The organism is Shimia sp. SK013, from assembly GCF_001292625.1.
Taxonomy (GTDB): domain Bacteria; phylum Pseudomonadota; class Alphaproteobacteria; order Rhodobacterales; family Rhodobacteraceae; genus Shimia.
Map to the genome: position 1 here is coordinate 227,787 of NZ_LAJH01000028.1, position 55,599 is coordinate 283,385.

The 55,599-nt window shown below is 57.3% G+C and carries 56 protein-coding genes (2 of these 56 running past the window's edge); 25 read left to right on the forward strand and 31 right to left on the reverse strand.

The features are described 5' to 3' along the window. The 8 genes from gyrB to SHIM_RS19510 all read right to left on the reverse strand — a co-directional run. Positions 1–1,357, reverse strand: the 5' portion of a protein-coding gene (gene gyrB, locus SHIM_RS19475) for a DNA topoisomerase (ATP-hydrolyzing) subunit B (RefSeq protein ID WP_054004360.1). The gene continues 1,064 nt to the left of window position 1, outside the view; only the first 1,357 of its 2,421 coding nucleotides appear in the window; it begins with the start codon at positions 1,355–1,357; the stop codon falls past the left edge of the window. 95 nt (positions 1,358–1,452) lie between these two features. Then, on the reverse strand, positions 1,453–2,559 hold the full coding sequence (gene recF / locus SHIM_RS19480) for a DNA replication/repair protein RecF (RefSeq protein ID WP_054004361.1): 1,107 nt from the start codon (positions 2,557–2,559) through the stop codon (positions 1,453–1,455). 74 nt (positions 2,560–2,633) lie between these two features. After that, on the reverse strand, positions 2,634–3,752 hold the full coding sequence (gene dnaN / locus SHIM_RS19485; RefSeq protein ID WP_054004362.1) for a DNA polymerase III subunit beta: 1,119 nt from the start codon (positions 3,750–3,752) through the stop codon (positions 2,634–2,636). Positions 3,753–3,926: 174 nt separating this feature from the next. Further along, entirely contained in the window at positions 3,927–5,294 is a 1,368-nt protein-coding gene (gene dnaA, locus SHIM_RS19490) for a chromosomal replication initiator protein DnaA (protein ID WP_054004442.1), read from the reverse strand. Positions 5,295–5,918: 624 nt separating this feature from the next. Next, entirely contained in the window at positions 5,919–6,182 is a 264-nt protein-coding gene (rpsT, locus tag SHIM_RS19495; protein WP_054004363.1) for a 30S ribosomal protein S20, read from the reverse strand. Between the two features lie 383 nt (positions 6,183–6,565). Continuing rightward, positions 6,566–7,342: an enoyl-CoA hydratase gene (locus tag SHIM_RS19500; RefSeq protein WP_054004364.1), complete on the reverse strand. Its 777-nt coding sequence runs from the start codon at positions 7,340–7,342 to the stop codon at positions 6,566–6,568. A gap of 63 nt (positions 7,343–7,405) precedes the next feature. Then, positions 7,406–8,257, reverse strand: coding sequence for a bifunctional DNA-formamidopyrimidine glycosylase/DNA-(apurinic or apyrimidinic site) lyase (gene mutM, locus SHIM_RS19505; protein WP_054004365.1), 852 nt, complete (start codon positions 8,255–8,257; stop codon positions 7,406–7,408). 2 nt (positions 8,258–8,259) lie between these two features. Then, positions 8,260–8,985 carry a hypothetical protein gene (locus SHIM_RS19510; protein WP_152926617.1) on the reverse strand — a complete coding sequence of 242 codons (726 nt, stop codon included), beginning with the start codon at positions 8,983–8,985 and terminating at the stop codon, positions 8,260–8,262. Positions 8,986–9,085: 100 nt separating this feature from the next. On the opposite strand from SHIM_RS19510, the gene ubiE reads away from it, so the two are divergent. From ubiE to SHIM_RS20755, 3 genes are all read left to right on the forward strand, one after another. Further along, on the forward strand, positions 9,086–9,835 hold the full coding sequence (gene ubiE / locus SHIM_RS19515; RefSeq protein ID WP_054004367.1) for a bifunctional demethylmenaquinone methyltransferase/2-methoxy-6-polyprenyl-1,4-benzoquinol methylase UbiE: 750 nt from the start codon (positions 9,086–9,088) through the stop codon (positions 9,833–9,835). Beyond that, positions 9,832–11,364, forward strand: a complete 1,533-nt coding sequence (ubiB, locus tag SHIM_RS19520) for a 2-polyprenylphenol 6-hydroxylase (protein ID WP_054004443.1) — start codon at positions 9,832–9,834, stop codon at positions 11,362–11,364. Before ubiE ends, ubiB begins: the two co-directional genes overlap by 4 nt. 296 nt (positions 11,365–11,660) lie before the next feature. Next, complete coding sequence (locus tag SHIM_RS20755) at positions 11,661–11,996, forward strand: CBU_0592 family membrane protein (RefSeq protein ID WP_446740614.1); 336 nt, start codon at positions 11,661–11,663, stop codon at positions 11,994–11,996. A gap of 190 nt (positions 11,997–12,186) precedes the next feature. On the opposite strand, the gene dapA is transcribed toward SHIM_RS20755, so the two are convergent. Beyond that, on the reverse strand, positions 12,187–13,062 hold the full coding sequence (gene dapA / locus SHIM_RS19530) for a 4-hydroxy-tetrahydrodipicolinate synthase (protein WP_054004369.1): 876 nt from the start codon (positions 13,060–13,062) through the stop codon (positions 12,187–12,189). A gap of 159 nt (positions 13,063–13,221) precedes the next feature. On the opposite strand from dapA, the gene SHIM_RS19535 reads away from it, so the two are divergent. Beyond that, positions 13,222–15,174 (forward strand): lytic transglycosylase domain-containing protein, encoded by a 1,953-nt coding sequence (locus tag SHIM_RS19535; protein ID WP_054004370.1) that lies wholly within the window; start codon positions 13,222–13,224, stop codon positions 15,172–15,174. Here the strand turns inward: SHIM_RS19535 and SHIM_RS19540 are convergent. Both SHIM_RS19540 and mnmD read right to left on the reverse strand, forming a co-directional pair. After that, positions 15,171–16,043, reverse strand: a complete 873-nt coding sequence (locus SHIM_RS19540; RefSeq protein WP_446740615.1) for a DMT family transporter — start codon at positions 16,041–16,043, stop codon at positions 15,171–15,173. The genes SHIM_RS19535 and SHIM_RS19540 overlap by 4 nt on opposite strands. Beyond that, positions 16,040–16,717 (reverse strand): tRNA (5-methylaminomethyl-2-thiouridine)(34)-methyltransferase MnmD, encoded by a 678-nt coding sequence (gene mnmD / locus SHIM_RS19545; protein ID WP_054004371.1) that lies wholly within the window; start codon positions 16,715–16,717, stop codon positions 16,040–16,042. Before mnmD ends, SHIM_RS19540 begins: the two co-directional genes overlap by 4 nt. A 58-nt stretch (positions 16,718–16,775) precedes the next feature. On the opposite strand from mnmD, the gene SHIM_RS19550 reads away from it, so the two are divergent. Next, positions 16,776–17,825, forward strand: coding sequence for an NAD(P)/FAD-dependent oxidoreductase (locus SHIM_RS19550; protein ID WP_054004445.1), 1,050 nt, complete (start codon positions 16,776–16,778; stop codon positions 17,823–17,825). Positions 17,826–17,828: 3 nt separating this feature from the next. Here the strand turns inward: SHIM_RS19550 and SHIM_RS19555 are convergent, their stop codons facing one another. Then, complete coding sequence (locus tag SHIM_RS19555; RefSeq protein WP_054004372.1) at positions 17,829–18,632, reverse strand: FAS1-like dehydratase domain-containing protein; 804 nt, start codon at positions 18,630–18,632, stop codon at positions 17,829–17,831. A 44-nt stretch (positions 18,633–18,676) separates the two neighbouring features. On the opposite strand from SHIM_RS19555, the gene SHIM_RS19560 reads away from it, so the two are divergent. Beyond that, positions 18,677–19,075, forward strand: a complete 399-nt coding sequence (locus SHIM_RS19560; RefSeq protein ID WP_054004373.1) for a VOC family protein — start codon at positions 18,677–18,679, stop codon at positions 19,073–19,075. A gap of 96 nt (positions 19,076–19,171) precedes the next feature. Here the strand turns inward: SHIM_RS19560 and SHIM_RS19565 are convergent, their stop codons facing one another. The 3 genes from SHIM_RS19565 to SHIM_RS19575 form a co-directional block, all read right to left on the reverse strand. Beyond that, positions 19,172–19,711, reverse strand: a complete 540-nt coding sequence (locus tag SHIM_RS19565; RefSeq protein WP_054004374.1) for an NADPH-dependent FMN reductase — start codon at positions 19,709–19,711, stop codon at positions 19,172–19,174. A 90-nt stretch (positions 19,712–19,801) separates the two neighbouring features. Further along, positions 19,802–20,455 (reverse strand): OmpA family protein, encoded by a 654-nt coding sequence (locus SHIM_RS19570; protein WP_054004375.1) that lies wholly within the window; start codon positions 20,453–20,455, stop codon positions 19,802–19,804. A 126-nt stretch (positions 20,456–20,581) separates the two neighbouring features. After that, positions 20,582–21,439 (reverse strand): bifunctional helix-turn-helix domain-containing protein/methylated-DNA--[protein]-cysteine S-methyltransferase, encoded by an 858-nt coding sequence (locus SHIM_RS19575; RefSeq protein ID WP_054004376.1) that lies wholly within the window; start codon positions 21,437–21,439, stop codon positions 20,582–20,584. 141 nt (positions 21,440–21,580) lie between these two features. Between SHIM_RS19575 and SHIM_RS19580 the strand changes: the two genes are divergently transcribed. The 5 genes from SHIM_RS19580 to SHIM_RS19600 all read left to right on the forward strand — a co-directional run bounded on the left by SHIM_RS19580 (position 21,581) and on the right by SHIM_RS19600 (position 25,510). After that, on the forward strand, positions 21,581–22,126 hold the full coding sequence (locus SHIM_RS19580; RefSeq protein WP_152926618.1) for a TetR/AcrR family transcriptional regulator: 546 nt from the start codon (positions 21,581–21,583) through the stop codon (positions 22,124–22,126). Next, a complete protein-coding gene (locus SHIM_RS19585) occupies positions 22,123–22,971 on the forward strand; it encodes a sterol desaturase family protein (RefSeq protein WP_082358480.1) in 849 nt (282 codons plus the stop codon). The genes SHIM_RS19580 and SHIM_RS19585 overlap by 4 nt, the downstream gene beginning before the upstream one ends. Before the next feature lie 88 nt (positions 22,972–23,059). Continuing rightward, the gene (locus SHIM_RS19590) at positions 23,060–23,833 is read left to right on the forward strand and encodes an ion transporter (RefSeq protein ID WP_054004379.1); all 774 of its coding nucleotides are present in this window, start codon (positions 23,060–23,062) and stop codon (positions 23,831–23,833) included. A 49-nt stretch (positions 23,834–23,882) separates the two neighbouring features. Further along, positions 23,883–24,527, forward strand: a complete 645-nt coding sequence (nth, locus tag SHIM_RS19595; protein WP_054004380.1) for an endonuclease III — start codon at positions 23,883–23,885, stop codon at positions 24,525–24,527. After that, a complete protein-coding gene (locus tag SHIM_RS19600) occupies positions 24,524–25,510 on the forward strand; it encodes an adenosine kinase (RefSeq protein WP_054004381.1) in 987 nt (328 codons plus the stop codon). Before nth ends, SHIM_RS19600 begins: the two co-directional genes overlap by 4 nt. Before the next feature lie 179 nt (positions 25,511–25,689). On the opposite strand, the gene SHIM_RS19605 is transcribed toward SHIM_RS19600, so the two are convergent. Further along, a complete protein-coding gene (locus tag SHIM_RS19605) occupies positions 25,690–27,267 on the reverse strand; it encodes a DUF5928 domain-containing protein (RefSeq protein WP_054004382.1) in 1,578 nt (525 codons plus the stop codon). A gap of 146 nt (positions 27,268–27,413) precedes the next feature. Between SHIM_RS19605 and SHIM_RS19610 the strand changes: the two genes are divergently transcribed. Beyond that, a complete protein-coding gene (locus SHIM_RS19610) occupies positions 27,414–28,232 on the forward strand; it encodes a sulfotransferase family protein (protein ID WP_054004383.1) in 819 nt (272 codons plus the stop codon). Positions 28,233–28,321: 89 nt separating this feature from the next. Here SHIM_RS19610 and SHIM_RS19615 read toward each other — a convergent pair whose 3' ends face one another. The 8 genes from SHIM_RS19615 to SHIM_RS19650 all read right to left on the reverse strand — a co-directional run bounded on the left by SHIM_RS19615 (position 28,322) and on the right by SHIM_RS19650 (position 37,393). Next, positions 28,322–29,476, reverse strand: coding sequence for an ABC transporter substrate-binding protein (locus SHIM_RS19615; RefSeq protein WP_054004384.1), 1,155 nt, complete (start codon positions 29,474–29,476; stop codon positions 28,322–28,324). Between the two features lie 47 nt (positions 29,477–29,523). Then, positions 29,524–31,407 (reverse strand): AMP-dependent synthetase/ligase, encoded by a 1,884-nt coding sequence (locus tag SHIM_RS19620; RefSeq protein WP_054004385.1) that lies wholly within the window; start codon positions 31,405–31,407, stop codon positions 29,524–29,526. A gap of 22 nt (positions 31,408–31,429) precedes the next feature. Further along, positions 31,430–32,203 (reverse strand): ABC transporter ATP-binding protein, encoded by a 774-nt coding sequence (locus SHIM_RS19625; protein WP_054004386.1) that lies wholly within the window; start codon positions 32,201–32,203, stop codon positions 31,430–31,432. Further along, the gene (locus SHIM_RS19630; protein WP_054004387.1) at positions 32,203–32,973 is read right to left on the reverse strand and encodes an ABC transporter ATP-binding protein; all 771 of its coding nucleotides are present in this window, start codon (positions 32,971–32,973) and stop codon (positions 32,203–32,205) included. Before SHIM_RS19630 ends, SHIM_RS19625 begins: the two co-directional genes overlap by 1 nt. Then, the gene (locus SHIM_RS19635; protein WP_054004388.1) at positions 32,970–34,055 is read right to left on the reverse strand and encodes a branched-chain amino acid ABC transporter permease; all 1,086 of its coding nucleotides are present in this window, start codon (positions 34,053–34,055) and stop codon (positions 32,970–32,972) included. The genes SHIM_RS19630 and SHIM_RS19635 overlap by 4 nt, the downstream gene beginning before the upstream one ends. 5 nt (positions 34,056–34,060) lie before the next feature. Further along, positions 34,061–34,936, reverse strand: a complete 876-nt coding sequence (locus SHIM_RS19640; protein ID WP_054004446.1) for a branched-chain amino acid ABC transporter permease — start codon at positions 34,934–34,936, stop codon at positions 34,061–34,063. A gap of 149 nt (positions 34,937–35,085) precedes the next feature. Next, complete coding sequence (locus SHIM_RS19645; protein ID WP_054004389.1) at positions 35,086–36,201, reverse strand: acyl-CoA dehydrogenase family protein; 1,116 nt, start codon at positions 36,199–36,201, stop codon at positions 35,086–35,088. Between the two features lie 10 nt (positions 36,202–36,211). Further along, positions 36,212–37,393 carry an acyl-CoA dehydrogenase family protein gene (locus SHIM_RS19650; RefSeq protein WP_054004390.1) on the reverse strand — a complete coding sequence of 394 codons (1,182 nt, stop codon included), beginning with the start codon at positions 37,391–37,393 and terminating at the stop codon, positions 36,212–36,214. Positions 37,394–37,555: 162 nt separating this feature from the next. On the opposite strand from SHIM_RS19650, the gene SHIM_RS19655 reads away from it, so the two are divergent. After that, complete coding sequence (locus tag SHIM_RS19655; RefSeq protein WP_054004391.1) at positions 37,556–38,188, forward strand: TetR/AcrR family transcriptional regulator; 633 nt, start codon at positions 37,556–37,558, stop codon at positions 38,186–38,188. Positions 38,189–38,263: 75 nt separating this feature from the next. After that, positions 38,264–38,743 carry a DUF1203 domain-containing protein gene (locus tag SHIM_RS19660; RefSeq protein ID WP_054004392.1) on the forward strand — a complete coding sequence of 160 codons (480 nt, stop codon included), beginning with the start codon at positions 38,264–38,266 and terminating at the stop codon, positions 38,741–38,743. Positions 38,744–39,008: 265 nt separating this feature from the next. Here the strand turns inward: SHIM_RS19660 and SHIM_RS19665 are convergent, their stop codons facing one another. Further along, the gene (locus SHIM_RS19665) at positions 39,009–39,941 is read right to left on the reverse strand and encodes an ABC transporter ATP-binding protein (RefSeq protein ID WP_054004393.1); all 933 of its coding nucleotides are present in this window, start codon (positions 39,939–39,941) and stop codon (positions 39,009–39,011) included. 108 nt (positions 39,942–40,049) lie between these two features. Here SHIM_RS19665 and SHIM_RS19670 point away from each other — a divergent pair, with 108 nt between their 5' ends. After that, positions 40,050–40,229: a zinc-finger domain-containing protein gene (locus tag SHIM_RS19670; protein WP_054004394.1), complete on the forward strand. Its 180-nt coding sequence runs from the start codon at positions 40,050–40,052 to the stop codon at positions 40,227–40,229. 116 nt (positions 40,230–40,345) lie between these two features. On the opposite strand, the gene SHIM_RS19675 is transcribed toward SHIM_RS19670, so the two are convergent. After that, positions 40,346–41,005: a histidine phosphatase family protein gene (locus tag SHIM_RS19675; protein ID WP_054004395.1), complete on the reverse strand. Its 660-nt coding sequence runs from the start codon at positions 41,003–41,005 to the stop codon at positions 40,346–40,348. Positions 41,006–41,178: 173 nt separating this feature from the next. Between SHIM_RS19675 and SHIM_RS19680 the strand changes: the two genes are divergently transcribed. Then, the gene (locus SHIM_RS19680) at positions 41,179–42,378 is read left to right on the forward strand and encodes a hydantoinase/carbamoylase family amidase (RefSeq protein WP_054004396.1); all 1,200 of its coding nucleotides are present in this window, start codon (positions 41,179–41,181) and stop codon (positions 42,376–42,378) included. Here the strand turns inward: SHIM_RS19680 and SHIM_RS19685 are convergent. Both SHIM_RS19685 and SHIM_RS19690 read right to left on the reverse strand, forming a co-directional pair. After that, entirely contained in the window at positions 42,375–42,602 is a 228-nt protein-coding gene (locus SHIM_RS19685; RefSeq protein WP_054004397.1) for a WGR domain-containing protein, read from the reverse strand. The genes SHIM_RS19680 and SHIM_RS19685 overlap by 4 nt on opposite strands. Before the next feature lie 70 nt (positions 42,603–42,672). Then, complete coding sequence (locus tag SHIM_RS19690) at positions 42,673–42,954, reverse strand: DUF1330 domain-containing protein (RefSeq protein ID WP_054004398.1); 282 nt, start codon at positions 42,952–42,954, stop codon at positions 42,673–42,675. A gap of 100 nt (positions 42,955–43,054) precedes the next feature. Between SHIM_RS19690 and SHIM_RS19695 the strand changes: the two genes are divergently transcribed. Next, positions 43,055–43,927: a LysR family transcriptional regulator gene (locus SHIM_RS19695; RefSeq protein ID WP_054004399.1), complete on the forward strand. Its 873-nt coding sequence runs from the start codon at positions 43,055–43,057 to the stop codon at positions 43,925–43,927. A gap of 115 nt (positions 43,928–44,042) precedes the next feature. Here SHIM_RS19695 and SHIM_RS19700 read toward each other — a convergent pair whose 3' ends face one another. The 3 genes from SHIM_RS19700 to SHIM_RS19710 form a co-directional block, all read right to left on the reverse strand. Continuing rightward, the gene (locus tag SHIM_RS19700) at positions 44,043–44,435 is read right to left on the reverse strand and encodes an MAPEG family protein (RefSeq protein ID WP_241488939.1); all 393 of its coding nucleotides are present in this window, start codon (positions 44,433–44,435) and stop codon (positions 44,043–44,045) included. A gap of 153 nt (positions 44,436–44,588) precedes the next feature. Then, a complete protein-coding gene (locus SHIM_RS19705; RefSeq protein ID WP_054004401.1) occupies positions 44,589–45,299 on the reverse strand; it encodes a response regulator transcription factor in 711 nt (236 codons plus the stop codon). 7 nt (positions 45,300–45,306) lie between these two features. Beyond that, positions 45,307–47,220 carry a PAS-domain containing protein gene (locus SHIM_RS19710; protein WP_054004402.1) on the reverse strand — a complete coding sequence of 638 codons (1,914 nt, stop codon included), beginning with the start codon at positions 47,218–47,220 and terminating at the stop codon, positions 45,307–45,309. 197 nt (positions 47,221–47,417) lie between these two features. Between SHIM_RS19710 and SHIM_RS19715 the strand changes: the two genes are divergently transcribed. The 8 genes from SHIM_RS19715 to SHIM_RS19750 form a co-directional block, all read left to right on the forward strand. After that, entirely contained in the window at positions 47,418–49,388 is a 1,971-nt protein-coding gene (locus SHIM_RS19715; RefSeq protein ID WP_054004447.1) for an AMP-binding protein, read from the forward strand. Next, positions 49,385–50,200, forward strand: a complete 816-nt coding sequence (locus SHIM_RS19720) for an ABC transporter ATP-binding protein (protein WP_054004403.1) — start codon at positions 49,385–49,387, stop codon at positions 50,198–50,200. Before SHIM_RS19715 ends, SHIM_RS19720 begins: the two co-directional genes overlap by 4 nt. Positions 50,201–50,241: 41 nt before the next feature. After that, the gene (locus SHIM_RS19725; RefSeq protein ID WP_054004404.1) at positions 50,242–51,270 is read left to right on the forward strand and encodes a branched-chain amino acid ABC transporter permease; all 1,029 of its coding nucleotides are present in this window, start codon (positions 50,242–50,244) and stop codon (positions 51,268–51,270) included. 5 nt (positions 51,271–51,275) lie between these two features. Beyond that, a complete protein-coding gene (locus tag SHIM_RS19730) occupies positions 51,276–51,533 on the forward strand; it encodes a hypothetical protein (RefSeq protein WP_054004405.1) in 258 nt (85 codons plus the stop codon). Further along, complete coding sequence (locus SHIM_RS19735; protein WP_054004406.1) at positions 51,533–52,609, forward strand: branched-chain amino acid ABC transporter permease; 1,077 nt, start codon at positions 51,533–51,535, stop codon at positions 52,607–52,609. The genes SHIM_RS19730 and SHIM_RS19735 overlap by 1 nt, the downstream gene beginning before the upstream one ends. 76 nt (positions 52,610–52,685) lie before the next feature. Next, positions 52,686–53,969, forward strand: a complete 1,284-nt coding sequence (locus SHIM_RS19740) for an ABC transporter substrate-binding protein (RefSeq protein ID WP_054004407.1) — start codon at positions 52,686–52,688, stop codon at positions 53,967–53,969. A gap of 73 nt (positions 53,970–54,042) precedes the next feature. After that, positions 54,043–54,861 (forward strand): ABC transporter ATP-binding protein, encoded by an 819-nt coding sequence (locus SHIM_RS19745; protein WP_054004408.1) that lies wholly within the window; start codon positions 54,043–54,045, stop codon positions 54,859–54,861. Between the two features lie 139 nt (positions 54,862–55,000). Continuing rightward, on the forward strand, positions 55,001–55,599 hold the start of the coding sequence (locus tag SHIM_RS19750; RefSeq protein ID WP_054004409.1) for a phenylacetate--CoA ligase family protein. It continues 622 nt past the right edge of the window; the window shows 599 of its 1,221 coding nt (coding positions 1–599); it begins with the start codon at positions 55,001–55,003; the stop codon falls past the right edge of the window.

Below are 55,599 nucleotides of genomic sequence, written 5' to 3' on the forward strand. Positions count from 1 at the left end.
GGATGGCTTGCGTCATCCGGTCGCGACCGGTTTGGGCTGAGCCGCCAGCGGAGTCGCCCTCCACGAGGAAGACTTCGGTCTTTGACGGGTCTTTTTCAGAGCAATCCTTGAGTTTACCGGCGAGGAAATTCACGTCCATCGCGGATTTGCGACGGGTCAGTTCGCGGGCCTTTCGAGCGGCTTCGCGTGCGTGCGCCGCTTCAAGAATTTTGCTGACAATCATCCTGGCGATCTGAGGGTTTTCCTCAAACCATTCGCCAAGTTTTTCACCCAGCAGACCTTCGACGGCGGGGCGCACTTCAGAGCTTACCAACTTGTCTTTGGTCTGAGACGAGAACTTGGGATCGGGCACTTTGACCGACAAAACGCAGGTCAGACCTTCGCGGGCGTCATCGCCGGTGAAGGTGATCTTTTCCTTTTTGGCGATGCCGCTTTCTTGTGCGTATTTTTGCAAAGTACGGGTCAGCGCACCACGGAAGCCGGCAATGTGGGCACCGCCGTCGCGTTGCGGAATATTGTTGGTAAAGGGCAACACGTTTTCATGATAGCTGTCGTTCCACCACATACCGACCTCGACACCGATGTCGTCTCTTTCGCCTTTGACATAGATTGGCGCGTCCATCAGGGGGGTCTTGTGACGGTCGATGTATTTTACAAACTCGTTCACACCGCCGTCGTAAAACAGCTCGGTTCGCAGCGGTTCGGCGGGGCGTTCGTCTTCGAGAATAATGCGCACGCCGGAGTTCAGGAACGCCAGTTCACGCAGACGCTTTTCGAGCGTGTCGAAAGAATATTCGAGATCTGAGAATGTGTCGGTGGAGGCCATGAAGCGGACCTCGGTGCCGGTCTCGTCCGCCGGGCATTCTTTGACCGTGCGCAGATGCTCGGTGCAATCGCCGTGTTCAAACTTGGCGTAGTGTTCGTGGCCATTGCGCCAGATGCGCAGTTCCAGCCAGACCGAAAGCGCGTTCACAACAGACACACCCACACCGTGCAGGCCGCCGGAGACTTTGTAGGAGTTGCTGTCAAACTTACCACCGGCGTGCAGTTGGGTCATGATGACTTCGGCTGCAGAAACGCCTTCTTCGGGGTGGATGTCGACCGGAATGCCGCGTCCGTTGTCATACACGGACACAGAGCTGTCGGCGTGAATCTTGACCTTTACGTGGTCAGCATGGTTTGCGAGCGCCTCATCGATGCCGTTGTCCACGACCTCATAGACCATGTGATGCAGGCCAGAGCCGTCGTCGGTGTCACCAATGTACATGCCGGGGCGTTTGCGAACAGCCTCCAAGCCTTTGAGAACCTTGATGGAATCCGCGCCATATTGCTCGGGTTCTTGCGCGTTGTCAGACATTCAATCCGCCTTTATTGATTTCCCGAATTTATAGCGGTTTCGGCAGGGGATGTCACGCAATTGGGCGTGAATTTCCCAGCCCCGAAAGGCGGGAGTCAGCCAACGGGTTTTACCACCGAAATTCCATCCTCGTCAGTGACCTCGAAATACTGTGCGCGGCTTCCGAGCGCGTCAAACAGGTCAGTCTCGGTACCGGTCATCCAAGCCTGCGCGCCAAGAGCGCAGATCTCGTCATAGAGCGCGGCGCGGCGGGTGGGGTCAAGATGCGCGGCGACCTCGTCCAGAAGTACGATGGGTGGGGTGCCTACGTCTTCGGACAGGGCGCGGGCGTTGGCGAGGATCAGGCTCACCAAGAGGGCCTTTTGCTCCCCTGTGGAACAGTCTTTGGCGGGCACGCCTTTTGCGGCGTAGGTTCCGATCAAATCGGAGCGATGTGGCCCTACCAGCGTGCGCCCCGCGGTGATGTCGCGAAAACGGCTTTCAGCGAGGGCGTCGCGCAGGTCGTCGGCTGTGTCGGGCAGGCTGCCTTCCGATTGGATCAGGTCGAGCTCTGCGACGGGAAAGGCGGTCTGGGCTTGCTGTTGTGCTTCGGACAGGCGGGCAAGGGCTTTGCTGCGGGCTGTGTGGATCTGGGTGCCGGTGGCGGCCATCTGACGCTCCAGAGCGGCGTACCAATGGGCGTCGGTGACCTGATCCTTGAGCAGGCGGTTGCGTTGGCGCATGGCTTTTTCATAGGCCAGCGACGCTTCGGCGTGTTCGGGGAAAAAACTGAGTGTGGCGCGGTCCAGAAACCGGCGGCGGCCTTCGGCGCCTTCGATCCAGAGGCGGTCCATCGAGGGGATCAGCCAGAGCACGCGGGCCAAACGCGCGAGCTGCGTTTGCGGGGCGGCCTTGCTGTCGATCTGAATTTGGCGCGCGGCGCCTTCCTCGGAACGGATATCAACTTCGTAGTTTTGGGTGCCTGATTGCAGAAGCCCCGACAATTTCCAACCGATGGCCTCGGGCCGACGGGTCATGTCCTCGGCACTGGCGCGGCGCAGTCCGCGGCCGGGTGAGAACAGCGAAACGGCCTCAAGGATGTTGGTTTTGCCTGCGCCGTTGGGCCCATAGATCGCGACGGGCCGACCATCGGTTTCCAGCGTGCCCATTTTGTGGGACCGAAAATGGCTGAGTGTCAGGCAGGTGAGGGCGAGGCGGGTCATTTAGCGGCCCCTGAAGAGGGTCGGGCGCTGCCCGGTCCGGGACCGGGCTATTTGGGTCGAAAAATCGGTGTTGATCACACGCGCATCGGCATGACGACATAGACGGCTGAGAGGTCGTTGCCTTCACGCATCAGGGTCGGATCACCCGCCGAGTTGAACATAAACACGGCGTTCTCGCGATCCACCTGAGAGGCGATTTCAAGCAGGTATTTGGCGTTGAAGCCGATCTCCAGCCGTTCGTCGTTGTAGGCGACGGCGAGCTCTTCCTCGGCGGCGCCGCTGTCGGGCGAGTTCACCGAAAGGATCAGGCGATCCTCATCAAGCTGCAGTTTGACAGCGCGTGACCGTTCCGAGGACACAGTAGCAACGCGGTCTACGGCCTGCGCAAATTCGGTGGCGTCCACCTCAAGCTTGCGGGTGTTGCCTTGCGGAATCACGCGGGTGTAGTCGGGGAACGTGCCGTCGATCACCTTGGATGTCAGGGTGATGGTCGGGGTGGCAAAGCGCACTTTGGTTTCCGAAACGGACACCGCGATTTGCATATCGTCGTCGTCCAGAAGTTTGCGCAGCTCACCCACGGTTTTACGCGGCACGATCACGCCAGGCATTTCGAGAGCGCCCTCGGGCAGATCTGCGTCGATGCGGGCCAAACGGTGACCATCTGTGGCCACGGCGCGCAGAACTTTGCCCTCTTCGGACTCCGAGATGTGCAAGTAGACGCCGTTTAGATAGTAGCGGGTCTCTTCTGTGGAGATCGCAAACTTGGATTTATCAAACAGGCGGCGCAGCACAGGGGCGGGTGCCGAGAAATTTGACGAATACTCAGACGTCGCCATCACGGGGAAATCTTCGCGGGGCAGCGTGGCGAGAGAGAAATTAGAGCGGCCAGCCTCAACCGTCAGGCGGCCAGCGGCGCCATCGTCGGTGAGGGTCACAAGCGCGCCATCCGGCAATTTGCGGACAATTTCGTGCAATGTGGTCGCAGCCACAGTGGTCGCCCCCGCGCGTTCCACCATCGCGTTGGCCTTGTCCACAACCTCGATATCAAGGTCGGTGGCGCGGAATTGAGCGGTGTCGCCCTCGGCTTCGATCAGGACATTGGCCAGGATCGGAATGGTGTTGCGGCGTTCTACAACCGACTGCGCCTGGCTGACGGCCTTGAGCAGCACGCTGCGTTCGATACTGATTTTCATCCCATCGTCCTCTCGATTGCCGGGAGGGGCACACTAGCGTGTTACCCTTTTGGCGCAAGCATTTTTGCCTTTGTCTGTCACTTCGACAAAGGCGTCAAGGTTGTGGGTACAATTGAAAACGCCGCGTCCCGAAAGGCGCGGCGTTTTGATCACGGTTGCGGTGAATTCAGGCAGTTACGCCTCAAGCGCGCGGCGTAGCAATTCCAGATCATCGCTGATCTGTGCGTCCTGTGTGCGCAGCTCTTCGACCCGTTTGACCCCGTGCATCACGGTGGTGTGGTCACGCCCGCCAAAGCGACGACCGATCTCTGGCAAAGACCGCGAGGTCAGCTGTTTGCAAAGATACATGGCGATCTGGCGCGGGCGGGCAAAGTTGCGCACACGTTTAGGGCCGATCATGTCTGACAGGCGAATGTTGTAGTGCTCGGCGACTTTGCGCTGGATTTCCTCGACGGAGATCTTGCGATCGGACGCCCGAAGGACGTCAGACAGGCAGTCCTGCGTCAGCTCCATCGTGATTTCACGGCCCACAAGGGAGGCGAAGGCAAAAAGACGGGTCAGCGCACCTTCAAGCACACGCACGTTGGTCGAGATGCGGTGTGCGAGGAATTCCAGAACACCGTCCGCCAGTTGAAGCCCGGGATATTGCGCGCGGTAGTTGTCGACCTTGGACTGCAAAATGCCAAGGCGCAGTTCGTAGTCGGTCGGGTGCAGGTCCACGACAAGGCCACATTGCAAGCGGCTCTTGATGCGGTCCTCAAGGTCTTTGATTTCGCCTGGCGCGCGGTCTGCGGAAATGATGATCTGTTTGTTCTGATCCACAAGCGCGTTAAAGGTGTGGAAGAACTCTTCTTGTGTGCTGTCTTTGCCGGCGATGAATTGCACATCGTCCACCATCAGAACGTCCACGGAGCGGAACAGTTCTTTGAAATCCATCATCTTGCGATCGCGCAGAGCCTGCACAAAGCGATACATGAATTGTTCGGCTGAGAGATAAAGCACGTTGAGATCAGGGCGCTGGGTCTGCAGTTCCCAGGCAATCGCGTGCATCAGGTGGGTTTTGCCAAGGCCGACGCCACCATAAAGAAACAGAGGATTGAAAGTGACGGGACCACCTTCGGCCACACGGCGCGCGGCGGCGTTGGCCAGTTCGTTGGGCTTGCCGACGATGAAACTGTCAAAGGTGAAGCGAGCGTCCAGCGGCGCGCCGGTCATGGCCAATCCGCGATTTTCGGAGGCAGCAGGGGCGGCTGCGGGGACGGATGTTTTGGCCTGAGCCGTTGACGGGCGTGCGGATGTGTTGGCTGCAACAGCGAACTGGATGCGTTGAACCGAATGCCCGGCATTGGTCATCTGATTGAGAATAAGATCCCCAAAATTCTGCGAAACGTAATTGCCGATGAAGTTCGTAGGAACGTTGAATGTGGCGACACCATCGGTGAGTTCGAAAAACTCAATCGGTTCGATCCAAGTCTTAAAATTGTTTTGGCCAACCGACTTGAGTAGGTCTTGCTGCAGCGCGCCCCATTGTTCCTGTGTCATGTGTCCCCGTGTTCCTTCACCGTCGGGCCGGTTCCCCAGCCACATTTTCGCCTTTTAGCACGATGTCACAACGCCTTTGGTCGGCCCAAAGGCCGTAAGGAAACCAAAATCCGATGGCATCGGGGTGTCCCTACCCCGATCCGAATCCGGTCATCAAAGCGCAGTAGCGCTGGTTCACTAGGAACGGTAGAAACGCTCAAAAAACCGCTCTGCCGACCCAAATTCTAGGTCGGAGATGCGACACGATGGTTTCGTGCGTGGCGGTGTGGCGTCCGTTCCCCCCAAGGCGATGTGACTCGCTGATCGAACCTAGCAAGTGCGCTGCGGCCCGAGCAACTGATCTTCGAACTTGACTCGGGCTTTCACAAAAAAGAATCTGCGGTGCCTAGGTCAAGTTATTGGTATGTATGGGTTTTCCACAAAAAATCCTAATAGAAGATTAGGTGCCGTGACGCCTGTTTTTCTGGCAGAAGAAACAATTTCTGGCTGTGGATAAGATTCGTTTCCGGAACCATGCGCGTGCAGCATATTTATGCTGCAAATGCGTCTCTTTTTTAGTGCCGGAGTGGCAAGGCACCGCACCGGATGCGGAACCTTACAAAGTTTTCTATGCGCGTAAACGCCTTAGGCGATCGCTTTGACGCGCGCAGCAAGGCGCGACATTTTGCGGGACGCTGTGTTCTTGTGGTAAACGCCTTTGGTCACGCCGCGCATCAGCTCTGGCTGAGCCGCGCGCAAAGCTGCGGTCGCGTCTTCTTTGTTGCCGGATTCGATCGCTTCCTCAACTTTACGCAGGTGCGTACGGATGCGCGAACGACGGGCTTTGTTAACTTCAAGACGGCGCTCGTTTTGACGTGCGCGTTTCTTTGCCTGGGGAGAATTTGCCATGATCTGTGACCTTTACTTGGTTCGGTGCGTTAGTGAATGCGTGCGACGTCCCGAACAGGGCCTCTCGTTCCTCGGAGAGAATCAGATCAAGCCAGAGCGGGCTGCACGCGCATGTATTGCGGCGTGTCATACAGGTTCTGGCAGGGAATGCAAATCTGATTTGGCTTTTACCGCTCGTGCATCCGCGAAACTTTGGCGACGGGGGTGAACTTCTGCCGAACATGCACGGGTCTCTTGATCGGCTTGGACGCAATCCAACACGTGGCTGGGCCGTTGAGACAAAGCGCCCCACTTTGCCCAGGCAATACACCGATGGCGTGCCCCACAAACAAAATGACCGCCCAACTGGACGGTCATTTAAGTTTCAGATCAGGTGGAATCGCTTACTTGTCGCGAAACTGCGGCTGACGTTTTTCGATGAAGGCGGTCATGCCCTCTTTCTGGTCTTCGGTCGCAAACAGTGCGTGGAACGACCGCCGTTCAAACAGCAGACCTTCTGACAAGGTGCTTTCGAAGCTGCGGTTCACGGTCTCTTTGGCGGTGCGCGCGGCGATCATCGATTTCTCGGCGATCTTTTGGGCCGCGGCCAGTGATTCTTCCATCAGCTTTTTGGCAGGCACCACGCGGCTGACGAGGCCGGAGCGCTCTGCCTCTTCGGCGTCCATGAAGCGGCCCGTCAGGTTCATGTCCATCGACTTGGCCTTGCCCACTGCACGGGTCAGTCGTTGGCTGCCGCCGATGCCGGCGATGACGCCGAGGTTGATTTCAGGTTGGCCAAATTTGGCGTTGTCCGCCGCGATGATGAAATCGCAGGCCATCGCCACTTCGCACCCGCCACCAAGCGCATAGCCGGATACGGCTGCGATGATCGGCTTGCGGATGGCTTGGATTTCGTTGCCAAAGGCGCCAAACAGGTCCGACAGATTCACGTCGGCAAAGCTCATTTCTGACATCTCTTTGATGTCGGCGCCGGCAGCGAAAGCTTTTTCGGAGCCGGTGAGCACGATGCAGCGCACCTTGTCGTTGGCATCAGCGTCTCTAAGGGCGGTCATGACCTCACCGATGAGCTGTTGGTTCAGCGCGTTCAGGGCATCGGGGCGGTTGAGTTTGATGAGGGCCACGTGGTCCTCTACTTCGACGATGATCGTCTCAAAAGCCATGAGTGGTGCTTTCGTTGTTCCAGTCAGGAGTGATTCCTTACCATTTGCGGCAGACGGATCAAGTTATCTTTGGCATTGCGGGCAAAAGAAGGATGAGCGTCCTGACTGGGTGATTCGGCTGATTTCGCCGCCACAATCGGGTGTCTTGCAGGGCTCGGCTTCGCGCCCGTAAACGTCGAAGCTGTGCTGAAAATATCCAAGTTCTCCATCGGCTTGGCGGAAATCACGCAGTGATGAGCCGCCGGCGTCGATCGCGTCTGACAGAACCTCGCGGATGATCGGCACAAGGCTGCGCGTGCGCTTAGTAGAAAGTTCGCCTGCCTTACAAATGGGCGAAATGCGCGCGCGATAAAGCGCCTCACAAACATAGATATTGCCCAAACCGGCAACAATGCGTTGGTCCAGCAGCGCGGATTTGATCGGGGTGTTGCGGCCGGCGAGTCGGTCAGCGAGGTAGGATTCGTTGAAATCGTTGCCCAAAGGCTCCGGCCCGATCTTTGCCAGCAATGCGTGCGCGTCCGCGGTGGCGGTGTCCAGAAGATCCATCGCGCCGAACCGGCGAGGATCGTTGAAGGTGACGCGTGCGCCGTTGTCCATGTCAAAGACCACATGGTCATGTTTCTGCGCAGGCGGGTGATCATGCACAAATTGCCCCAAAGGGTCGCCCGAGACCGTCATGCGGCCCGACATGCCAAGGTGAACAAGCAGAGTCTCGCCTGTATCGAGGTCCGCGAGGATGTATTTTGATCGGCGGCGCAATTGGTTGACCGTAGCCCCGGTCAGGCGATCTGCCATGCGATCCGGAAACGGCCAGCGCAGGTCTGGGCGGTTTACGTGGGCTTGGGCAATCACGGCGCCTTCCATGGCAGGGGCAAGGCCGCGGCGGACGGTTTCGACTTCGGGCAGTTCAGGCATGGTCAGTTTTCCTTGGGGTGAGTGTCCCACATGAAATCATGTTCATAATAGGCGTTTGCCGCCTTGAGAATTTTCTTGGTGCCTGTCATTGCAGCGGGTAGGTCGATATGACGTTTGCGAACAAAGGTAAGTCTATAAGTTGTTGGACTAATTCCGGTTAGAATTCCCACGCCTTTGCGCATACTGATTTCGGAGAGTGGAATGGGAAGCGTTCGTCGCTTGGGAAAGATACCGCCTTTCACTGAAAGTGCGCCTTGCTGAAGTTGGATGCGATATGTCGCGCAATGAAAAGCGCTGACCAGTCCGATCACCACAGAACCAATCGCGAAGGCTGCATTGCCCAAAATTGCCCAAACGGGATCGGATGGGCCGGCTTGGATCGTGAGGCTCGCGATATACACGCCGACTCCCACAAGGCCAACCGCTGCAAAGACGTGTCCAACCGGATAACTTGAAATCACAGAGCCGTCTTGTTTCGAGTTCTCAGCGTCCGCACCAATCCAGACTAAGCCGGAGAAGAAGGCAATAAAACCGCCCGTAAGGATGACTATAAATATTCCTGCAGTCAGTCCTTCGAAAGAGCGGGCGCCCCAAAATCCCAGCGCCATACATACCGCGCCTACGATGGCGCGAGACAGAAAGCGGTCCGGAAAAATGGATAGGGTCATGAGTTCACGAGACTGGTTATTGGTTACGCCGACTGTGGCGGGGAATTGGGTGGCGTACAACCGCCCGACCGAAAGATCGACGCGGCCTCTCCTCAAACGCCGCATTGTGCCTTTTTCGCCAGAGGGATATGTAGAGTCGCGAACCACAAGGGACCGTGTGATGACCCAGACTGACGACACCACGCATTTTGGCTTTGAAACCGTGCCGGAGTCGGAAAAAGCCGGCAAAGTTCAGGGCGTCTTTGGCTCTGTGGCGTCCAAATATGATGTGATGAACGATGTCATGTCGATGGGCATCCACCGCATCTGGAAAGATGCGATGATGGATTGGTTGGCGCCCCGCCCCGGTCAGAAGTTGCTTGATGTGGCTGGTGGCACTGGCGATGTGTCGTTTAAGTTTCTCGATCGCGCGGGCCACGGTCATGCCACGGTGTGCGATCTGACCGAGCCGATGCTGGTGGAGGGCCGCAAGCGGGCCGAGGCGGCGCAGATGGCGGACAGTCTGGATTGGGTCACGGGCGACGCGATGGCGCTGCCGTTTGGGAACAACACCTTTGACGTCTACACCATCAGCTTTGGCATCCGGAACGTAACGCGCCCGCAAGAGGCGCTTAATGAAGCCTACCGCGTGCTGAAACCTGGCGGACGGTTGATGGTGTTGGAATTTTCACAGATTCCCAATGACATGATGCAGAAAGTCTATGACCTTTATTCGTTTAATGTCATTCCCCGCATGGGGCAGATGATCGCGAATGACCGCGACAGCTATCAGTATCTGGTGGAAAGCATCCGTAAGTTCCCCGATCAGGAGACGTTTCTGGACATGGTGCGGCAGGCGGGTTTTGAGAACGCCAAATACCGCAACCTGACAATGGGCATCGCGGCGCTGCATTCTGGGTGGAAACTGTGAGGGGTCCTCACAACATTATCCGATTGATCCGCACGGGCGCCACGTTGGAACGCTCGGGCGCAATGAAAGTGGTGCTGGACGCGTTTGAAGCACCCAAGTTGATGCGGGTGGTGTTGCGCGGTTTGACCTGGCCGTTTCAATGGCTGGGCATCAAGGGCGATCCTGATGCGCCGCCTCTGCCGCGCGCGTTGACGGCGTTGGGTCCGGCCTACATCAAGTTTGGTCAGGTTTTGTCGACACGCCCCGATGTGGTGGGCGGCGATCTGGCCACCGAACTGCGGGTTTTACAGGACAAGCTGCCGCCGTTTGATATGGCCACCGCCAAAGCCGAAGTGCAAAGCGAGCTGGGCCGGTCGGTCGATGAGATATTTTCCGAGTTTTCCGAGCCGGTTGCGGCGGCGTCGATTGCGCAGGTGCACCGCGCGCGTTTGGCAGAGACCGGAGAAGAGGTCGCGGTGAAAATCCTGCGCCCCGGCGTGGAGAAGGCGTTTCGCAAGGACATCGATGCTTTCTATTTTGCGGCCAACACCATCGAATTCCTGTCACCGGGGTCGCGCCGCTTGCGGCCGCGCGATGTGATTGAACATTTCGACCATGGCGTTTCCTCAGAGCTTGATCTGCGGATTGAAAGCGCCTCTGCCAGTGAATTTGCGGCCAATACCGTGAACGATCCCGGCTATCAGGTGCCTGCCATCGTATGGGAGCATTCGGCCAAACGGGTGATGACGTTGGGCTGGGCCGAGGGTACGCCGATTGGCGACAATGATGCGCTTGATGCGGCCGGGCATGACCGTCACGCGCTGGGCAATCGGGTGTTGGAGCTGTTCCTGAACCACGCGCTGCGCGACGGTTTTTTCCACGCCGACATGCATCAGGGCAATATGAAGGTCGCGGCGAATGGCGATATCATTGCGTATGATTTTGGAATCATGGGGCAGATCGACGAATACACCCGTCGGGTTTATGCCGAGATCCTTTTTGGGTTCATCCAGCGCGATTACAGACGCGTTGCCGAGGTGCATTTTGAGGCCGGTTATGTGCCTGCCGATCAGGATGTGGACGAGTTCGCCCGCGCGCTGCGCGCCGTGGGGGAGCCGATCTTTGGCATGGACGCGACCCGTATTTCGATGGGACGTCTGCTGAGCTATCTGTTTGAGGTCACCGAGCGATTTGGCATGGCCACGCGGACCGAGCTGATCCTGTTGCAACGCACAATGGTGGTTGTCGAGGGCGTATCGCGCTCACTGGATCCACGGGTGAATATCTGGGATGTCGCCAAGCCTGTGGTGTCTTCCTATATCGAAAAAAGCATCGGCCCGCGGGCTGTGCTGGGTGATCTGGCCAAAACCGCACGGGTCCTCAGCCGCTTTGGCCCGCGTTTGCCGGGCATTGTCGAGGGCGTTCTGATGAAGCAGAACGAAACCCCGATGCGGCCTCGCGATAACTTCTGGCTTTGGATTGTGCTGACCGGCGGAAGCGGCGCGGCGATTGGCGCCGTAGCTGCGGTTTGCGCGATTTGGCTGATGTGAGCATTCGCTCTTGCCATCAAATGTGGCGGGTGTGAACGTTTAGGCCCGCGCGTTCAGCCTCACACCCTTTCAGGTGATTTGGTCGAAAAGGCTTGGGCGCGTTTTGCTCCCCTGTTTTCAAAGATCCTCTCTTCCGGAAAACCCTACTTTTTTCGCGATTTTGACCAAAAAGTAGGGCATTCCATACCAATTTTATCCTTACAATAAAGGATGTTACGCCGGTTTTTACCCTGTTTGGGGTATGACATGGCGCTGGGCGAAATCTTAGGGTGTGGGTGCAAACAGGGAGAGGTTTTGTGTACGAGTTTTTAGATGTTCTACGGCAACACCCGGACGTTCTGCAAAAGGTCGGTGTATGTGGATTTTCCCTCTACATTTTGGCGTTCACATGCTTGCAGACTGGCAAGGTCTGCGGCAACAGCGCGCTTTACACTGGACTTGTTGTTTGTGCGGCGTCTTGTGTTCTGATCAGTCTGGCCTCCGCCTTTAACCTTGCCGCCTTTTTGATCCAGTCGAGCTATGTCCTGATTGGCTTGTTCGGGCTCGCGAGGCGGTTTGTGAAGTGGCGGTCAGATCGTGCAGCTGGACGGGCTCAGGTGTTCCCCAGCCATTCCGTCACGCCCGGACACTGATGTTAAAGAGTGGTCTCTCCTGATCAGCGCTTTGTTGGCTCCCCATCAGGCACTGGCAGAGAAAGCCCCGGTTTTGGCCGGGGCTTTTTTGATGTCGGATGTGGTGGGTTGAAACACGCGAATGGATTGCCGCCCGACGACGGCAACCATTTTTTTGCAAAGACACGATGGCCCTTAAGATCAGCGCGCGTTAGTTCAGCAGACCAGCGTGACGCATGGCGTCATCCATTTTGGCTTTGGTGTCGTCTGACAGACCGGTCAGCGGCAGGCGGACCTCGTCAGAACACAGCCCCAAACGTGCCATACCGTATTTCGCGCCGACCAGACCCGGCTCCGTAAAGACCGCCTGATGCAGTGGCATCAACTGGTCCTGAAGCTCCAGTGCTTTGGCGTAGTCGCCTTCCAGCGTGGCGGCTTGGAATTCTGCACACAGGCGCGGCGCAACGTTGGCGGTCACAGAGATGCAGCCCACGCCACCATGGGCGTTAAACCCGAGTGCTGTGGCGTCTTCGCCGGACAGTTGCACAAAATCCTTGCCGCAGGTGATGCGCTGTTGCGGCACGCGCGACAGATCACCGGTGGCGTCTTTCACGCCGACGATACGGGGCAGTTTCGCCAGCTCACCCATGGTGTCGGGCATCATGTCGACAACCGAGCGACCCGGAATGTTGTAAATGATGATCGGCAGGTTGCAGCAATCGTGGATGGCGGTGAAATGCGCAACCAGACCGCGTTGAGTTGGCTTGTTGTAATAAGGCGTGACCACGAGCAGCGCATCGGCGCCAACTTTTTCGGCGTGTTGCGCCAAACGGATGGCTTCGACGGTGTTGTTGCTGCCAGCGCCTGCAATAACCGGCACACGACCAGCGGCGGCGCGCACCACTTCCTCGACCACGGCTTCGTGCTCGGCATGGGTCAGGGTGGGGCTTTCGCCGGTGGTGCCCACGGGGACAAAACCATTGCTGCCTTCGCCGATATGCCATTCGACCAGCTTCTTCAGCGTTTCCAAATCCAGCTCGCCGTTCGTGAACGGCGTGACGAGTGCGGGGAAAGACCCTTTGAACATGACACGCTCCTTTTTTGCGTAGCTGGGCGGAAACGCCCGTTAGAAATCGCGCGGACCCTAGCGGTTAGTCGCTTGTTTGCCAAGATTGTGAGTTGTGGCAATTGGGTGCGCGTTTTATCGTGCGGGTTCTATCCGTTCTGGCATAGGAAAAAGCAAGCCATGTTGCGTTCTTTTCTGGCTCTCTGTCTTGCGCTTGCAGTAAATTTTGCAGCGCCAAATCTGGCGCTTGCCGATCTTTCGACGGCAATGGATGCGGTGCGCGCCCGTGATTGGGACAAGGCAATGTCCGAAGTGCGCCGAGAGGATCAGATCGCGAAAGACATCGTGGAATGGCACCGTTTGCGCGCGGGCAAGGGCCGCCCTGATGAGGTGCTGGCCTTTCTGGAGCGACGCGGCGACTGGCCCGGTCTGCCCTATTTGCGCAAACAAGCTGAGGAGTCGTTTTTTGGTGTTAGCCATGAAATGGCGATGTCGTTCTATGTGCACGGCAGACCGCAAACCGCACAAGGCGCGTTAACCCAGGCCGAGGTTTTGCAAGCGGCCGGTGAGAGTGGCACAGCGCAAGCCGGCATCGTGCAGGCGTGGCGCACGATGGCGATGGATAGCGAGACACAGGGCGTCTATTTGCAACGGCACGGCAAGCTGTTGGCAGATCACCACACCGCGCGGCTGGACGCGATGTTGTGGAAGGGCTGGAAAGAAAATGCGCGCCGCATGTACAAACATGTGCCCGGCGAATGGATTGCGCTGTCGCAGGCGCGCATTGCGTTGCGGGATCGGGCGGCGGGCGTAGACGCATTGATTACTGCGGTGCCTGACACTTTACAGGATGACGCGGGACTGGCTTATGAGCGGTTTGTCTGGCGGCACCGCAAGGACCTGAACGATCGGGCGATCGAACTCATTTTGGCACGTTCAAAGGCGGGAACGTTGGGCGAGGCTGAGCGTTGGGCCACCCGTCGGCGATCATTGGTGCGCAACCAGATGCGCGCGGGCAATTATCAGACCGCCTACGATCTGGCAGCAGTGCATGGCATGTCGCCTGATGCGGGCTATGGGTTTTCCGATTGTGAGTGGCTCGCGGGCTATCTGGCGTTGCGGTATCTGAACAAGCCCGAGACGGCGGCGGCGCATTTTGTGCGCTTTGCGCAATCTGTGGAAACGCCGATTTCGCTGGGTCGCGCGGGGTATTGGCTGGGCCGTGCTTATGAGGCGATGGGCGACGTCGACACGGCGCGACAGGCCTATGTTGCCGGTGCGGCGCATCAGACTAGTTTTTATGGGCTTTTGGCGGCGGAAAAGGCCAACATGGCCGCTGATCCTGCGTTGCGCGGCGATGAATCCTTTTCCAATTGGCGTGAAGCGGCGTGGACAACAACCAGCGTGCACAAAGCGGCGCGGAAGTTGCTGGACGCCGGAGAGCTGTCACTGGCGGAGCGGTTCTGGCTGCATCTGACCGAGAGCCTTGACCGTCCGGCGTTGGGTCAGATGGGCGAAATGGTGCAGGATTTGGGCCAACCACACATCGCGGTGATGATGGGTAAGACCATTGTGAAACGCGGCATCACCTTGCCGGGCCCGTATTACCCGCTGCATCCGCTGGTGTCGCAGGATTTGCCGGTGGCGGATGAGCTGTCATTGTCGATTGCGCGGCGCGAAAGCGAGTTCGATCCTGTGGTGGTCAGCCATGCTGGCGCGCGCGGGTTGATGCAGCTGATGCCCGGCACAGCGCGCGAAGTGGCACGCGACATTGGGGAGGTTTACGTGATGGGCAACCTGACTTCGGATCCCGAATACAACGCGCGGCTTGGTAGCGCCTATCTGGCGGGATTGGCCGAGCAGTTTGACGGCAATATCATCATGATTTCCGCCGGATATAATGCAGGGCCGCATCGGCCCAAACGTTGGATGGCCAACAACGGCGACCCGCGCGGAGGCTCGGTCGAGGCGATGGTGGACTGGATCGAGATGATTCCGTTCAACGAGACGCGCAATTATGTGATGCGGGTGTCAGAAAGCCTGCCGGTCTATCGCGCGCGGCTCGGAAAGGCGGCTTTGCCGATGCCGTTTGGTCAAGAGATCACAGGCGGCACCATTCGGGTCATTCGCTAACTTCGAGTGCGCTGTTCCCGCCACCACGTGAACAGGCCTGCGCCAACCACCACTGCTGCGCCGATGGCGACATTTGCCCGCAAGGTTTCACCGAAGGCGACCATACCCAATGCCGCAGCAAAAGGCAGCTGCAGATAGGCAAATGGTTGCACCGCGCTGGCTTCGGCGGCCTCATAAGTTTTGATAAGCAGCCAGTGGCCAAACACGCCGGAGACGCAGAGCATCCCCATCCAAAGCCAGTCGCGTCCAGTCATCGGCTCCCAATAAAACACACCGATTGCAGTCATCACGATGCAGCCGACGGTGCCGGTGTAAAACAAGCTGGTGGCAGAGCTGTCGCCGCGCGACACATAGCGGGTCATCAGGCCATAAACGGCAAACATCAAAGCGCCGAGCAAAGGAATCGCGGCCACAGGAGAAAACACGCCTGAACCGGGTTGCAGGATGATCATCACGCCAATGGCGCCGACACCGATCGACACCCAGCGCCGCCAGCCGACCTTTTCGCCCAACACTGGGCCGGACAAGGCGGCAATCATTAGCGGATAGCAGATGAACACGGCATGGGTCTCGGTCAAGCCCAGCAACGTAAACGACAAAACCGTGACGCAGATTTCCAGCGCAAGCAGCGCGCCGCGCAACGACTGCAGCACCGGAAAGCGGCTGCGTACCACGCGGGCCAGCCCGCCTTGTTGCCGCACAGCCAAGGCCACGACGAAGGCGGCAAAAAACCAATAGCGGATCATCACCACAAAGTAGGTGTTGTAAGTCTCGGCCAGATGTCGCGAGAACCCGTCCTGCATGGCAAAAACAAACGTCGTCAGGCACATCAACACAATGCCGCGCCGATTGTCCGCAACCATTGTCATGCCGGCGCCTTGACGCAAGTGGTCATGTGGCGTTTGCGTCCAAATCCGGGGACGCGCGTGACTGAAAAACCCGCGTTCGCCAGATTGCGGCGGACGAACCCGGCGGCGGTATAGGTGGCTGCTGTGCCACTTGATGTGGTGTGGGCGCCGACTTGCGCCATCAGATTTGCATCCCAGAGTTCGGGGTTTTTGGCTGGCGAAAACCCGTCAAGAAACCATGCATCGGCGGCAAAACTCTCCGCCGCCAGCGTTTCGCGCGCATCACCAAGGATCACGCGTGCATGGATGCCCCCGAGCGTCGATAGCGTTTTGTCTTCGGCCCACGCTGTGACAAGCCGGTTCGCATAACTGCCCATTTCGGGAAAGGCGGCAAGGGCGCGGGCCATCTCGTCTGCGGTCATTGGAAAGGCTTCAAAACTGGTGAACGTCAGCGGGCCGGCGTGGCCCGCCTGTTCCCACGCCATCCACGCAGTCAACAGGTTCAATCCAGTACCAAACCCCAACTCAGCGATGTGAAACCCGGGGGCAAACCGTGACGGAAGATCGTTGCCCGCCAAAAATACATGGCGCGTCTCGGCCAGCCCGTTCTCAAGGCTGAAATACGGGTCATCAAACCGGGTTGAGACCGGAATGGCCTGATCCCGCCAGTCCAATTCTGCGTGCTGGTCGCCCATGTCGGTATGCCTTATTGAAAGATCAGATGAGCTTTGGGCGAAGGCAGGCGATTTGGCAATGGGTTTGGCAGCAGATGTGACGGTTGTGGGTGCGGGGGTGTTTGGTCTGGCCAGCGCGTGGGCTTGTGCAAAGCGCGGCGCGAAGGTGCGTGTGATCGATCGCACCGGCATTGCGGCGGGGTGCAGCGGCGGCGTTGTGGGTATGCTGTCGCCACACGCGCCCGAGCGTTGGAATGAAACCAAGGAATTTCAGTTTCAGAGCTTAATCAATGCGGAGCCATTTTGGCGCGAAGTTGAGGCCATCGGCGGCGTCTCGACAGGATATGACCGCGTGGGACGGTTGCAACCGATCGACACGGAGCGCGCTCTGGGTCTTGCACAGGAGCGAACAGAAAGTGCGCGTGAGTTTTGGCAGGGCAAAGTGCACTGGCGCGTTATTAAAGCTGACACGGCAGGCGATTGGGCGCCGCAAACAGCCAGCGGCTTGTTGATTGAAGACACGCTGAGCGCGCGATTGCATCCACGCCGTGCCTGCGAGGCCCTGGTTGCGGCCATCCGCGCCAAAGGCGGCGTGGTGGAAGTCGGCGCAGCGACGGATCTGCGCGGGCAGGTGCTCTGGGCAACGGGCGTTGCCGGTTTAAAAGAGCTGAGCGAGGCCAAAGGCAAAACCGTCGGCAATGGCGTCAAAGGGCAGGCGGCGGTTTTTGGATTGGACGCAGGTGGCGCACCGATCACTTCTGCGGGTGACGTTTTGGTGGTGCCGCATGCGGACGGCACCGTGGCCGTTGGGTCAACATCTGAACGCGAGTATGCGTCACCTGACGCCACCGACGATTTGCTCGAAGATCTGATCGCGCGGGCCTGTGAGGTTTTTCCCATGCTGGCCGCCGCACCTGTCATTGAACGGTGGGCCAACCTGCGCCCGCGCGCCAAAAGTCGTGCGCCCATGCTGGGTGAACATCCGTTGCACAAACACCAATTTATCGCCAATGGAGGCTTTAAGATCGGCTTTGGCATGGCGCCTGGCGTGGCTGAAACTATGGCGGATCTGGTGCTGGACGGCAAAGACGCCATTCCCGAACGGTTCCGCCCCGAAGCTTCGCTTTGACAGCTATTCGGCCTTGGCGGTCATAATCTGCCGCCCGTCCGGCCCGCGCACCCAACAGGCGCCGTCTTTTCTCCAACAAAACGTTGCCGTCTCAAAATGCATCAGCGGTGAGACCGCGCGGAATGCAAACCGCTTGAGCGCGCCAAGTTGGCGTTCGGCCATCAACATCAAGAGCTGCGCAAGCAGAGGGCCATGCACCACCAGACCGCCATACCCTTCGACATCGCGGGCATAGTCGAGATCATAGTGGATACGATGGCCATTGAAGGTCAGCGCCGAATAGCGAAACAAAAGCGTGCTGTCGAAAGCCTGCGTTTCGGCAAACACCTCATCGGTACGCGCCATAGGCACGGCAGGCATAGGCACGGCCGGGTCCGGGTCTTCGCGATAAACCAAATCCTGAAACTCACGCACACACAGTGTTCGGCCCTGCGTTACCTCATGGCACAGGGTTGCAAACGCCAGGGGTCCACTGCGCCCATTTTTGTGATTTGCCGACTTCAGCGCGGTGGTTTTGGTGGCCACTTCGCCAGCGCACAGCGGCGCAAAGAACTCCAATTGCCCGCCGGCCCACATGCGGCGTGGCAATCCCATGTCAGGAATAGCGCCGCCAACCTTAGGGTGCCCGTCACGACCCAACGCGGACGGCGGCTGAGGGTCCCAGAAATACAACTGGTGAAAGAACGGCAGCAGCGCATCGCCCGCCGAAACCTTATCAGAGCGCCCCAGCGCAGCCAGAAACGTCTGCGCGCGGGCCGGATCTAGAATGTCGCTTTGACGCAAGATTGCAGGACTGTCATGGTTCATCACGTCAGGCTAGCAGAGCCAATCCAACGCACAAGGGGCGGCACATGCCACAGGTCACATCTCTCGATCATCTGGTGCTGAGCGTGACGGATATTGCCCGCACAATCATCTTCTACACCGATGTTCTGGGCATGCAGGTCGAACAGTTCACGCCCGCAGACGGCAGCACGCGCTGGGCGCTGAAGTTTGGCGAGCAAAAGATCAACCTGCATGACGCTTCAACGCCATTTGCGCCGCACGCGACAAAGGTGGCCTCAGGCACCGCAGATCTGTGTTTTCTGACCGGCTCAGACATCGCTGATTGGCAAACCCACCTCGAAACTCTGCAGGTTCTCATTGAGGACGGCCCAATCAAACGCACCGGCGCGCAGGGACCGATCCTGTCGATTTACATCCGTGATCCGGACGGCAACCTGATTGAAATCGGCACGCGGCCCAGCTGATCTTCCTTTTGCCAAAAATATCCCGGGGATGAATTGGCGCAGCCAAGAAGGGGCTGGCCCCTTAATGCTTGTCAGCAACGAGTTCGAACGCCCTTGTTAAGAGGTCACGTCAGCTTTCAAAGCGTCCATCAATGTGGTGACCGAAGCCGCGGAGCGATCGCTGACAAAGCGGCCATTGTCGTCAAAGGCCTTTCCACTGTCAGCTATCCCGACTTCGGGGGCGAGCGCGATACGGGGACGAAACGCAACGAGGCAGGTTCGCAACATGGTCTGCGCTCGTACACCTCCCGCGCGGCCGGCGGCGGCGCTCATGATGGCGACAGGTTTGTCGACCAAAGGTTTCTCGGAATGGCGGCTGATCCAGTCGAGCGCGTTTTTCAGCACGCCGGTCACCGCGCCGTTGTATTCGGGAGTAGAGATCAGCACCGCGTCGGCCGCCGCTATTTGGCGGACCAGCATGTCCACCAAAGCCGGGATGCCATCGCTGTCCTCAAGATCACCGTCATAAAGCGGCAGGTTTAGATCGGCTTGTGCATAGGTGTCAGCGCCGTAAAGGCGGGCAGCTTCCCGCAGAAGGGCGGAATTGGTGGAGCCTGCGCGCAACGCGCCGGACAGGCCAAGCAAGGCATGTGGCATGAAAGTTCCTGTTTTCTGTTCGCCCTTGATACGTAACAACAAAGGCGCCGCTTACAAGCGACGCCTCCTAGATTGGTCCTGCGGCGCGGATCAGACTGCGTTGGGCAAGATCACGATTTCCACGCGACGGTTCTGGCGGCGGCCTTCGTCGTCCAGATTGGAGGCGATCGGTTGGTCTTCGCCGCGACCGATGGATTCGATGCGCCCGAACGGTACGCCGCCGTCCATCAGCACGTCAGCCACCGCATTGGAGCGGCGCTGCGACAGTCCCTGGTTGTGGGCTGCGGAGCCGGTGTTGTCAGTGTGGCCAAGAATTTGCACGGTTGTGTCCGGATAATTGTTCAGGCTGGTAGCGACTTTGAACAGATCGTCCTCAAGGCTGTAGCTCACGACATCGCTGTCGACCTCAAACAGAATGTCTTGCGGCATGGTCAAGATCAGTCGGTCGCCGGTGTTTTCGATGCCCACGTCGTCATCCAGCGTTTCGCGCAACTCGGCGGCTTGTTTGTCGAGTTGGTTGCCAATCAGTGCGCCGGCACCTGCGCCAATGGCGGCACCCACCAGCGGGTTGCCATCGGTGACAGCGGCGACACCGGCACCAAGGATGCCGCCAAAGATGGCGCCACTTTTGGTGTTGCGGTGGTCATCGCGGTCTTCCGCGCTGCCAGTGACATAGGCGGGATCGGTACAGGCGGTCAGCGCCACAAGCGACGCGCCGCACAGAGTCAGGGTAAGTCTTTTCATCTCGTTGCCTCAAATTTGGTGCCGATTGTGTCGGCTTTTGCCAAATTTATAAGACATTCTGGCTTTTGCCCCAAGGCTTTCCCGCGAATTGTCGGCGAAAACACGCCGACCTTTAGAGTCAGGTGGTCAAGCCTCGGCCCGCGCGGCCTCATAGGCCAGCAGCGCCCGCTTGACTGGTACGCCCCAATGATACCCACCAAGCCCGCCGGACTTGCGCATTGCGCGGTGGCAGGGGATCAGCCAACTTACCGGATTGCGCCCCACCGCAGTGCCCACGGCCCTCACAGCACGCGGATTGCCAATGGCGCGGGCGATTTCCGAATAGGTGGTGACTTCACCTGACGGGATACGCATCAGGGCTTCCCAGACTTTGATCTGCAGGCTGGTGCCGATCATATAGACGGGCACCTTGTCCAGACCGCCTGTTTCAGCCTGAAATGCGGCCAAAACCCATGGGCGCAGGAACATCGGGTCCTCAATGAGGTTTGCGTTGGGCCAACGCGACGCGAGATCTTCCATCGCCGCCTCTTCGCCCATCTCGGCGGCAAAACCGATACCACACAAGCCTTTGTCGGTACCCATCACCAAGGCAAGGCCAAACGGGCTGTCAAACCACCCCCAATAGATGGTGAGTCCCGCGCCTTTGCGTGCGTATTCACCGGGGCTCATGGCCTCCCAACGCAAAAACAAATCGTGCAAGCGGCCCGATCCTGACAAACCCACAGAGCCTGCAGTTTCCAATGTCGTGAAATGGTCTCGCAACAGCACTTTGGCGTGGCCAAGGGTCAGGTATTGCTGGAATTTTTTTGGGCTGACGCCGCTCCATTTGGTAAAGAGTCGCTGAAAATGCGCGGAGCTCATACCCATTTCGCGGGCCAGATCATCAAGCGACAGACCTTCGCCGCCTTCGGCGCTGTGCGCGTCAATCAGCTCAATCGCGCGGCGCATGACGTTGTAATGATAGCCTTCGCTCATGTCGTTCATGACAGCTCTCCTTTGATGTCAAAGTAGAGCTTGCGGATGCCTCAATCGACCCGAATCTTGCGGATTTTCCAGTTTTGACATTGAAGTCTCAATTGAGACACTTATGTCTCAATCAGGCACAAGGCCTTGTTGGAGGGTTTGATGATTGAGAAAACTATAGAAGCTATTCTGGACGCGGCGTTTTCAGTTTTTGAGGATGCACCGACAGCGACGTTGGCCGATGTCGCGTTAGAGGCCGGCGTTGGCCGCGCGACATTGCATCGCCATTTCAGTGGTCGGGATGAGCTAATGAGCGCCTTGGCCATGCAGGCCATGCGCGAACTCGACGAGGCGTTTGAGGCGGCGGCGACTGATGCTGAAAACTATACCGACGCGTTGCGTTTGGGGCTTTCGGCGATGATCCCATTGGCAAACAGAGCGCGGTTTCTGGAAGCCGGACCAGTTGCGGACACGCCACAATTGGCGGCGGAATCCAAGCGTCAAAGGGCGGAGATGATTGCCGCCATTGATCAGGCCAAATCCGAAGGTGGCTTTGCCGCGGAAGTCCCCAGCCCTTGGGTTGCCGAGAGTTTCGATGCGTTGCTCTATGCGGCCTGGGAGATGGTCAAAACCGGAGAGGCCACACACAAGCAAGCCGCCGATTTGGCGTGGCGCACACTGACAATTGGTGTGGGAGGCGCAAAATGACTCCTGACAGTTTTATGGAACTGGCCGGACAAATTGATGATGTGACATTCATCATCGCGGCGGCGATCCTGTTGATCGAACTTGCCGAGGCATGGTTCAAAGGATCGCTCAAAGGCAAAACTCTGCTGGAAATGATCGCCAGCGCCAGCACGCAGATCCCTTATTTGCTGGTCGAGGTTGTTCTGATGACCGGCGCCTATGCCACGCTCTATGTGGTCAGTTTTGAATTTGTGCCGTGGTCGATCCCCACGACATGGCCGTGGCTTCTGGTGGCGCTCATGCTGGCAGATTTCACCTATTATTGGGAACACCGCATTGCGCATCAGGTACGGCTGTTGTGGACACAGCACGCGGTGCATCATTCAAGCCGGGACTATAACATCGTGACCGCCGTGCGGTTTGGACCGCTGGAAAGCCTATGGTCGCTGATCATGCACATCCCGCTGGTTCTGATCGGGTTCAGCCCAGATGTGGTGCTGGGCAGCGTGATCGTAGTGCTGGGCTATCAAACGTGGTTGCACACGGAACTGATTGGCAAACTGGGGCCGCTTGAGTGGGTTTTGAACACCCCTAGCCATCATCGGGTACACCACGGCAGCGATGCCAAGTACCTGGACAAGAACTATGCAGGCATTTTGATCATTTGGGATCGGATGTTTGGAAGCTTTCAGGTTGAGGAAGAACGTCCGCGCTACGGGCTGACCACTGATTTTGATAGCCAGAATCCTGTGAAGGTCTGGTTCTCTGAGATCCCCGGACTGTGGCGCGATATCAAAAACGCCAAGACCGGGCGCGAGCTGCGAGGCCGATTGTTTGGCCCGCCGGGGTGGAAACCTGATCCCTGAAGCAGCGAATGTGAGGCGCGCGTCTTGCGAAAGGACGCGCGCCTCACATATGAAGTCCTCAAGAGTGCCGCGCAAACAGAGGGATCGCATGGACCTGAGAAACAAGATCGGCGCGTTCATCGACCGCCCAGCATTCAGCAACTTCATCCTTGGTGTGATCCTGTTCAATGCAGTGATTTTGGGTATGGAGACGTCCAAACCGATCATGGCGGCGATTGGGCCTGTGTTGCTTGTTCTGGACGACATTTGTTTGGCGATTTTTGTCGTCGAGATTTTGGCGAAATTTTACGTACACCGCGGTCAGTTTTTCAAAAACGGCTGGAACCTGTTTGATCTGGTGATTGTCAGCGTTGCGCTGGTGCCGTCGGGTGGCGGTTTGTCTGTCTTGAGGGCGCTCCGCATCCTGCGCTTGTTGCGCGTTGTGTCGGTTGCGCCGTCGTTGCGGCGCGTGATCGAAGGGCTGCTAAACGCGCTTCCGGGCATGGGTTCCGTGTTTCTGCTGATGGCGCTGATATTCTACATCGGCGCAGTTATGGCGACCAAATTGTTCGCCGCCGCCTTCCCACAATGGTTCGGCACACTGGGCAGTTCCGGCTACTCGCTGTTTCAGATCATGACGCTGGAAAGCTGGTCGATGGGCATCGTTCGTCCCGTGATGGAGGTCTATCCCTATGCGTGGATGTTCTTTGTGCCGTTCATCCTGTTGACGACATTTGTGGTGCTCAACCTTGTTGTTGGTCTTGTGGTGAACTCGATGCAGGACGCGCACCATGTCGAAGCCGAAGAAGAGACCGGAAACTATCGTGACGAGGTTCTGACGCGGCTTGATAAGATTGAGGCGATGCTGAAAGGCAAGGTGTGATGCGGCCGCATGCTTGCGCGATGCGGGTCCTCATGCTTTAGAAACACTTATGGCAAAGCAACTTGACTATCACACGATCCGCGAGATTTTCACCCGGTTTGAAGCGGCAGAGGCCGAACCCAAAGGCGAACTGGACCACGTCAACGTCTATACGTTGGTCGTGGCAGTCGCCTTGTCGGCGCAGGCCACAGATGTTGGGGTGAACCGTGCAACCAAAGACCTGTTCAAAGTGGCGGACACGCCGCAGAAGATGCTTGATCTTGGCGAAGAGCAACTGATCGAGCACATCAAAACCATTGGCCTTTATCGCAACAAAGCCAAGAACGTGATGAAGCTGAGCAAGATCTTAGCGGAAGACTACGATGGCGAGGTACCCAATTCCCGCGCGGCGCTGGAAAGCCTGCCAGGTGTCGGGCGCAAAACCGCCAATGTTGTGCTCAACATGTGGTGGAACTATCCGGCACAGGCTGTGGACACGCATATCTATCGCTTTGGCAACCGGTCGGGCGTGTGTCCGGGCAAGGATGTGGTCGCCGTGGAACGTGCGATTGAAGACAATATCCCTGTGGACTTTCAACAGCACGCACATCATTGGATGATCCTGCACGGCCGCTATGTCTGCAAGGCGCGCAAGCCTATGTGTGGAAATTGCCTTATTCGCGATCTCTGTCAGTTCGAGGACAAAAATCTATGAAACAGTATCAGGTTGTCGGCATCGGCAACGCCATCGTCGACGTCATCAGCCAATCCGATGACAGCTTTCTGGATCTGATGGGGATTCAGAAGGGCATCATGCAACTGGTGGAAAAAGAGCGTGGCGAAATGCTTTATGCTGGCATGACCAACCGCACGCAGGCGCCGGGTGGATCGGTGGCGAACACGGTTGCCGGATTGGGCGCCTTGGGTCTTTCGACGGCCTTTATCGGACGGGTGCACAATGACGCGCTGGGCCAGTTTTATGCCAAAGAAATGCAAGCGGGTGGCACAGATTTTGTGAACCCGCCGGTTGCGGGTGGTGATCTGCCGACCTCGCGCTCGATGATCTTCGTGTCTCCGGACGGAGAGCGCTCGATGAACACTTATCTTGGGATTTCCTCAGAGGTGGGGCCGGAAGATGTGTCCGACGACGCAGCTGGTCAGGCACAGCTTCTGTTTCTGGAAGGCTACCTCTACGACAAGCCCAAGGGCAAAGAGGCGTTTGAACGTGCGGCCAAGCTGTGCCGCGATGGCGGCGGCAAGGCAGGCATTGCGTTGTCTGATCCCTTCTGTGTAGAGCGCCACCGCGACGATTTCCGGCGGCTGGTGAAGGAGCTCGACTTTGTGATCGGCAATGAGCACGAATGGGCGTCTTTGTATCAGACCGACCTGACCGCAGCTCTGGAACAGGCTGCGCAGGATTGTGGCATGGTGGTGTGCACCCGTTCAGGCAAAGACGTTGTTCTGCTGTCTGGCGATGAGGAAGTTAGGGTGGCCGTCAACGAGATCGTACCGGTCGATGCCACTGGGGCAGGGGATCAGTTTGCGTGCGGGTTCCTTTACGGCGTGGCGACGGGGCAAAGCCTTGAGACAGCCGGGCGAATGGGCTGTGTGGCCGCCGCCGAAGTGATCAGCCACTACGGCGCCCGTCCTGAAGTGGACGTCAAAGAGCTGTTTCGCAAAGAGGGGCTGTTGGGCTGAACTCAGCAATGGTTGCGTCGGTGGCATCTTTTGGGGAGCCTCCGGCGGAGGTATTTTGAGAACAAAAAGCCAGGGTGCTTGGTTTCAGGCTCAAAGAGCAGCTTTGAGCGCGGCCTTAGGTTTTGGGAGCAACAGCGCGGCAGTGGTTTCCAAAGCGGCGGGAGCGCGCTCGAGATGGATCAATCTGCGAAAAGGTAATTAGTAAGGGCGATTTTTTCTGCGACTTCCGGCGGGGCTGTCAGAAACTGTTCCAGCGCCTGAATGTGGTCAGACACGTCGTCGGCTTGCCGCAGGATGTTCAGGTTGTCAAAATCCGCGTCGCGGATACGATCGCTTTCGTTCACGATATCACGCCGGATCGTTGGCATCAGGCGTTCCAGAGTGTCCTGCGGTGTCTGTTCTCCAGCAAGGCCGATACGCGTAGCGTGGCCCCTGAGGTAATCGTCGGTGAACTCACATTGGATTTCCATCATCCGCGTGGTGGAGCGATCCCCAAAGAAGTCTTGCATGAGATCCATAGCGGACGGATCAAGACAGACCACCAATCGGTTGGTGTCATAATAGTCAAACAGCATCCGCATTAATGCGCGCCGGTGGCGTGTACGTTTGCCAAGCGTTGATTGGATGCCACCCAGATCCGGCAGTGGCGTGCCTTCTTCATTAAACAGATAGGCGATGGTCGGAATGTCGGTTTCCTGTCCGATCTGTTCAAGCAAACGCTTGGCAACGTGCCACTTCTTGCACACCAACAGCATCAATTCGCGGTCCCGACCCAACGAGCTTTCGGTTTCCCAAAACCGACTTGCAAAGCGTTTGCCAACGCGGCCACGACCGGTCAGGAACTTGAACAGGCTTGGGCCTTCGGCGGAGATTTGGAAACCTACGTCCTTTTCCGCATACAAAGCGCCGAGGCGTTCTTTGAGTTCGATCGCTTCTGGGCTGATTTTGCGGGCAAAAAGATAGTCCTGACTGAGCAGCAAGTCGTAGTGGTCGTTATAAAACGTCAGCGGCATGCCGTAGTCGGAGAACATCAAGAAGGTCAGCGTGCGCGTGCGGATTTCTGTGGCCGGCACCAAGTGGCGCACGATGGTCTGGAAAAAGGTTTCATCCGGAATCCAGGTGGTGCGGAAGAACCGCATCACGTCGCGCCTTTGTTGGGTAAAGTTGAGAACAGCTTCGATGGTCTGGCGCCGCAGGCACCACCATTGGCTGCCGATCATCACTTGAATGTCCGCCGGAATTTCACGGGTCAGGCCCAGTTTGCGCTGCACATTGAATGCAGCATAGAAACGCCGTTTTTGGGTGCGTTCATTGTAGTAGTGGCGATAGATCAGCCGTTCTTCTTTCCAGCCGGTCTTGATCCAATCGCTTTCTAAATAGTCAAAACTCTCGATGAAATCGACGTCGTGATCGTCCAGAAAATCATGGATGTATTCCGAGGATTTGATCACCATGCAATCGCCCGAGACCATATAAAAATGGGTCGCTCGCGGGAATTTTTTGACTGCGGTTTCCACCGCATAAAGCGTCGCTTCCACCAGCGACCATTCTCCCCAGCCGCATTTGATGCGTTTGTGGGCAAACGCGACGTTGGGATTATTTCCCAACGCGGTCGTGATGGCCTTAAAATGCTCTGGATTGGCACGCGCGTCAAAGTGGATGGAGATGTAGTCGCCGGTTGCCGTCAGGCTTTCAGCCTGCTTAATAATCGCCTCAGGATCCTTGTGGCACAGCAAAATATACGCAATTCGTGCCATAAACTTCCGTGATCCCCTCTTTGACGATATGGTTTTATCCATTTAAAGATGAAGACGCATTGAATAAACAGGCTTTGTTAGGATTTTTTTATTTCTGACAGGCGACTACCGACGGTAACAACCGCGGACTTCAGGAGGCGAGTAGGATGGGTTTTCCGGGAACTTGGATGACAGAGAGCGAAAGCGTGGTGTACCGCGTGGTGCCAAAATGCGCCTGCTCAACCATTGGCCAGATCATGTTTTATTCGGATCACGGCGAATTTTTCGACGGTGACATCCACGACGCCAAAGGCGGTTTGCACAAGTGGGCGCTGGAAGAAAGCCATCAGCCGATCATCGACAACGTGCAAGCGCACAAATCATATGCGTTTACCTGTGTGCGCAATCCCTACACCCGTATTCTGTCGTCGTTCTTTGACAAAATTTGCGGCATTCAGCGCAACGGTAAACGCTATCGCGGCAATCTCGTGCCAATGCTGATCCAGAAATATGGCATCGAAGTGGGTGGCGAGGACGGCAAACAGGAGTTTGACCAGATCCAGAGCTTTCGCCGGTTTCTGCTGTTTGCGCGCGACACCATCCGCTGGCGCCGCCCGATGGATCCCGACATTCACTGGTCAGCAATGTCAGGTCACGTGTCGACATTCATCGTGAACGGTGGACAATACGACAAAATCCTTTGGACCGAAAAATTCAACGACGGCATGCAGGAGGTGCTTGAAAACATCGAGCCTGCACATGCGATTGATCTTTCGGGCATTCCCCGGTTCAACGAAAGCGAGGGCCACGGGCCCAAACGTGCGCATCCGGTTGAGGACTACTTTGACGATCTGTCGATGCATCTGGTCTATGAGATCTACAAACGAGATTTCAATCTGTTCAAATATGATTTCGAAAATCCGGGCAACAAGATGCCAATCGGAGAAATCGATCTGGACGAGGTGCACGCCAAGTTGGGTGACTGAGGACCAGAGCGGTCTCTGCGGGACCTTGTGAAACGAAAAAAGGCGGGCCAAAGGCCCGCCTTTTTCAGTCTGTTTCGTTCAGCCAAAGCTTACTGACGAGATACCAGTTTCCAGCCACCACCTTCGACGATGGAAATGGTCACTTCGTCCACACCCTGGTGGTCGCCCGCGCCATATTTAACCATGGCATCGGTCAGCTCGTCTTTGTACTCAAGGCTTTCCATGCCAGCCGCAAAGCTTTCATGTGTCAGGTTTGGACCTGCCGCTTCGAGTGCGCGTACAACTGTGTCGGCACCGGAATAGCCCAGCATCGCAAAACCGCTTGCTGGCTGGTTATACTTGGCTTTGTAGTCCGCGATGAATTTGCCAGGAACGGCCTCGCCAGCGCGCGAATACAGATCAACCCAACCCGCAGCTGCATACAGACCATCGGTTACGCCGCCCGGCACCATGGCAACCGGCTCAAGGAAGCCAGCAGAGGTGTTGAGGAATTTGACGTCGGTCCAGCCCAGTTTCTTGGCGGTGCCAACCACTGTGATGCCTTGACGCACACCCAGAGCCATTGTGATCACGTCACATTCGGCGGCTTTGAGTTTGGTCAGCGAGCCAACAAAGTCCAGTTCATCGGGTTTGTGTGTGGTTTCGCCACCCAGTGTCAGACCAAGGCCTGCAGCCACATCTTTGGTCGACTCGGCGATCTCTTTGCCGAAGTCAGACGGGATATACATGGTGCAGATCTCTTTGGCGTCAAATTCGGCAGCGAGGTACTTCACGCCAACCTGAACCTGATCCCAATAGCTGGAAAAGCCGATGAACTTGTTGTCGATCGGGTCCTGCAACATCTGACGTGCAGACGACAGCGGGCCAATATTCGGGATGCCTTTAGGGTCCAAAAGCTTGAAGCCCGCGATGTTCATCGGTGTGCCAAGTGACAGCAACATGCCAAAGACTTTGTCGCGGTTCAGCAGCTTGTTGTAGCCCTGCATGGCGCGCGGGATCTGGTAGCCGTTGTCCTCCACAACGAATTTGATCATACGGCCGTGGATACCACCTGCGGCGTTGACCTCGTCAAAGCGCATATTTGCGCCGTTCACAGCTGGAACACCCACTGCAGCAAAGATGCCGCTGAGGTCGTTCACAGATCCGAACACAACTTCAGTGTCTGTCACACCCTGCGTCTCTGCAAAGGCTTGAGACGAAAGCGCCATTGCGCCTGCCGCGACTGCGGTCGTCAATTTTTTCATGTCTTCCTCCCGTTGGAATAGTGGTCTTGAGCCACAATAAAAATAGCTTAATACATTTCCTCGATAAGTCCCGCGTGTTTCTTCTCTACGAAACTACGCTTGAGTTTCATGGTTGCGGTAAGCTCTTCGTCCTCCGCCGTCAGCAGAACATTGATCAGGCGGAAATCCTTGATCTGTTCCACTCGGGCGAATTCTTTGTTGACCTCATCAACCTCCCTTTTGATGAGATCCACCACCTCCTGTGCCGCGCAAAGCGAGGCAAAATCAGAGAATGGCACCTTCAGGTCCTGCGCGAATTTCTCGACGTTTTCCTGATCAATCATGATCAGGCACGACAAGTATTTGCGCGCATCGCCAATCACCACTGCATCAGAGATATAGTGGCTGAACTTCAAACGGCTTTCGATTTCCGCCGGAGTGATGTTCTTGCCGCCTGCGGTGATGATGATGTCCTTAAGGCGACCGGTGATCGACACAAAGCCGTCCTCGTCCACCTTGCCGACATCACCCGTTCGCAGCCAGCCATCGTCGGTGAAAGTCTCCACCGTCTTTTCGTTGTTGCGCCAGTAGCCTTGGAAGTTGTTCAGGCCGTAGGTCTGAATCTCGCCATCCTCGGCAATGCGCACTTCAAAGCCGGGAACAGCTTTACCCACCGTGCCGATTTTGTTGTCATCGGGCAGGTTGATCGAGGCGATACCGGCGTTCTCGGTCATGCCGTAGCCTTCGAGAAGCTGAACCCCAATGGCCCAATACCAGCGGATAAGCTCTGGCGAAATCGGGGCCGCGCCAGTGCCGCCGCGTCGCATTTTGTCCATGCCCAACATGCGACGCAGGTTGCGCAGCACGAGGAAATCCCAGATCGCATAGTTGACTTTGGTCACAATTGGCACCGGCTTGCGGTCCAACAGGTAATCGGCACGTTTCAAACCTGCCTTGATCGCCAACTTAAAACACAGGCGCCCGATTGGGGTCGCCTCTTGAGCCAGAACCAGAACGCGGGAATAGACTTTTTCCCAGACACGCGGCACGGCGGTAAAGTGCGCGGGGGAGACTTCTTGAAGGTTGTCAAAGACGGTCTCGGTGCTTTCGGCAAAGTTCACCGTGGATTTGCCCGCAATCGGGAAATAGGCCGACACGTTGCGTTCCAGAATGTGACAGAGCGGCAGGAAACACAGCTGCTCGTCGTCGTCATGTGTGGGCAGCGCGTGCGCACCCGACACACAGCCCGCGATCACGTTCTCCTGAGACAGCATCGCGCCTTTGGGGGCGCCGGTTGTACCGGAAGTATAGATCAACAGACCCGTGTCTTCGGGCTTGGCTTTGGCGATCTCATCCTCAAAGAAACCGTGGTTTTCCGCATCAAAGGCGCGGCCGGTGTCATAGAGTTCGTCCAGAAAGACGCATTTTTCGTGGCGAAGATCATGCAGGCCATCGGGGTCGAGAATGATGATCTTTTCGACTTGGTTGGCCCGATCTTCGATCTCAAGGAACTTGTCGAGCTGTTCGTCGTTTTCCACAAACAGGAACCTGCTGCCGCTGTCGCGCAGCAGGTATTCCAACTGGCTTGCGGAATCCGTTGTGTAAACACCGGACGCGATGCCGCCGACACATTGGATGCCCATGTCGGCATAAAGCCATTCCTTGCGGTCTTCCGACAGGATCGACACCACTTCGCCACGCTCCAGACCGAGGGCGCGCAGGCCTAGACCGATCCATTTGGCGTGGGTCCAATAGTCTTTCCACGAGTAGCTTTGCCAGATTCCGAAGTCTTTTTCGCGGTGTGCTGTGCGATCGCCCAGTTGTTCACAGCGTTTCTGAAACAGACCCACCACGGTGTCGCAGCCATCCACAAGCGCGGGGCGTTGCCCCGGTGTGGCGGATACGATGACGCCGTTGATCTCGATCTGGTCGGCATTTGTGTGCACGTTCATTGCATGTCCTCCCTGCGTCCGATCAACGCCATGTCTTCTTGCGCTTCCAACGACGTTCGCCGCGTGCGCCTTCTTCTTGATGGCCGAGGTAGAACGACTTGATGTCCTCACTCTCCATCAGGCGGTCCGCCGTGTCGTCCATGACGATCCTGCCGACCTCCATCACATAGCCCACGTCCGCGAGTTCCAGCGCCACTTTGGCGTTTTGCTCGACCAGCATCATGGTCACGCCTTCGTCTTTGTTCAGGCGTTTGAGAATGGCAAAGATCTCTTGCACCAGAAGCGGTGACAGACCCAATGATGGCTCGTCCAACAGCATGATTTTAGGGCGCAACATCAGGCCACGACCAATCGCGAGCATCTGCTGCTGACCACCAGACAATGTGCCGGCCTCCTGATTGCGGCGTTCAGCCAGAATCGGGAAATACTCAAAGACCATTTGGCGGTCTTTCTCGATCTCGGCTTTGTCCGAGCGTGTGTAGGCGCCCAAAGTCAAGTTTTCATCCACGGTCAAAAGCGGGAAAACCTCGCGGCCCTCCGGCACGTGAACGATGCCCCGACCAACGACTTTGTGTGGCTCCATCCCTTGGATTTCACGCCCGTCAAAGACAACTTGGCCTTTTTCCGGATCCATGATGCCTGAGATGGTTTTCAGCAGAGTGGATTTGCCCGCGCCATTGGCGCCAAGCACGGTCACGACCTGCCCTTTTTCCACTTTAAGGGATACCCCACGGATCGCCATAATCGGCCCGTAGAAGCTTTCGATGTTTTTGATATCTAGAAGCGTTTCGGCCATTATGCTGCTCCCGCGCCAAGATAGGCTTCGATCACGGCAGGATCGGATTGAACCTGCGCTGGCGTGCCTTCGGCCAGTTTGGCCCCATCTGCAAGCGCCAGAACGCGGTCGGAAACGCCGCTGACCAGACCCATGTCATGTTCCACCATCAATACGGTGATCCCCATTTGTTTGCGGATGTCGTCAATCCACCACCGCATGTCTTGTGTTTCTTCCACCGAGAGACCCGAGGCCGGTTCGTCCAGCAGCAACAGCCGCGGCCCAGAGGCCAGTGCGCGACCCAGTTCGACAACTTTGCGCACACCATAAGGCAGGCCCGCGATCATCTTGTCGCGATAGGGCTGCAGGTCGAGAAAATCGATGACCTCCTCCACGGCTTCGCGGTGCTTTTTCTCTTCGCGCCGCACTTTGGACGTGAACAGCATTTCCTGCATCAGGTTGGTGTTGCGATGGCGATGCCGCCCGACCAAAAGGTTTTGCAGTACGGTCGCGTGGTCAAACAGCTCGATGTTCTGAAAGGTACGCGCGATGCCCAGATCGGCCACCGAATCCGCGTCCCGTTCCAACAGGTTGTTGCCGTCGAAATTGATCGAACCCGCATAGGGACCGTAAAACCGCGAGATCAGGTTAAAAACGGTCGATTTGCCCGCCCCGTTTGGCCCCACGATGGCATAGACTTCGCCTTCTTCGACCGAAAACGTCAGATCGTTCACGGCCACGACGCCACCAAACTTGAGCGTCGCGTTGTTGATTTCCAGCAGGTTGCTCATCTCAGGCGCTCCGTCTTCAAGTAGCTCTTCTGGCGCTTGAACATGTCTTTGCGCGCAAAGGGGAACAGTTCGAACCAAATGCGGATTTTCATCCAGCGGCCGTAAATGCCCATCGGTTCAAACAGGATGAAAAGGATCAGGATCATGCCAAACACGCCGGTTTCCAGTCCCGGAATGGCAACACCGCCGCCAATTACGGTTTCTTTGGCGATTGACAGGAACTGCGGCAGGAACGCCACCACAACCGCGCCAAAGAACGCGCCGTGGATTGAGCCCAGGCCACCAATCACGATCATCATAAGCAAGGTGATGGAGATCACAATCGAGAAGGTCTCGTTGTTAAACGCTCCGGCAAAGAACCCCATGAGGGCGCCAGCAAGACCGGTGATCGCACAGCTAAAGCCAAAGGCAATCGCCTTGGTACGAGAGATGTGAATGCCCATTGCCATTGCCGAAACTTCGCTGTCACGCACCGCTGCAAACGCGCGGCCCAAAGGTGAGCGCAAGATGTTGCGATAGATCAGCGTACAGATGATCGTCACGGCCAAAACCAACCAATAGAACCGGTCAGGTGTGGTCCAGCGCTCAATCTCGATGCCGAAGATGTTGATTACTGGTGCGAATTTGCCCGACACGCCGTTGGTGATCGGCTCCATCAGAACGATGATGTCATCGGCGAGGATCGAAATGGCCATCGTGGCAATCGCCAGATAGATGCCGTGCAGGCGGATCGCAGGGATGGCAATGATCGTGCCAATAACGCCGGTCAGAACGCCTGCCGCCGGAAAGGCGATCAGGAAAGGCAGGCCCTGTTCCATAAAGATAATGCAGGAGTAGCAGCCCAGCGCCAAAAACGCCGCGTGGCCCAGAGAGGCCTGACCGGTTTGCCCCGTCAGCATCATCAAACCAAGACCGGCGATGGCCCAGATCAGAACGTTGGTGACTTCGCCAATGAAGAAGTCGTCAATCAACCATGGCAGCACCACGGCGATTGCGATCAGGATGGCATAGACAAAGAAACTCCACCAATCGGGGAACAGTCGAATGTCATGCTCGTAAGAGGTCTTAAAATGAATACGCATGTGCTTCAGACCTTCTTTGTGCGGACTTGGCTGAACAAGCCGTGTGGACGGAACACCAGAACAAACAGCAGCAGCGCATAAGGCGCGATCTGGCTGTATCCGGCAGGAAAGTAGCGCGAGGCAAAGGGTTCAATCACCCCCACAATCAGGCCGCCCATTAAGGCACCCGGAAGTGAGCCGAAGCCGCCGATAACTGCAGCCGCAAAAGCTTTGATGCCCAAAAGGCCCGCGTTCGGATCAATCGCACCTTTGGAGGCAAAAAGGATGCCCGCCACAGCAGCAACGGCGCCGGACAGACCCCAGATCATGCCCTGCACCCGTTTCACCGGAATGCCCATGAAATAAGCCGCCATTTGGTTTTGCGAGGCTGCCTGCATTGCCAGACCCAATTTGGTGCGCTGGAAGAATTGAAAGAGGAAGAAGGTCAGCAGAACCGTCACCACGATAACCGCCACATCCGCCATGCCAAGCACCACGCCGGCGACATGGAAATCACCAATCGCGAGCGGGCTTTCCAGTGTTTGCGGCTCGTGGGTCCAGATGAGACCGGCGATAAAGCGGATCACAAAGCCCAGAGCGATGGTCAGGATTACGACCGCGGTCTGGCTCTGGCCAAACAAGTGACGCAACACAAAGAAATCGAGCAGATAGCCCAGCACCGCCATGATGGCGATGGCGAGCGGCGCAGCCACCCAGAAGGGCAGGCCCATATAGTGGGCGTTCGTAAGGCCCAACGTGATAAAAGCGCCCAGCATCATGAAATCGCCCTGCGCGAAATTCACTTGCTCGGTCGCCTTGTAAATCAGCACGAAGCCGAGCGCGATCAGGCCGTAGACACAGCCGTTCGCAAGCCCGCTGACGAGCAGTTGCAAAACTTCCAATTTTTCCTCCCATTGCCGGTTTTCCGGCATTAATTACTGGTCAGTGTTCCGACCTGCCCCCCTTGCGTCAAGCGCCGTGACCCCTCCACAGGTCTAGGCGCCGTTACGTCACGTGGGACGCCCTTTACGTTTCCGTAAAGGGAAAGTTCTTATATTCCGCGCTGCCGCAGAAGCCATTCTGTGTGGTAACCTGCGTCGCCCAAAAATTCCGTAAGTGCCCGATCACGCTTCATAAACAGACCCAAATCCATTTCATCTGTCATGCCGATACCGCCGTGCATTTGCACGCCCTCTTCGGTGGCTTGACGCCCAACTCGGGCTGATTTTGCCTTGGCCGCGCGGCTGAGCGCCTCGGCGTTATCGCGGCCTTGATCCAATGCGTTAAGCGCTTCGGCAACTAGCGACGCAGTTTGTTCCAACTCGCAATACAGATCCGCCGCGCGGTGTTGCAGCGATTGAAACATACCGATGAGAACGCCGAATTGTTTGCGCGTGCGCAGGTATTCAAACGTCTGCTCGGCAGCAACCCGCGCCACGCCCAACTGTTCGGCGGCCAACACGGCGCGACCGGCGTTGAGCGCTGCGGTCAGCGCTGTTTCTGCCGCCTTACCTTCGACCAGAATGGCCTCGGCAGGCACGATGGCGTTGTCGAATGTCACCACAGCCGCGTTGCGGTGATCCAGCATGACCTGCGAGGTCACAGAGACGCCCGCTGTCTGTGGATCAACCATCACCAACATCAGCGCGTCGCCCGCCTTGGCGGTGACAATCAGCCGATCCGCGTCAATGCCATCCACCACAAAGCTTTTGCGGCCATTCAGCGTTACACCTGTGGCGTCCTTGGTTGCTGTCGTGACAATGCGATCCGGGCGATGTTTGACGCCTTCATCCATCGCCAAAGCGATCACAGCTTCACCGCCAGCAATGCGTGGACCCCATTGTGCCAGCGCGTCGCCGCCCGCGTTACGCAGAACCGTCGCCGCCAAAACAGCGGTTGATACAAATGGACCTGCCGTCAGGTTCTTGCCCATTTCCTCAGCGATCAGCCCCGCCGCGCGAAATCCGAAATCTGCTCCGTCCACGTCTTCGGGCAAGGCAATGCCCATCCAGCCCATCTCGGCCATTTCGCCAACGATAGCTTTGTCGTAACCCAACGCAATTCCACTGTCGCGCAACGCGCGAAAGGCGGTGATCGGATGGGATTTGTTCAGCAGACCAGCGGCGCTTTCGGCCACAAGGCCCATATCTTCGTTCAAAATTTCCATGATCAGCCCCTCAACCCGGCATCTTCAGAATGGCTTTGGACAGGATACTCAGCATGACCTCAGACGTTCCGCCCTCGATGCTGTTCGCCTTTGAGCGCAGCCAGTCCTTGGCCGCTTGCCCGGCGTCATTCGACGCCCCTTCCCAGACCAGATCATCCGCGCCGCCCGCGGCGACCCGCAGCGACTGGCGCTGTTTGTTGAGTTCGGTGCCAAGGTATTTCAACTCCGCAGACCGCGCGCCCAGCTCGTTACCGGCCCGCATATAGGCGCGGGTCATGGTGACGTGGGCGTCAAAGGCCATTTCATCGACAATGAACTTGCCAAGATCGGCGCGCATCATCGGATCATCCAGACGACCCGCATCATCCAAGCCGATGGCCTGTGCCGCGTCAGAAATCAGGTCGGATTTCGCAAAGATCGCCGAATCGGACCCGCCAATCATTTCACGCTCGTGCGTCAGCAGGTATTTCGCGATGGTCCAGCCTTGGCCACGCTCTCCTACGATCTGCTCGCTTGGCACTTTGACCGCGTCAAAGAACGTCTCGCAGAACGGGGATGCGCCGGAGATCAGCTTGATCGGCTTGGTGGTGACGCCTTCGCTGTCCATATCAAACAACAGGAAGGAGATGCCGGTGTGCTTCTTCTCGTCAGGCTCAGTGCGCACGAGACAGAAAATCCAGTCGGCTTTGTCAGCATATGAGGTCCAGATCTTTTGACCGGTGACCTCAAAATGATCGCCCTTGTCGACGCCTTTGGTTTGCAGGCTGGCCAGGTCGGACCCGGCACCGGGCTCGGAATAACCCTGACACCAACGTACTTCTCCACGCGCAATCTGTGGCAGGTAATGGCGTTTTTGTTCGTCCGATCCAAATTGCAACAACGCAGGGCCAAGCATCCAGATGCCGAAGCTTTGCAAAGGTGGCCGCGCATTGATGCGTTTCATTTCCTCAGAAAGAATTTTCTGCTCGGCACCAGACAGGTCAGCGCCGCCACAATCTTTGGGCCATGCGGGCACAGTCCAACCTCTGCCAGCCATCGCATCCAGCCACTGTTTCTGCGCCGGCGAGCTGAATTCGAACGAGCGCCCGCCCCAGCAAATGTCGTCTTCGCCCATCGGTTCGCGCATCTCAGCGGGGCAATTTGCCTCCAGCCAAACACGCGTTTCTTCCCGGAAAGTGTCCAGGTCCGTCATCTTGTAATTCCTCCCTGCGCCGCGCACCCGAGTCATGGGGCATCGGCGTTGCATTTGTGATGCAAACATACTACCGAGTATGCTGTCAACGAAGGCCGCCCCCGCGACGTGACGTCAGCCGACGTGCTTCACGTTAGGGAAAGCCGCGAAGGGAATGAGTGAATGTCTGGTCAGGCGGCGCAATTTGCCAGAAAGCCGATAAGCAAATCCAAAGGTGAAATTTTGGATGCCGCGGCCGAAGTCTTTATGCGACTGGGTGCAGATACGGCGTCAATTGATGACGTTGCAAGGCACCTCGGATCTACTAAGGGTCGGATTTACCACCACTTTCCGTCAAAAGGCGTTCTGTTAGCAGCGGTCTGCTTGCGCGCGTCCGATTTTGTGCATGACGAAGTTGGGCCTGCAGTTGATCCCGCTGCCACCCCGGAAACCAATCTGCGCAGGATGATCGCGCTTCACATTCCTGAAATTCTACGCACGCTGCCATATCACAAGGTGATCATTCAGTCTTATGTTGGCATGAATCAGAAATCCACAACGGCCCTTGAACGGGAGTTGTTCGACCGGATTCGCGTCGAGCGACGTCAGTACGAAGACATCTTTCGCGGCATTATTAGCGCAGGCATGAAGGACGGCAGTTTTCGCCAACAGAACCTTTCCGTCACGCTGCAATCCTTGCTGTTGCTGATCAACGCGCCGGTGTTTTGGTACCGTCCGCGCAACGATGAGCCAGCGGACTTTCTTGCGAAATTGACCGAGCAACTCTCCGACATGGCCGTTGCTGCGCTGCGCTAATGCTTTGCGCAGGTTTCGGGTCGCTTGAAGGCGTGGTGTACCCCAGGCTGATGGGACCTTTCAGATGGAGATCCCATGTTGCAGTTTATCCAAATGCCCACACCCGAAGTCCGCGCCTATCAACGGGGAGGACCCGATGCGTATGGCCGCGTTCCTGAGCGGCAGGCGTCGGACGGCGCAGGTGCGCCTTGCCGCCATTGCCTGAAAAATATTCCAAAGGGCGCGGGGATGCTGGTTCTGGCGCATTGCCCGTTTCCCAAAAAACAGCCTTATGCCGAAACCGGACCGATTTTTCTTTGTGCCGATGAATGTGCGGCGCACGATGATTTTTCACACCTTCCGGATGTTCTCGGTACATCACCGACCTATCTGATCAAGGGGTATTCGGAAGATCACCGGATCGTCTATGGCACTGGTGCGATCGTCGAGAAGTCCGGCGTCGTGACTGCGGCACAAGACATTCTCGCCCACGATCGCGTGGCATATGTTCACGCTCGTTCAGCCAGGAACAATTGTTACCTTCTGCGAATAGAGGGGGCGCTGCCCCCGTCGTGATCAAGCTCACGACTCCCCCGAGGTACTTTCGGAACAAAAAAAGCCGAAACCATTTGTTAACCACGAATCGCGCACTCTTGGGTTGCGGTACAGGCTGAGGAGCCGTTGGCCGTGAACGGAAAAGCCGCCCTGACTGTTTGCGTAGCATCGCGCATTGTCGACCGGCGCGCAGTTAGGGCGCATCTTTTGGCTTTCTGTTCCCGAAATACCTCGGGGTGAATTGTCCCGCAGGGACAAGAGGGGCTGGCCCTCTTTGCCAGTCAGTTCAGGATGATTTTGTCAGTTTGAGGAACACATCCTCAAGATCGGCCTGCTCTGTTTTCACGTCAGCAATCGCAATGCCTGCGTCGCGTACGGAGCGCAAAACATCTTCAGCGCTGGTAGTATCCGCATGGTAGGTTAAAGCTAGGGCTCCACTGTCCCGCAGAGTCACATCGACTCCGTCAAGTTCTGGCAGGCGAGCGGGTATTTCGACGGGATCAATCACCATACACTTGCTGTCGATTTGACCCAAAAGATTGGCTGTGCTGTCCCGCGCCACCATTTCACCGTGGTTGATAATCGCGATTTCGTCGCACATCTCTTCGGCTTCTTCCAAGTAGTGCGTCGTAAGAATGATGGTCATGCCTCGTTCCGCGTTTAACTTGCGGATATTGGACCACAACATTTGCCGCAATTCGATATCGACGCCCGCCGTAGGTTCGTCCAGCACGAGAATTTGGGGATGGTGCACCAGCGCTTTGCCCAATAGCAGACGACGTCGCATGCCGCCCGATAGGGTGCGTGCATAGGCTTCGGCCTTGTCCGACAGCCCGACCATCGCAAGGATCTCATCGCTGCGGCGTTGGGATTTTGGCACGCCATAAAGGCCGGCCTGAACTTCTAGCGCCGCACGCGGAGTGAAAAAGGGATCGAGGTTCAGCTCCTGGGGCATCACGCCAATCGCAGCGCGGGACTGGCGGGGGTTTTCGTCCTGATCAAATCCCCAGATCCGAACCGATCCGGCGGTTTTTTTCACCAAGCCTGCCATGATGTTGATCATCGTGGACTTGCCAGCGCCATTGGGACCCAACAGGCCAAAAATCGACCCCGCCGGAATGGTCAGGTCAATGCCCTTGAGCGCATGTTTTTCAGGTTCGTTGCGTCCGCCGCGGTACGTCTTTTGCAATCCGGCGATTTCGATGGCGTTTTGGGTCATGGCCACTCTTGCTCCTCGCTGCGCAATCCCTATTATCCGTGCTTATCCAAAGCTGCGGGACCCTACAACCGCGGGCGGCGCAATAGATTTGTCAAGGACGACACAGATATGACCATCGAGGCCCCCGAAACCAAGATCGTGGACAGCTATCGCATCTCTTGTGATGGCGGCGAAGGCGCGCTGGGTCATCCTCGTGTCTGGCTACAAATGCCCAGTGAGCACGGTTGGGTTGAATGCCCCTATTGTGACGCAAAATTTGTACACAAGGACCACGCTGAACAGGCCTGACGCCACAAATCAGGTGTGACGCGTCACCGAAACGCTGCTTCCATTTTGGCAGTTGGACGCCATTGCGGCCCGCAACGGGTTGGGCCTGGCTTTGCGTGACTCGCCAATTGCGGTGCTCAGAGATGGGTCTGAGCGTGCTGTCGATCCGGCGCTTCCAGATGAGATATCATGTTGAATTGCACCAAAAGCGGTTCATCCAGAACCATTTGCCAGCGATGCACCGAGGTGTTCTGGATCGCAAGACACATGCGTGCCCAGCCGGAGACATCAAGGTTCAGCGTTTGGCGCAAGACCGTTCCGATCAAGCCGCCCGAAGTGACCACCAGCGCGCGCCCCTGACCGGCCGCAATTTCAGCCACTGCATCTCGCACACGGGTCGAGAATTCCGCGTGGGTTTCCGGCACATCTTCGATTTCACCGCGCTCCCACGCGCCCAAAACGGTCGGCAGATGACGCACGAACCCCTCGCGTTCTGTGGGAACCTGTAGGCTGTGTTGCTCTTCCATCAGCTGGCTAAGCGTGAAGTAGGCAAATTCATTCAAGCGCGGGTCTTCGACAACTTCGGCATGATCCTGCGCCCGCATGCCAGATGCGGTTTCGCGGTGCCGCCGCATGGCGCCGGTGAACACGCGCTGAAAGTGATCGCCAGTGGCGCGCATGTGATCGCCCAGCCATGCGGCCTGCTGGTGACCAAGGTCGGACAGGCGGTCATAGCTTTCTTCATCGCGGGCTTCGGTGTTGGCCTGTCCGTGGCGGACCAGAGTGATATGCGGCATGGGGCTACTCCTTTGACGTGTGCCCTGAGTAAGCCACCTTTGCCACAGGGGGAAGGGGGGTGACGCAGGGACGTTTGGATGCAGTGGTCCGGCGATTTTCAGCCCATAAGAGGGTTGGTGTTGCAGGCGCCTCCGGCGGAGGTATTTTGAGAACAGAAAGCTCGGAGGTCGTTATGAAGATCCAACCTGACCGTTTTTTGAAAGACCTGCATAAATTGCGTTGTTTCGGCACGGCCGGAGTGGGCAAAGGCGTTGTGCGGCCCGCGTTTTCGCAGGCTGATCTGGATGCGCGGGCTTGGCTTTGCGTGCAGTTTAAGGCGGTGGGATTGCGCCCTCATGTGGACCCGGCGGGATCGGTTTGGGGCTTGGCCGAAGGGCCTTCGCTGTTGATGGGGTCACATTCTGACAGCCAACCGGAAGGCGGATGGCTGGACGGGGCGCTCGGCGTGATTGCCGCGTTGGAAGTGGCGAGAGCTGCGCAGGAGGCGGGCGGTCCCGCGGTGTCGGTAGTGGCTTTTCAGGATGAGGAAGGCCGATTTGGCGGCACCACGGCAAGTTCGATTTGGTCCGGCGGGGTCTCGCTGGAAACCGCAGACGGGTTCAAGGATTTCGACGGGGTGACCTTTGGAGAGGCGCGGGCGGCGGTGGCGCATCTGGCCGATGGATTTGTCGATCCTGCCCAGTTTACAGGGTTCATCGAGATGCACATCGAGCAGGGGCCATGGCTTGATCAGGCGGGTGAGGCGATTGGGGTGGTAAGTGACATCGTCGGCATTCGCGATCTCAACATCACATTCACCGGCGATCAGAATCATGCGGGCACCACACCGATGCATTACCGTCGTGATGCGGTGCCGGGGATGGTGGAGTGTATCAGCAAGATCTATACCGCCTTTGTTCCGGTTGTGAGCGACAGCACGGTTTGGACCAATGGACATATCAGCGTGCATCCAAACGCCAGTTCAATTGTACCCGGTGAGGTGCGGTTCTCGATGCAATGGCGCGACCGCGACCCGGCGCGGCTGGACACGATGGAAGAAATCATTCGTGACACTGTGCGAGAGGTAAGCGAGGCGCGTGGGCTTGGCGTAGAGATCAGCGACTATTGGGCGCTGGATCCTGTTGCGATGGACAGCCGTTTGAAAGCCGCGCTCATGGATGCCGCCGAGGTGGAAGCGCCTGCAAAATGGCGCGAAATGCCGTCCGGCGCGTTGCATGACGCGACGTGCGTCTCTGCGTTGATGCCGGTGGCCATGCTTTTTGTGCCGTCGATTGGCGGGATTAGTCACGCATTTACAGAGGACACCGATGAGGCGGATCTTGTGACTGGTCTTAACGTGCTGGCGCGGGCCGTGACGCGGTTGTCGAACTAGTCGCGCTGATAGCCCCGTCGCTGCGCGCGGCGGCGATAGCTGTCGGCGGCGTTGGACGCCTCCCGCAGATTGCCAAAGACGCTGACCATTGACCGTCCCTGACCCCCGGCAACACCCCATTCGCGCATGACCGAGACTTCCTCAAAGAGGTTCATCGCAATCTCGACGCGGTAAAAGCGTGGACGGGTTTTGCGGGATGGCTTGTATAAGATGCAGATGGCCATGACTGAATCCTACTGCGCCGCGAATCCCGGCGCAATAGGGTCTATTTCAGGGACTTTAGGTAAGTCTCGCCTAGGTCAGCAGGACGATGTCCGACCCGCCTGCATTGCGCCGCAGTGCGTGGATATCAGCGAGCGACGGATCGTTGATCCAGCCCAGTGCGCTGTCCTTATCGGGAAAAGACAGGATCGCGGCCACGTCGGGCATGTCCGGTGTGCCGTCAATGGCCAGAGCCGCGCCGCTGGCCTGCTCCACTTTACCGCCGTGTCGGGCGAGGGCTTCGCCGGCCTTGTCGCGGTAAGCTGCCAGGGCCTCGGGGTTGGTGACGGTCAATTTGGCGTAGGCGTAAATCATTGGAAATCTCCCTGTGGGTTGGTGATGTAACCAACCTAGGCTTTGTGTGTATTTGCAAAAACGCGTGGATTTGCACGGTAGGCATGCAATACTGCATGTCATGACGACAGACTGGGACGATCTTCGCACGGTGTTGCATGTTGTACGCGGCGGCTCGCTTGCTGCGGCGGGCGCAATCCTTGGCGTGAACTATACCACTGTGGCGCGGCGTGTGGCGCGGGCCGAGGCGGCCCTGGACCTCATTTTGTTTGAGCGGTTGGCAGATGGGTATCGACCCACCGAGGCTGGTCTAAGGGTGGCGGAACACGCAAGCGGTATGGAAGAGCGTGAGCTCGATATGATGCGGCAATTGCAGGGGCGGGATCAACGCCTGTCCGGGCGACTGGTCCTGACGGCACCGCAGCTGATGATCGGGCCATTCATCGCGCCAGTGATTGAACGGTTTGTCGCGGCGCATCCAATGGTCGACGTAATCCTAAAGGCAAACAATGAACTGGCGGATTTAACCCGCCGCGAAGCTGACTTGGCCGTGCGGATCAGCAGTTCGCCGGGCGACACGCTGATGGGGTTGCGCATGGCAGCCCAAGAGACGGCGAGTTTCGCGGCACCGATTTGGGCCGAACGCATGGCCACAGGGCCTGAGGCTCAGGTCGACTGGATCATTTATGAGCAATATGCGCAGGTGGCCAAGGAGGCTCAGGCGCGGTTTCCCAACAGCCGAGTGGTTCTGACGTGTAATGATATGGCGGCGATGATCGGGGCGGCGGTGGCGGGCCTTGGCGTGGTGCGGATGCCGATGTTTTTGGGGCGGCACACGCCGGGATTGGTGCAGGTGCCAGCATTGGAACCACAGTCGTATATGGATATCTGGCTTGTCGGGCATCCTGACGTCTGGCCCAGTGCCAAGGTGAAAACTTTTCGGGATATGTTGGTGCCGGAGTTCAAAACGCGGCGCGGCGAGTTTGTTGCCTGACGTTTGATAACGTGCGGCCATTCAACCGCATTCGGCTGATGGAGTTTTCCCAAAAAAGAGCCCCGCAGCCGATGGTCTGGACTGCGGGGAAGGCGGGAGTGATCCGTGAGATTTCTTAGGTGACCCCCAACACGTGCAGCGCCATCAAACCGGTCGCGCCGGCGGCGCCGACAAAGGCCAAGGTGCGCAGCACAGTGATGCCCAGCAGATAGATCACATAGTGTGCAACGATGGCGTAGAAAAAGACCATCGCCAGCGTGCCTGCATAAACATCGTCAGGAGCCCGCATCATTGCCATAAGCGCCAATACACCGAAGGGGAGGAAGGCTTCGATGGCCACCTTGTGTGCGCATTTTGCGCGCTGGGCCCAGGCTGATTGCGGGATTGCGTCGGGGCTTGGATTGGCAAGGGCTCCCATTATGCCCCTGACCAGAAGTCTATCAACGATATAGGGAGCCCATGCGACACCAACCCAAAGGGCGGTCAAAGCGGTGTAATGCTCAAGCATGGTCACGTCGCCAACCTCTTAAATCCGCAGGCCAGTGTGGCCTGCATCGCCACTAAACAATAAAACGACCATAGCTCATTTTGTGGCAGGAATCTACGAAAACCGCATATTGTGGGGTAACGTCCAGATATTGGAGGGAAGTTCTGGCGGCATTTACCGCCAAGTCACGTCCCCGAGAAAGATGTATCCGGCGCCATAAATGGTCTTGATTAGGCGCGGGTTTTTGGGGTCTTCGCGCAATTTCGTGCGCAGACGAGAGATCCGCACATCCATCGCCCGATCAAAGCTTTCGCCCGCCGCGCCGCCGAGGATTTCCTGCATCTGGGCGCGGCTGATCAACCGCTTGGGGCTTTCCAAAAACAGCCGCAGCACCTCGCTTTCGGCGTGCGAAAAGGTGGTTTCGTCGCCCTGTTCGTCTTCTAGAACGTAGCGGTCGAAATAGGCTGTCCAACCATTGAAAACGGCGGTGTTGGCCGGGTCAGATTTTTGCGGTGACGCCCGATCTTTGCGCAAGCGCACGCGCACACGGGCGACCACTTCGGTTGGGTCAAACGGTTTGATGATGTAATCGTCCGCGCCAAGTTCCAATCCGGTGATCCGGTCCTGCACCTGCGCACGGCCGGAAATGATGATCACCGCCGCGCCAACCTCCAGCGCGAGGCGGTGCACAAGCGTCAGCCCGTCTTTGTCAGGCAGGCCAAGATCCACCAAACAGACATCCGGCGTCGTGGATTTCAGCATGGCCTCAAATTCGGTGGCGCGGGAAAACCCCATGGTGCGAAATCCCGCATCCTCCAAAGCGTCCGCCAAAATACGGCGAATTTCGGGTTCATCGTCCAGAATGGTGACAAGCGGGGCAGTCATTTGGATCTCACTTCGGGTGCAGGAATTGGTCAAGCTGATCATCGGTGAAGGGTTTTGACAACACCGGCGCGCGGGCTGCGCCTGCAATATAGAGCGGATCGCTGACCGGCAAGGAGGTCATAAGATACGCCGGAATGGCATCGTTGCGCAGCGAACGGACAAGATCAACACCGGTGGCATCGCCCTCAAGAGAAATATCGGACAGCACCAAGGAAATGTCAGGCACTTGCTCCAACAGCATACGGGCTTCTTCGACGCTGGCGGCTTCGATCACTGTGTGGTGCATGTCTGTCAACATGTCGCGGAACAGCCCGCGCAGATCGAGGTTATCCTCGACCAACAACACAAGACCCGGTGTGGCTCTTTGCAGCGCCTTGCGCAAAGGCAGTCGCAACCGAACCTGCCCCCCGGTATCGGTGTTGGCAATCTTGATATCTCCGCCCACAAGCTTGGTCATGTCATAGACCATGGCGAGGCCCAAACCGCTACCGTCGGCGCCTTTGGTGGTGAAAAACGGGTCCAGCGCCCGCATCAAGGCTTCGTCGTTGAACCCGGTGCCGGTGTCGCGCACGGTGAATTGCACCCAAGTGTCCTGCACCAGCTCCGCAATCAACAAAATAGTGCCCGCCCCGCCGCATGCGTCGCGTGCGTTCAAAAGCAGGTTCACAAGGCTGTCCTGCAGCATTGCCGGATCAAGCATTACTGTGCCCTCGGGAATGCTGCTTTCGATGATCAGGGTTACATCGCCTGCCAGCGTAGGTCGCGCCAGCGTTTCCAAATCGGACAGGAAAGCGCGCATATTGGTGGGTTCCAGTCGGGGCACGCGAGGGCCAGTCACATTGGCAAGTTGGTCCAACAATTTGCCGCCACGTCGCGCGGCGCCAAGTGTGGCTTCAACCAATTCTTGCGCGTCTTCTGGCAGTGTAATCTTGGACAGCTTGCCCTGCGTCCCCAGAATGATGGTCAGCAGGTTGGAAAAGTCATGCGCGAGCCCGCTGGTCATCTGTGCCGCGATTTCGCGTCGGCGGGTCTGCTGCAAGGCCACCCGTGCCTGTGTTTCCTCGGTCACGTCCATCGACAACACATAAACGCCGCGCGTGTCGCCAGTGGTGTCATCCGGGGTGAAGGCCACACGGATGCGGCGCGTGCTGGGATGCTCGTTGAACTCAAACACCGAGGGTTTGCCCATAAAGGCGCGATCCATATGGGGTTTGATCGCTTGGAACGCACTTTCGCCCAGCGCGTCGCGCGCATTCATCCCGACGATCTCAGACGGGCGCCCCGGTATCACCGCGCTCAGACGGCGGTTGGAGTAGGTATAGATCCGGTCAGGCCCAAGGTGCGCGATATGGGCGGGCATCATTTCGGCGGTCAACCGCATCCGGGCTTCGCTTTCGATCAGCTGGCGTTTGACCTCTTCCAGCGTCTGAACGGTTGCCTCAAGTTTACGGTTGGTGGCTGACAGCTCTTCGGCGTGTTGCAACAACTGGTCCGAGAGCTCCTCAGATCGCGATCGCAACAAGGATTCCTGCCGCTTGGTTGAGGTGATGTCGGTATAGACCGCCACCCAGCCGCCTTGCGGTAGGGGCGAGCCCTCGACACTGACCCAACGTCCGTCGGCGCGTTTGCGTTCAAAGTAGTGGGGCTCAAAATCTAGCGCCCGTTCCACGCGTTCGGCGATGAATTCTTCGACGGTTTCTTCCGGAACATGGCCATATTCACCGTTTTCCACCAAAAAACGGATGGTGTCGGAAAACGCTGCACCCGGCTGCGTCAGCGCGCGCGGGATTGAAAACATTTCGCGAAACCGTGCATTGGCCACGACCAACTTGAGGTCGCTATCATAAATCGACAACGCCTGCTTGATCAGGTTCAGACCAGCGGCCGTCATGTCCTGTATTTTACTGGGTGGCGGCGGCATGAATACGTCCTCTCCCTTCTAGGGCTAGCATTCGGCAATCAGGTGTCAAAGAGAGAAATGCACGCTGTTACAATTCGTAAGAATTGGGAAATGTTCAGGAAAAAGTTGACCGCGAATTTGAAACACGCACCTTAGGAGGTGAAGAATCGTTTCGGCGGTTTTGGCCTGCATCGGCAGGTGAATGGGAGGAATACAATTTGGCACAGTCGTCACAAGCGGCCGGTGGACTTGCGTCCATCCCGGCGCTCTTGCAGCGGAACGCCACCCTTTTTGCGGACAAAGACGCATATCGGGAAAAAGAGTTCGGCATCTGGCAGCGTTGGACTTGGGCAGACACAGAAAAAGAAATCGAGGCTTTGGCGCTTGGGTTGATCAACCTTGGCGTGGCCGAGGGGGATTTTGTTGCCGTAATCGGTCGCAATCGCCCTTATTTCTATTGGTCAATGGTGGCCGCACAGTGCGTGGGTGCCGTGCCGGTACCGGTCTATAACGACAGCGCCGCCGACGAGATGGAATACATCCTCGGCCACTGTGGCGCGAAATACGCCATCGTTCAGGATCAGGAACAAGTCGACAAGATTATCGACATTCAGGACAACCTTCATCAGTTTGAGCACATGATCTATATCGATCCGCGCGGTTTGCGGAAATATGATCACCACGCGCTGCATGAATTCAGCCACATCCAGAATCAGGGCCGTGCGGCCTATGACGAATGGATCACGGACCTGCAGGAACGTACCGCCAAGCTGACTTATGACAGCACCTGCGTGATGCTTTACACATCCGGTACGACCGGCAAGCCCAAGGGCGTTGTTCTGTCCAATCGCAATGTGATTGAAAGTGCCAAGAACTCTTCCGAATTCGACAACCTCGGTGCTGGCGAAGAAATCCTCGCTTATCTGCCGATGGCTTGGGTTGGTGACTTCATTTTCTCGATTGGTCAGGCCTACTGGACCGGTTTCTGCGTGAACTGCCCGGAATCGCCGGACACAATGATGACCGACCTGCGTGAAATCGGGCCGACATACTATTTCGCTCCGCCCCGCGTGTTTGAAACACAGCTAACCAGCGTCACGATCCGCATGGAAGACGCGGGCCCAATGAAGCGTCGCATGTTCAAACACTTTATGGCGCACGCCAAAAAGGTCGGCGGCGCCATTCTTGATGGCAAGCCCGTCGGCGCAATGGACAAGCTGAAATACAAGCTCGGCGAGTTCCTGGTGTATGGCCCGCTCAAAGACACACTTGGTTTTGGCCGCGTGCGCGTAGGCTACACTGCGGGTGAGGCGATTGGGCCGGAGATTTTTGAATTCTACCGTTCGCTTGGCATCAACCTGAAGCAACTCTATGGGCAAACCGAAGCCACCGTGTTCATCACAGCACAGCCTGACGGCGAAGTGCGGGCTGATACGGTTGGTGTGCCAAGCCCCGACGTGGAAATCAAAATCGCGGACAATGGCGAGATTTTCTACCGCAGCCCGGGCACGTTTGTTGAGTACTACAACAACCCCGAATCCACAGCGTCGACCAAAGACGCCGAAGGCTGGGTTGCCACGGGTGATGCGGGCTTCTTTGAGGAAGACTCTGGTCACCTGCGCATCATCGACCGCGCCAAAGACGTTGGCAAAATGGCCGATGGCTCCATGTTTGCGCCGAAATATGTCGAGAACAAACTCAAGTTCTATCCCGACATTCTTGAGGCGGTTCTGTTTGGCAACGGCAAAGACCGCTGTGTGGCCTTTATCAACATCGATCTGACGGCGGTAGGCAATTGGGCAGAACGCAACAACATTGCTTATGCGTCTTATCAAGAACTCGCCGGGCACCCCAAAGTGCTCGACAGCATTCGTGAACAAGTTGAAACCGTGAACAAATCTGTCGCGGCAGATCCGATGTTGGCAGGTTGTCAGATCCACCGCTTCCTCGTGTTGCACAAGGAGCTGGATGCGGATGACGGTGAAATGACCCGCACCCGCAAAGTGCGTCGCGTGATCGTGGAAGACAAGTTCAAAGACCTGATCGACGCGCTGTACTCCGGGGCCTCCGAGGTCTCGACTGTCACCGAAGTTACTTATGAAGACGGCCGCAAGGGCAGCATCAGCGCCACGCTGGAACTGCGCGACGCCGCTGTAGTCTCAACCGCAGCAAAGGTAGCCGCAGAATGAGCACGCAGGACAGCTACGTCACCGAGGACGGCCGCACCATCGGTCCGACCGTGATGGAAATGAAAAACATCACGCTGCGCTTTGGCGGGGTAAAGGCGATCACGGATATCTCCTTTGACATCCGCGAAGGCGAAATCCGCGCGATTATCGGCCCCAACGGCGCCGGCAAATCGTCGATGCTGAACGTGATCTCGGGCTTTTATGTGCCGCAAGAAGGCGAAGTTTGGTACAAAGGCGCCAAGCGTCCGCCAATGCGTCCTTATCAGGTGGCGCAACAAGGCATCGCCCGCACTTTTCAGAACATCGCGCTGTTTGAAGGCATGACTGTTCTGGACAACGTTATGACCGGCCGTATTCGCCAGATGACAACCGGACTTTTGGGTCAGGCGATCTGGAAAGGCAAAGCCGAGCGGGAAGAAGTTGAAAACCGCGAAGCGGTCGAAAAAATCATCGACTTCCTTGAAATTCAAGCGATCCGCAAAACGCCTGTTGGCCGTTTGCCATATGGTTTGAAGAAACGGGTCGAGCTGGCGCGGGCGTTGGCGGCAGAGCCGTCGATCCTTTTGCTGGACGAACCGATGGCGGGCATGAACGTCGAGGAAAAAGAGGACATGTCCCGCTTTATTCTCGATATGAACGATGAATTCGGCACAACCATCGCCCTGATCGAACACGATATGGGTGTGGTTATGGATCTGTCGGATCGGGTTGTGGTCATGGACTACGGCAAAAAGATCGGCGACGGCACACCCACCGAAGTCCGCAACAATCAGGCCGTCATCGACGCCTATCTAGGGGTGGCACATGACTAAGCACCTGACTGAAATGAAAACGACATCCGGAGGCGCGCGCCATGCCTGAACAACTCGTATTTGCGATGGAGGTTTTCGCAAACGGCCTCATGTCGGGCGTGCTTTATGCACTGGTCGCGCTGGGCTTTGTGCTGATCTACAAAGCGTCCGGCATCTTCAACTTTGCCCAAGGCGTCATGGCGCTGTTCGCGGCGATGACCCTTGTGGGCATTCAGAACGGCCAAATACCCTTCGCGCACTTGATCAACGCCATATTCGGCACGCACATTCACCACTTCGGATGGAACGTGCCGTCGTTTGCGGCCTTGATCCTGACCGTTGGCGTAATGATCCTGCTGGCTTGGGCCGTGCAGAAATTTGTGTTCCGCCATCTGGTGGGCCAAGAGCCGATCATCCTGTTTATGGCGACCATTGGTCTGGCCTATTTCCTCGAAGGGTTTGCGGACCTGATGTGGAACTCCGAGATCAAAACGCTGACTTTCTGTCTTCCCGGCGAACTTTGCCTGCCGCAGGGTATGAACACGGCGATTGACGAAGCGGCCTTTGATGCTTGGGGTGTTGGCTTCTTTATCGACAACCTCGACATCTCGGCGGCGATTGTGGCCATTGTCCTTGTGGTCGCGCTGGTGGCGTTCAGCCAATACACCAAACAGGGCCGCGCCATGCGCGCTGTGGCCGATGACCACCAAGCCGCTCTGTCGGTTGGTATCTCGCTGAACTTCATCTGGGTTCTGGTCTGGTCGCTGGCAGGCTTTGTCGCGCTGGTTGCCGGCATCATGTGGGGCGCCAAATCGGGTGTGCAGTTCTCGCTGTCCTTGATCGCGCTGAAAGCTCTTCCAGTTCTGATGCTGGGCGGCTTTACCTCGATCCCGGGCGCTATTGTTGGCGGACTGATCATCGGTGTCGGTGAGAAAATGTTCGAATACTGCTTCGGTATCGGCCAATGTTTCGGTGGCATCATCAACCTTGGTGGCGCAACCGAGAACTGGTTCGCCTATGTGCTCGCTCTCGTCTTCCTCGTCTTTAGGCCTCAGGGTCTGTTCGGCGAAAAGATCATCGAAAGGGTGTGACGCAGATGCCCAAGCTGATTGCCATACTCAACGTGATCGCATGGTCAGGCTTCTGGGCCTTCGGGTTCCTCGCCCTGACCTCCGACCCGGCCAACGGTCAACAGATGGCCATCGCGGCGGTTCTTGCGGCACTGGGCGCAGCAGCGGGCTTCTGGGCCTACTTCCAACTGGTGCGCCACAATGAGCACACCGGATATGCCAAACAACGGAACCGGGCGGACCGGTCCCACCTTGAAAAAGAATACAACGAGGAGACCGCCTGATGTTCTATCGTGAAGCTGGCGATTTCAAAACAAACTACGCCGCGGACAACCAGACTTTCCCGATCAAAATTGATCGCAAAGGTTATTACTTGGTGCTGGCGTTTGCCTTCCTGGTGGTGCCGTTCCTGATCAACGATTACTGGGCGAACGCGATCCTGCTGCCGTTCCTGATCTACTCGATCGCGGCTATCGGCCTGAACATCCTTGTCGGCTATTGCGGACAGGTGTCGCTCGGTACCGGTGGTTTCATGGCGGTGGGGGCTTATGCCTGCTACAAATTCATGACTGGCTTTCCCGAGATCAACATATTCTTCCACGTGCTGCTATCGGGCGGTGTCACAGCCTTTGTTTGCGTGCTGTTTGGCTTGCCAAGCCTGCGCATCAAAGGCTTCTACCTCGCGGTGGCCACACTGGCGGCACAGTTCTTCTTGGTGTGGCTCTTCAACCGCGTGCCGTGGTTCTACAACTACTCGGCGTCGGGTCAGATCAACGCCCCAGAACGCACCGTGTTCGGCTTTCCCGTGACCGGCCCCAACACCGAAGCATGGGCGGCTTATCTGTTCTGCCTCGTGTTTTTGGTGCTCAGCGCGCTGATTGCCCGTAACCTGACGCGCGGCATGGCTGGCCGTAAATGGATGGCGATCCGCGACATGGACATCGCTGCTGAAATCATCGGGGTGAACCCGCTCAAGGCCAAGATCAGCGCCTTTGCGGTGTCCGGCTTCTTTGTCGGCATATCCGGCGCGCTGTTCTTCGCGCTTTATCTCGGCGCGGTAGAAGTTGGCGAAGTCTTTGGCATCACCAAATCGTTCCTCGTGCTCTTTATGATCATTATCGGTGGTCTGGGTTCGATCTTCGGCTCCTTCGCGGGCGCTGCCTTCCTCGTGCTGCTTCCTGTGGTGCTGAAGGTGGTTGGCGTAGACATGCTAGGCTGGCCCACAGACATCGTAGCGCACTTGCAGCTGGTGATTGTGGGTGGTCTGATCGTGGTGTTCCTGATCCTGGAGCCCCACGGCCTTGCCCAACTCTGGCGCGTGACAAAACAGAAACTGCGGCTGTGGCCCTTCCCGCACTAGGCGGGGCCATGACCAACCATTCCGAGACGGGGAGGTCTCGGTTTGACATCGGAATAACCAAGGGAGGAAAGACCCGATGAAGATGAAACTAGCAACAATGGCCGTGACAGCCGTGATGGCAGCGGCTCCGGCAATGGCGGACCTCGTGTTCCCATCACTGAGCTACCGCACTGGCCCATACGCCGCTGGCGGCATCCCTTTTGCGGATGGCTATGCCGATTACTTCACGCTGCTGAACGAGCGTGACGGTGGCATCGGTGGTGTTCCAACACGTCTGTTGGAATGTGAAACCGGCTACAACACCGAAAAAGGTGTGGAATGCTACGAATCCACCAAGGGCGAAGGCGCTCTGGTGTATCAACCGCTGTCCACCGGCATCACATATCAGCTGATCCCGAAAACCACTACGGACGGCATCCCGATGCACACCATGGGTTATGGTCGTACGTCTGCTGCCAACGGCGAAGTGTTCAGCCACACCTTTAACTATCCGGGCACATACTGGAACGGTGCGTCTGGCGCGATCAACTATCTGCTGGCTGAAAACGATGGCGACCTGAATGGTCACAAAGTTGCGCTGGTCTATCACAACTCTGCTTACGGCAAAGAGCCGATCCGCACGCTCGAAGAGCTGCAGAAGAAGCACGGTTTTGAACTGAGCCTTTTGCCTGTTGACCACCCCGGTCAGGAGCAGAAATCCCAGTGGCTGCAGATCCGTCGCGAAAAGCCTGACACAGTTCTGATGTGGGGCTGGGGCGTGATGAACCAGGTTGCCATTCAGGAAGCCGCGAACATCCGTTTCCCAATGGAAAACTTCATTGGCATCTGGTGGTCCGGTGCAGAGCATGACGTTCTGTCCGCTGGCGACAAAGCCAACGGCTACAAAGCTCTGACATTCCACAATGTTGGTCGTGACTTCCCGATCTTTGCAGACATCCAGAAGCATGTTGTCGATACAGGCAAAGCAGCTGGTGCCGGCGATCAGGTTGGCAACGTTCTCTATAACCGTGGCATGTACGCGGCGATGCTCGCAGCAGAAGCTGTGAAAACTGCTCAGGAAATCCACGGTGTAGCCGACATCAACGCAGCTCAGATGCGTGATGGTATGGAAGCTCTGTCGATCACCGAAGAGAAAATGGCCGGCCTCGGCATGCCGAACTTCGGTCCGTCTTTCGACGTGTCCTGTGAAAACCACGGCGGCCCCGGCCTCGTTGGTGTGACACAATGGGATGCAGCGAGCCAGACATGGTCGTTGATTTCTGACTTTGCTGCGACCGACATGGAAGTTATCGGCGCGCTGATCGCAGAAGATTCCGGTGCTTATGCAGCTGAAAACAAAATCGAAAACGCCTGTAACTAAGGCGCTTTGAAACGATCGTCCCGGCCGGATATCGGCCGGGACACATCACCCCACGAGACGAAAGACAACGCACATGCTTGACGCTGGTCGCACCGAAGAGACACTTCTTGAGGTCAACAACATCGAAGTGATCTACAACCACGTGATTCTCGTGCTCAAAGGCGTAAGCCTGAGCGTGCCCAAGGGCGGTATCACTGCCCTGCTGGGCGGCAACGGCGCGGGCAAAACCACGACACTCAAGGCGATTTCGAACCTGCTGCACTCCGAGCGCGGCGAAGTCACCAAAGGCACAATCACCTATCGCAACGAGCCCATCGCAGAACTGGATCCGGCGGCGCTTGTGAAAAAAGGTGTGATTCAGGTGATGGAAGGGCGTCACTGCTTTGAGCACCTGACTGTCGAAGAAAATCTGCTGACCGGCGCATATACCCGCACCGGGGGTCAGATCAACGCGGACCTCGAGATGGTCTACACCTATTTCCCACGCCTGAAAGAACGCCGCAAATCGCAGGCGGGCTATACCTCGGGTGGTGAGCAACAGATGGTCGCCCTTGGCCGCGCTCTAATGAGCAAACCGGAATGTATTCTGCTGGATGAACCGTCCATGGGTCTCGCACCGCAACTGGTCGAAGAGATCTTTGGCATCGTCAAAGACCTCAACGAGAAAGAAGGCGCGACCTTCCTGATTGCGGAACAGAACACCAACGTGGCGCTGCGCTTTGCACATTATGGTTATATTCTGGAATCCGGCCGTGTCGTTATGGACGGCCCAGCCGCCGAACTGCGCGAAAACCCCGATGTTAAAGAATTTTACCTCGGAATGTCTGAGGAAGGCCGAAAGTCGTTCCGCGACGTGCGCTCTTATCGTCGCCGCAAGCGTTGGCTGAGCTAAGGCACTTCGGGCGCAATTGTTCGCGCCCGTACCGCCCACTCCGGGCTATCAATACTTCTTGTTCCGCGCGGTGATCGCAGGCGCGGTACGTTCTCTATTTGCCGCTCGAAACGCGGCTTGTGACACAAAGGATGGCACCATGAGCCGCTTTTTTGACGAGTTGGAAACCCGCAGCGCCGACCAGCGCGCCGCAGATTTGGCCGAGGCCTTGCCGCGACAGATCACCCGCGCAATGGCGCTGCCCGGATATGTAAACGCTTTTGGCGATGTTGATCCGGCGTCAATCGCTTCACCCGAGTCGCTCGCGTCTTTGCCGGTGTTGCGCAAATCCGAACTGGGCGCAGCGCAAAAAGCCAACGGTCCCCTTGGGGGCTTTGCCGACCTGAAGAACCCGAACCTTGTGCATGTGTTTCAGTCGCCCGGCCCAATTTATGAACCCGGCGGCCACACATCCGATTGGTTCCGCTTTGGTCGCGTGTTGCATGCTGTCGGCATCGGTGCGGACGACATTGTGCAGAACTGCTTTTCCTACCATCTGACACCTGCGGGTATGATGTTTGAAAGTGGCGCCCGCGCTGTGGGCGCCAAGGTTCTGCCTGCTGGTGTCGGTCAAACGGAAATGCAGGTCCGCGCGGCGGCAGATATTGGCACCACCGCCTATGCCGGCACGCCCGATTACCTCAAAATTATCCTCGATAAGGCCGAAGAGATGGGCGAAAAGCTCGCCATCACCAAAGC

Bases quoted from the DNA above. Each gene is read 5' to 3' on its own strand.
- recF (WP_054004361.1), bottom strand. From the start codon at position 2,559: ATGACCCGCCTCGCCCTCACCTGCCTGACACTCAGCCATTTTCGGTCC.
- dnaN (WP_054004362.1), bottom strand. From the start codon at position 3,752: ATGAAAATCAGTATCGAACGCAGCGTGCTGCTCAAGGCCGTCAGCCAG.
- dnaA (WP_054004442.1), bottom strand. From the start codon at position 5,294: ATGACACAGGAACAATGGGGCGCGCTGCAGCAAGACCTACTCAAGTCG.
- rpsT (WP_054004363.1), bottom strand. From the start codon at position 6,182: ATGGCAAATTCTCCCCAGGCAAAGAAACGCGCACGTCAAAACGAGCGC.
- SHIM_RS19500 (WP_054004364.1), bottom strand. From the start codon at position 7,342: ATGGCTTTTGAGACGATCATCGTCGAAGTAGAGGACCACGTGGCCCTC.
- mutM (WP_054004365.1), bottom strand. From the start codon at position 8,257: ATGCCTGAACTGCCCGAAGTCGAAACCGTCCGCCGCGGCCTTGCCCCT.
- ubiE (WP_054004367.1), top strand. From the start codon at position 9,086: ATGACCCAGACTGACGACACCACGCATTTTGGCTTTGAAACCGTGCCG.
- dapA (WP_054004369.1), bottom strand. From the start codon at position 13,062: ATGTTCAAAGGGTCTTTCCCCGCACTCGTCACGCCGTTCACGAACGGC.
- SHIM_RS19535 (WP_054004370.1), top strand. From the start codon at position 13,222: ATGTTGCGTTCTTTTCTGGCTCTCTGTCTTGCGCTTGCAGTAAATTTT.
- SHIM_RS19540 (WP_446740615.1), bottom strand. From the start codon at position 16,043: ATGACAATGGTTGCGGACAATCGGCGCGGCATTGTGTTGATGTGCCTG.
- mnmD (WP_054004371.1), bottom strand. From the start codon at position 16,717: ATGGGCGACCAGCACGCAGAATTGGACTGGCGGGATCAGGCCATTCCG.
- SHIM_RS19550 (WP_054004445.1), top strand. From the start codon at position 16,776: ATGGGTTTGGCAGCAGATGTGACGGTTGTGGGTGCGGGGGTGTTTGGT.
- SHIM_RS19555 (WP_054004372.1), bottom strand. From the start codon at position 18,632: ATGAACCATGACAGTCCTGCAATCTTGCGTCAAAGCGACATTCTAGAT.
- SHIM_RS19560 (WP_054004373.1), top strand. From the start codon at position 18,677: ATGCCACAGGTCACATCTCTCGATCATCTGGTGCTGAGCGTGACGGAT.
- SHIM_RS19565 (WP_054004374.1), bottom strand. From the start codon at position 19,711: ATGCCACATGCCTTGCTTGGCCTGTCCGGCGCGTTGCGCGCAGGCTCC.
- SHIM_RS19570 (WP_054004375.1), bottom strand. From the start codon at position 20,455: ATGAAAAGACTTACCCTGACTCTGTGCGGCGCGTCGCTTGTGGCGCTG.
- SHIM_RS19575 (WP_054004376.1), bottom strand. From the start codon at position 21,439: ATGAACGACATGAGCGAAGGCTATCATTACAACGTCATGCGCCGCGCG.
- SHIM_RS19580 (WP_152926618.1), top strand. From the start codon at position 21,581: ATGATTGAGAAAACTATAGAAGCTATTCTGGACGCGGCGTTTTCAGTT.
- SHIM_RS19585 (WP_082358480.1), top strand. From the start codon at position 22,123: ATGACTCCTGACAGTTTTATGGAACTGGCCGGACAAATTGATGATGTG.
- SHIM_RS19590 (WP_054004379.1), top strand. From the start codon at position 23,060: ATGGACCTGAGAAACAAGATCGGCGCGTTCATCGACCGCCCAGCATTC.
- nth (WP_054004380.1), top strand. From the start codon at position 23,883: ATGGCAAAGCAACTTGACTATCACACGATCCGCGAGATTTTCACCCGG.
- SHIM_RS19600 (WP_054004381.1), top strand. From the start codon at position 24,524: ATGAAACAGTATCAGGTTGTCGGCATCGGCAACGCCATCGTCGACGTC.
- SHIM_RS19605 (WP_054004382.1), bottom strand. From the start codon at position 27,267: ATGGCACGAATTGCGTATATTTTGCTGTGCCACAAGGATCCTGAGGCG.
- SHIM_RS19610 (WP_054004383.1), top strand. From the start codon at position 27,414: ATGGGTTTTCCGGGAACTTGGATGACAGAGAGCGAAAGCGTGGTGTAC.
- SHIM_RS19615 (WP_054004384.1), bottom strand. From the start codon at position 29,476: ATGAAAAAATTGACGACCGCAGTCGCGGCAGGCGCAATGGCGCTTTCG.
- SHIM_RS19620 (WP_054004385.1), bottom strand. From the start codon at position 31,407: ATGAACGTGCACACAAATGCCGACCAGATCGAGATCAACGGCGTCATC.
- SHIM_RS19625 (WP_054004386.1), bottom strand. From the start codon at position 32,203: ATGGCCGAAACGCTTCTAGATATCAAAAACATCGAAAGCTTCTACGGG.
- SHIM_RS19630 (WP_054004387.1), bottom strand. From the start codon at position 32,973: ATGAGCAACCTGCTGGAAATCAACAACGCGACGCTCAAGTTTGGTGGC.
- SHIM_RS19635 (WP_054004388.1), bottom strand. From the start codon at position 34,055: ATGCGTATTCATTTTAAGACCTCTTACGAGCATGACATTCGACTGTTC.
- SHIM_RS19645 (WP_054004389.1), bottom strand. From the start codon at position 36,201: ATGGAAATTTTGAACGAAGATATGGGCCTTGTGGCCGAAAGCGCCGCT.
- SHIM_RS19650 (WP_054004390.1), bottom strand. From the start codon at position 37,393: ATGACGGACCTGGACACTTTCCGGGAAGAAACGCGTGTTTGGCTGGAG.
- SHIM_RS19655 (WP_054004391.1), top strand. From the start codon at position 37,556: ATGTCTGGTCAGGCGGCGCAATTTGCCAGAAAGCCGATAAGCAAATCC.
- SHIM_RS19660 (WP_054004392.1), top strand. From the start codon at position 38,264: ATGTTGCAGTTTATCCAAATGCCCACACCCGAAGTCCGCGCCTATCAA.
- SHIM_RS19665 (WP_054004393.1), bottom strand. From the start codon at position 39,941: ATGACCCAAAACGCCATCGAAATCGCCGGATTGCAAAAGACGTACCGC.
- SHIM_RS19670 (WP_054004394.1), top strand. From the start codon at position 40,050: ATGACCATCGAGGCCCCCGAAACCAAGATCGTGGACAGCTATCGCATC.
- SHIM_RS19675 (WP_054004395.1), bottom strand. From the start codon at position 41,005: ATGCCGCATATCACTCTGGTCCGCCACGGACAGGCCAACACCGAAGCC.
- SHIM_RS19680 (WP_054004396.1), top strand. From the start codon at position 41,179: ATGAAGATCCAACCTGACCGTTTTTTGAAAGACCTGCATAAATTGCGT.
- SHIM_RS19685 (WP_054004397.1), bottom strand. From the start codon at position 42,602: ATGGCCATCTGCATCTTATACAAGCCATCCCGCAAAACCCGTCCACGC.
- SHIM_RS19690 (WP_054004398.1), bottom strand. From the start codon at position 42,954: ATGATTTACGCCTACGCCAAATTGACCGTCACCAACCCCGAGGCCCTG.
- SHIM_RS19695 (WP_054004399.1), top strand. From the start codon at position 43,055: ATGACGACAGACTGGGACGATCTTCGCACGGTGTTGCATGTTGTACGC.
- SHIM_RS19700 (WP_241488939.1), bottom strand. From the start codon at position 44,435: ATGCTTGAGCATTACACCGCTTTGACCGCCCTTTGGGTTGGTGTCGCA.
- SHIM_RS19705 (WP_054004401.1), bottom strand. From the start codon at position 45,299: ATGACTGCCCCGCTTGTCACCATTCTGGACGATGAACCCGAAATTCGC.
- SHIM_RS19710 (WP_054004402.1), bottom strand. From the start codon at position 47,220: ATGCCGCCGCCACCCAGTAAAATACAGGACATGACGGCCGCTGGTCTG.
- SHIM_RS19720 (WP_054004403.1), top strand. From the start codon at position 49,385: ATGAGCACGCAGGACAGCTACGTCACCGAGGACGGCCGCACCATCGGT.
- SHIM_RS19725 (WP_054004404.1), top strand. From the start codon at position 50,242: ATGCCTGAACAACTCGTATTTGCGATGGAGGTTTTCGCAAACGGCCTC.
- SHIM_RS19730 (WP_054004405.1), top strand. From the start codon at position 51,276: ATGCCCAAGCTGATTGCCATACTCAACGTGATCGCATGGTCAGGCTTC.
- SHIM_RS19735 (WP_054004406.1), top strand. From the start codon at position 51,533: ATGTTCTATCGTGAAGCTGGCGATTTCAAAACAAACTACGCCGCGGAC.
- SHIM_RS19740 (WP_054004407.1), top strand. From the start codon at position 52,686: ATGAAGATGAAACTAGCAACAATGGCCGTGACAGCCGTGATGGCAGCG.
- SHIM_RS19745 (WP_054004408.1), top strand. From the start codon at position 54,043: ATGCTTGACGCTGGTCGCACCGAAGAGACACTTCTTGAGGTCAACAAC.